At 36.0% G+C, this 57,671-nt stretch carries 57 protein-coding genes, 3 pseudogenes and 5 other annotated features (1 of these 65 cut by a window edge); of the genes and pseudogenes, 16 read left to right on the forward strand and 44 right to left on the reverse strand.

All coding sequences use genetic code 11. From position 1 onward, the window contains the following. Together F8162_RS12940 and F8162_RS12945 are read right to left on the reverse strand one after the other, a co-directional pair. Window positions 1–137 carry the 5' end (the start) of a long-chain-fatty-acid--CoA ligase gene (locus F8162_RS12940; RefSeq protein WP_151633400.1) on the reverse strand. Its footprint begins 1,549 nt before the window's first position, so 137 of the gene's 1,686 nt are visible here — the first part of the coding sequence; the start codon lies at window positions 135–137; its stop codon lies beyond the left edge, outside the window. A gap of 188 nt (window positions 138–325) precedes the next feature. After that, window positions 326–1,057 carry a BclA C-terminal domain-containing protein gene (locus F8162_RS12945; RefSeq protein WP_151633398.1) on the reverse strand — a complete coding sequence of 244 codons (732 nt, stop codon included), beginning with the start codon at window positions 1,055–1,057 and terminating at the stop codon, window positions 326–328. Window positions 1,058–1,505: 448 nt separating this feature from the next. On the opposite strand from F8162_RS12945, the gene F8162_RS12950 reads away from it, so the two are divergent. The 3 genes from F8162_RS12950 to F8162_RS12960 all read left to right on the forward strand — a co-directional run bounded on the left by F8162_RS12950 (window position 1,506) and on the right by F8162_RS12960 (window position 5,141). Next, the gene (locus F8162_RS12950; protein ID WP_151633396.1) at window positions 1,506–2,480 is read left to right on the forward strand and encodes an ABC transporter substrate-binding protein; all 975 of its coding nucleotides are present in this window, start codon (window positions 1,506–1,508) and stop codon (window positions 2,478–2,480) included. Window positions 2,481–2,487: 7 nt separating this feature from the next. After that, window positions 2,488–4,524 (forward strand): Fe(3+)-hydroxamate ABC transporter permease FhuB, encoded by a 2,037-nt coding sequence (fhuB, locus tag F8162_RS12955; protein ID WP_151633393.1) that lies wholly within the window; start codon window positions 2,488–2,490, stop codon window positions 4,522–4,524. A 113-nt stretch (window positions 4,525–4,637) separates the two neighbouring features. Next, window positions 4,638–5,141, forward strand: coding sequence for a DinB family protein (locus F8162_RS12960; RefSeq protein ID WP_151633391.1), 504 nt, complete (start codon window positions 4,638–4,640; stop codon window positions 5,139–5,141). Between the two features lie 64 nt (window positions 5,142–5,205). Here F8162_RS12960 and F8162_RS12965 read toward each other — a convergent pair whose 3' ends face one another. The 7 genes and pseudogenes from F8162_RS12965 to F8162_RS12990 all read right to left on the reverse strand — a co-directional run bounded on the left by F8162_RS12965 (window position 5,206) and on the right by F8162_RS12990 (window position 10,401). After that, window positions 5,206–5,898, reverse strand: a complete 693-nt coding sequence (locus F8162_RS12965) for an ABC transporter permease (protein WP_151633389.1) — start codon at window positions 5,896–5,898, stop codon at window positions 5,206–5,208. A gap of 24 nt (window positions 5,899–5,922) precedes the next feature. After that, window positions 5,923–6,793 (reverse strand): annotated as a pseudogene (locus F8162_RS12970) (DUF4097 family beta strand repeat-containing protein). A gap of 35 nt (window positions 6,794–6,828) precedes the next feature. Then, window positions 6,829–7,533 carry an ABC transporter permease gene (locus F8162_RS12975; RefSeq protein WP_151633387.1) on the reverse strand — a complete coding sequence of 235 codons (705 nt, stop codon included), beginning with the start codon at window positions 7,531–7,533 and terminating at the stop codon, window positions 6,829–6,831. A gap of 34 nt (window positions 7,534–7,567) precedes the next feature. After that, window positions 7,568–7,729, reverse strand: coding sequence for a hypothetical protein (locus F8162_RS28715; protein ID WP_016109159.1), 162 nt, complete (start codon window positions 7,727–7,729; stop codon window positions 7,568–7,570). Further along, entirely contained in the window at window positions 7,722–8,645 is a 924-nt protein-coding gene (locus F8162_RS12980) for an ABC transporter ATP-binding protein (RefSeq protein ID WP_151633385.1), read from the reverse strand. The genes F8162_RS28715 and F8162_RS12980 overlap by 8 nt, the downstream gene beginning before the upstream one ends. A 126-nt stretch (window positions 8,646–8,771) precedes the next feature. Beyond that, on the reverse strand, window positions 8,772–9,707 hold the full coding sequence (locus F8162_RS12985) for a HAMP domain-containing histidine kinase (protein WP_151633383.1): 936 nt from the start codon (window positions 9,705–9,707) through the stop codon (window positions 8,772–8,774). Between the two features lies 1 nt (window position 9,708). Continuing rightward, complete coding sequence (locus tag F8162_RS12990) at window positions 9,709–10,401, reverse strand: response regulator transcription factor (protein WP_151633381.1); 693 nt, start codon at window positions 10,399–10,401, stop codon at window positions 9,709–9,711. 169 nt (window positions 10,402–10,570) lie between these two features. Between F8162_RS12990 and F8162_RS28720 the strand changes: the two genes are divergently transcribed. After that, complete coding sequence (locus F8162_RS28720; RefSeq protein WP_001293585.1) at window positions 10,571–10,744, forward strand: hypothetical protein; 174 nt, start codon at window positions 10,571–10,573, stop codon at window positions 10,742–10,744. Further along, window positions 10,745–10,939, forward strand: a complete 195-nt coding sequence (locus F8162_RS12995; RefSeq protein ID WP_001014310.1) for a YwbE family protein — start codon at window positions 10,745–10,747, stop codon at window positions 10,937–10,939. It abuts the gene before it with no gap. Between the two features lie 39 nt (window positions 10,940–10,978). On the opposite strand, the gene F8162_RS13000 is transcribed toward F8162_RS12995, so the two are convergent. Then, window positions 10,979–12,178, reverse strand: coding sequence for a class I SAM-dependent rRNA methyltransferase (locus F8162_RS13000; protein WP_151633379.1), 1,200 nt, complete (start codon window positions 12,176–12,178; stop codon window positions 10,979–10,981). A 296-nt stretch (window positions 12,179–12,474) separates the two neighbouring features. On the opposite strand from F8162_RS13000, the gene isdG reads away from it, so the two are divergent. Then, a complete protein-coding gene (gene isdG, locus F8162_RS13005; RefSeq protein ID WP_087996694.1) occupies window positions 12,475–12,798 on the forward strand; it encodes a heme oxygenase in 324 nt (107 codons plus the stop codon). Window positions 12,799–12,863: 65 nt separating this feature from the next. On the opposite strand, the gene srtB is transcribed toward isdG, so the two are convergent. The 13 genes from srtB to zapA all read right to left on the reverse strand — a co-directional run bounded on the left by srtB (window position 12,864) and on the right by zapA (window position 28,923). Beyond that, window positions 12,864–13,628: a class B sortase gene (gene srtB, locus F8162_RS13010; protein WP_151633377.1), complete on the reverse strand. Its 765-nt coding sequence runs from the start codon at window positions 13,626–13,628 to the stop codon at window positions 12,864–12,866. 31 nt (window positions 13,629–13,659) lie between these two features. Next, the gene (locus F8162_RS13015) at window positions 13,660–14,430 is read right to left on the reverse strand and encodes an ABC transporter ATP-binding protein (RefSeq protein ID WP_151633375.1); all 771 of its coding nucleotides are present in this window, start codon (window positions 14,428–14,430) and stop codon (window positions 13,660–13,662) included. Next, on the reverse strand, window positions 14,420–15,403 hold the full coding sequence (locus tag F8162_RS13020; protein ID WP_151633373.1) for a FecCD family ABC transporter permease: 984 nt from the start codon (window positions 15,401–15,403) through the stop codon (window positions 14,420–14,422). The genes F8162_RS13015 and F8162_RS13020 overlap by 11 nt, the downstream gene beginning before the upstream one ends. A gap of 27 nt (window positions 15,404–15,430) precedes the next feature. Continuing rightward, window positions 15,431–16,312, reverse strand: coding sequence for a heme ABC transporter substrate-binding protein IsdE (gene isdE, locus F8162_RS13025; RefSeq protein WP_151633371.1), 882 nt, complete (start codon window positions 16,310–16,312; stop codon window positions 15,431–15,433). A 69-nt stretch (window positions 16,313–16,381) separates the two neighbouring features. Then, window positions 16,382–19,540 carry an NEAT domain-containing protein gene (locus F8162_RS13030; protein ID WP_151869334.1) on the reverse strand — a complete coding sequence of 1,053 codons (3,159 nt, stop codon included), beginning with the start codon at window positions 19,538–19,540 and terminating at the stop codon, window positions 16,382–16,384. 32 nt (window positions 19,541–19,572) lie between these two features. Further along, complete coding sequence (locus F8162_RS13035) at window positions 19,573–20,031, reverse strand: NEAT domain-containing protein (protein ID WP_048544307.1); 459 nt, start codon at window positions 20,029–20,031, stop codon at window positions 19,573–19,575. A gap of 27 nt (window positions 20,032–20,058) precedes the next feature. Next, entirely contained in the window at window positions 20,059–20,772 is a 714-nt protein-coding gene (gene isdC / locus F8162_RS13040; RefSeq protein ID WP_151633369.1) for a heme uptake protein IsdC, read from the reverse strand. Between the two features lie 499 nt (window positions 20,773–21,271). Continuing rightward, the gene (gene brnQ6, locus F8162_RS13045) at window positions 21,272–22,597 is read right to left on the reverse strand and encodes a branched-chain amino acid transport system II carrier protein BrnQ6 (protein WP_151633367.1); all 1,326 of its coding nucleotides are present in this window, start codon (window positions 22,595–22,597) and stop codon (window positions 21,272–21,274) included. A gap of 117 nt (window positions 22,598–22,714) precedes the next feature. After that, window positions 22,715–22,966 (reverse strand) — a binding site (T-box leader). A 108-nt stretch (window positions 22,967–23,074) separates the two neighbouring features. Beyond that, window positions 23,075–23,764 carry a 23S rRNA pseudouridine(2604) synthase RluF gene (locus tag F8162_RS13050; protein ID WP_151633365.1) on the reverse strand — a complete coding sequence of 230 codons (690 nt, stop codon included), beginning with the start codon at window positions 23,762–23,764 and terminating at the stop codon, window positions 23,075–23,077. A gap of 194 nt (window positions 23,765–23,958) precedes the next feature. Continuing rightward, window positions 23,959–26,319: an endonuclease MutS2 gene (locus F8162_RS13055; RefSeq protein ID WP_151633363.1), complete on the reverse strand. Its 2,361-nt coding sequence runs from the start codon at window positions 26,317–26,319 to the stop codon at window positions 23,959–23,961. A 19-nt stretch (window positions 26,320–26,338) separates the two neighbouring features. After that, window positions 26,339–28,057, reverse strand: coding sequence for a DNA polymerase/3'-5' exonuclease PolX (gene polX, locus F8162_RS13060; protein ID WP_151633361.1), 1,719 nt, complete (start codon window positions 28,055–28,057; stop codon window positions 26,339–26,341). Between the two features lie 55 nt (window positions 28,058–28,112). After that, a complete protein-coding gene (locus F8162_RS13065) occupies window positions 28,113–28,652 on the reverse strand; it encodes a CvpA family protein (RefSeq protein ID WP_000565411.1) in 540 nt (179 codons plus the stop codon). A 1-nt stretch (window position 28,653) separates the two neighbouring features. After that, the gene (gene zapA / locus F8162_RS13070; RefSeq protein ID WP_000082701.1) at window positions 28,654–28,923 is read right to left on the reverse strand and encodes a cell division protein ZapA; all 270 of its coding nucleotides are present in this window, start codon (window positions 28,921–28,923) and stop codon (window positions 28,654–28,656) included. Window positions 28,924–29,046: 123 nt separating this feature from the next. On the opposite strand from zapA, the gene rnhC reads away from it, so the two are divergent. The 3 genes from rnhC to F8162_RS13085 all read left to right on the forward strand — a co-directional run bounded on the left by rnhC (window position 29,047) and on the right by F8162_RS13085 (window position 30,634). After that, window positions 29,047–29,982, forward strand: coding sequence for a ribonuclease HIII (gene rnhC, locus F8162_RS13075; RefSeq protein WP_151633359.1), 936 nt, complete (start codon window positions 29,047–29,049; stop codon window positions 29,980–29,982). 117 nt (window positions 29,983–30,099) lie between these two features. Beyond that, the gene (locus tag F8162_RS13080) at window positions 30,100–30,369 is read left to right on the forward strand and encodes a hypothetical protein (protein WP_120341876.1); all 270 of its coding nucleotides are present in this window, start codon (window positions 30,100–30,102) and stop codon (window positions 30,367–30,369) included. Window positions 30,370–30,382: 13 nt separating this feature from the next. Further along, window positions 30,383–30,634: a hypothetical protein gene (locus tag F8162_RS13085; RefSeq protein WP_151633357.1), complete on the forward strand. Its 252-nt coding sequence runs from the start codon at window positions 30,383–30,385 to the stop codon at window positions 30,632–30,634. Window positions 30,635–30,675: 41 nt separating this feature from the next. On the opposite strand, the gene F8162_RS13090 is transcribed toward F8162_RS13085, so the two are convergent. The 5 genes from F8162_RS13090 to F8162_RS13110 form a co-directional block, all read right to left on the reverse strand. Then, window positions 30,676–30,810, reverse strand: coding sequence for a YuzL family protein (locus F8162_RS13090; RefSeq protein ID WP_000039594.1), 135 nt, complete (start codon window positions 30,808–30,810; stop codon window positions 30,676–30,678). Between the two features lie 99 nt (window positions 30,811–30,909). Further along, entirely contained in the window at window positions 30,910–32,301 is a 1,392-nt protein-coding gene (asnS, locus tag F8162_RS13095) for an asparagine--tRNA ligase (protein WP_000432171.1), read from the reverse strand. 52 nt (window positions 32,302–32,353) lie between these two features. After that, window positions 32,354–32,605: a binding site (T-box leader), on the reverse strand. Window positions 32,606–32,735: 130 nt separating this feature from the next. Beyond that, window positions 32,736–35,156 (reverse strand): phenylalanine--tRNA ligase subunit beta, encoded by a 2,421-nt coding sequence (pheT, locus tag F8162_RS13100; protein WP_151633355.1) that lies wholly within the window; start codon window positions 35,154–35,156, stop codon window positions 32,736–32,738. Window positions 35,157–35,174: 18 nt separating this feature from the next. Beyond that, window positions 35,175–36,209: a phenylalanine--tRNA ligase subunit alpha gene (gene pheS / locus F8162_RS13105; protein WP_000388217.1), complete on the reverse strand. Its 1,035-nt coding sequence runs from the start codon at window positions 36,207–36,209 to the stop codon at window positions 35,175–35,177. Between the two features lie 43 nt (window positions 36,210–36,252). Then, window positions 36,253–36,481, reverse strand: a binding site (T-box leader). A gap of 48 nt (window positions 36,482–36,529) precedes the next feature. Further along, window positions 36,530–37,327 carry a TrmH family RNA methyltransferase gene (locus F8162_RS13110; protein ID WP_151633353.1) on the reverse strand — a complete coding sequence of 266 codons (798 nt, stop codon included), beginning with the start codon at window positions 37,325–37,327 and terminating at the stop codon, window positions 36,530–36,532. Between the two features lie 82 nt (window positions 37,328–37,409). Between F8162_RS13110 and sspI the strand changes: the two genes are divergently transcribed. The 6 genes and pseudogenes from sspI to F8162_RS13140 all read left to right on the forward strand — a co-directional run bounded on the left by sspI (window position 37,410) and on the right by F8162_RS13140 (window position 40,574). Next, window positions 37,410–37,619, forward strand: a complete 210-nt coding sequence (gene sspI / locus F8162_RS13115) for a small acid-soluble spore protein SspI (protein ID WP_000009511.1) — start codon at window positions 37,410–37,412, stop codon at window positions 37,617–37,619. Between the two features lie 177 nt (window positions 37,620–37,796). Next, complete coding sequence (locus tag F8162_RS13120) at window positions 37,797–38,354, forward strand: HD domain-containing protein (RefSeq protein ID WP_151633351.1); 558 nt, start codon at window positions 37,797–37,799, stop codon at window positions 38,352–38,354. Between the two features lie 139 nt (window positions 38,355–38,493). Next, a complete protein-coding gene (locus tag F8162_RS13125) occupies window positions 38,494–39,207 on the forward strand; it encodes a CPBP family intramembrane glutamic endopeptidase (RefSeq protein WP_151633349.1) in 714 nt (237 codons plus the stop codon). 141 nt (window positions 39,208–39,348) lie between these two features. After that, window positions 39,349–39,720 (forward strand): DNA-binding protein, encoded by a 372-nt coding sequence (locus F8162_RS13130; protein ID WP_151633347.1) that lies wholly within the window; start codon window positions 39,349–39,351, stop codon window positions 39,718–39,720. 38 nt (window positions 39,721–39,758) lie between these two features. Beyond that, a pseudogene (locus tag F8162_RS13135) lies at window positions 39,759–39,848 on the forward strand (ammonia permease); the annotation flags it as partial. Between the two features lie 99 nt (window positions 39,849–39,947). Next, window positions 39,948–40,574 (forward strand): hypothetical protein, encoded by a 627-nt coding sequence (locus F8162_RS13140; protein WP_151633345.1) that lies wholly within the window; start codon window positions 39,948–39,950, stop codon window positions 40,572–40,574. A gap of 19 nt (window positions 40,575–40,593) precedes the next feature. Here F8162_RS13140 and F8162_RS13145 read toward each other — a convergent pair whose 3' ends face one another. Both F8162_RS13145 and F8162_RS13150 read right to left on the reverse strand, forming a co-directional pair. Then, the gene (locus F8162_RS13145; RefSeq protein WP_151633343.1) at window positions 40,594–42,375 is read right to left on the reverse strand and encodes a DHA2 family efflux MFS transporter permease subunit; all 1,782 of its coding nucleotides are present in this window, start codon (window positions 42,373–42,375) and stop codon (window positions 40,594–40,596) included. Window positions 42,376–42,387: 12 nt separating this feature from the next. Further along, window positions 42,388–43,041 carry an HlyD family secretion protein gene (locus F8162_RS13150; protein WP_071710402.1) on the reverse strand — a complete coding sequence of 218 codons (654 nt, stop codon included), beginning with the start codon at window positions 43,039–43,041 and terminating at the stop codon, window positions 42,388–42,390. A 296-nt stretch (window positions 43,042–43,337) separates the two neighbouring features. Here F8162_RS13150 and F8162_RS13155 point away from each other — a divergent pair, with 296 nt between their 5' ends. Next, a complete protein-coding gene (locus F8162_RS13155; RefSeq protein WP_151633341.1) occupies window positions 43,338–43,955 on the forward strand; it encodes a TetR/AcrR family transcriptional regulator in 618 nt (205 codons plus the stop codon). 39 nt (window positions 43,956–43,994) lie between these two features. Here the strand turns inward: F8162_RS13155 and F8162_RS13160 are convergent, their stop codons facing one another. The 14 genes and pseudogenes from F8162_RS13160 to F8162_RS13225 form a co-directional block, all read right to left on the reverse strand. Continuing rightward, entirely contained in the window at window positions 43,995–45,080 is a 1,086-nt protein-coding gene (locus F8162_RS13160) for a M42 family metallopeptidase (protein WP_151633339.1), read from the reverse strand. A 69-nt stretch (window positions 45,081–45,149) separates the two neighbouring features. After that, window positions 45,150–45,641 carry a dUTP diphosphatase gene (locus tag F8162_RS13165; protein ID WP_000365057.1) on the reverse strand — a complete coding sequence of 164 codons (492 nt, stop codon included), beginning with the start codon at window positions 45,639–45,641 and terminating at the stop codon, window positions 45,150–45,152. A 469-nt stretch (window positions 45,642–46,110) separates the two neighbouring features. Then, window positions 46,111–46,467 carry a 50S ribosomal protein L20 gene (gene rplT, locus F8162_RS13170; protein WP_001138364.1) on the reverse strand — a complete coding sequence of 119 codons (357 nt, stop codon included), beginning with the start codon at window positions 46,465–46,467 and terminating at the stop codon, window positions 46,111–46,113. A gap of 37 nt (window positions 46,468–46,504) precedes the next feature. Beyond that, complete coding sequence (gene rpmI, locus F8162_RS13175) at window positions 46,505–46,705, reverse strand: 50S ribosomal protein L35 (protein WP_001125946.1); 201 nt, start codon at window positions 46,703–46,705, stop codon at window positions 46,505–46,507. A gap of 21 nt (window positions 46,706–46,726) precedes the next feature. Beyond that, window positions 46,727–47,230, reverse strand: coding sequence for a translation initiation factor IF-3 (gene infC, locus F8162_RS13180; RefSeq protein WP_000973214.1), 504 nt, complete (start codon window positions 47,228–47,230; stop codon window positions 46,727–46,729). A gap of 62 nt (window positions 47,231–47,292) precedes the next feature. Continuing rightward, window positions 47,293–47,413: a sequence feature (ribosomal protein L20 leader region), on the reverse strand. 210 nt (window positions 47,414–47,623) lie between these two features. After that, complete coding sequence (gene thrS, locus F8162_RS13185; protein WP_151633337.1) at window positions 47,624–49,561, reverse strand: threonine--tRNA ligase; 1,938 nt, start codon at window positions 49,559–49,561, stop codon at window positions 47,624–47,626. A gap of 48 nt (window positions 49,562–49,609) precedes the next feature. Further along, window positions 49,610–49,838 (reverse strand) — a binding site (T-box leader). Between the two features lie 31 nt (window positions 49,839–49,869). Then, on the reverse strand, window positions 49,870–50,751 hold the full coding sequence (ytxC, locus tag F8162_RS13190; protein WP_151633335.1) for a putative sporulation protein YtxC: 882 nt from the start codon (window positions 50,749–50,751) through the stop codon (window positions 49,870–49,872). Between the two features lie 277 nt (window positions 50,752–51,028). Continuing rightward, window positions 51,029–51,967, reverse strand: coding sequence for a primosomal protein DnaI (gene dnaI, locus F8162_RS13195; protein WP_151633333.1), 939 nt, complete (start codon window positions 51,965–51,967; stop codon window positions 51,029–51,031). Window positions 51,968–52,000: 33 nt separating this feature from the next. Further along, window positions 52,001–53,407, reverse strand: a complete 1,407-nt coding sequence (locus tag F8162_RS13200; RefSeq protein ID WP_151633331.1) for a replication initiation and membrane attachment family protein — start codon at window positions 53,405–53,407, stop codon at window positions 52,001–52,003. Window positions 53,408–53,559: 152 nt separating this feature from the next. Further along, window positions 53,560–54,021, reverse strand: coding sequence for a transcriptional regulator NrdR (gene nrdR, locus F8162_RS13205; protein ID WP_001203687.1), 462 nt, complete (start codon window positions 54,019–54,021; stop codon window positions 53,560–53,562). Between the two features lie 285 nt (window positions 54,022–54,306). After that, window positions 54,307–54,690, reverse strand: coding sequence for an adenosylmethionine decarboxylase (speD, locus tag F8162_RS13210; RefSeq protein WP_002003660.1), 384 nt, complete (start codon window positions 54,688–54,690; stop codon window positions 54,307–54,309). Window positions 54,691–55,078: 388 nt separating this feature from the next. After that, complete coding sequence (locus F8162_RS13215) at window positions 55,079–56,107, reverse strand: glyceraldehyde-3-phosphate dehydrogenase (protein ID WP_151633329.1); 1,029 nt, start codon at window positions 56,105–56,107, stop codon at window positions 55,079–55,081. A 109-nt stretch (window positions 56,108–56,216) separates the two neighbouring features. Further along, the gene (gene coaE / locus F8162_RS13220) at window positions 56,217–56,819 is read right to left on the reverse strand and encodes a dephospho-CoA kinase (RefSeq protein ID WP_151633875.1); all 603 of its coding nucleotides are present in this window, start codon (window positions 56,817–56,819) and stop codon (window positions 56,217–56,219) included. Window positions 56,820–56,981: 162 nt separating this feature from the next. Beyond that, window positions 56,982–57,644: pseudogene (locus F8162_RS13225) on the reverse strand (RNA-guided endonuclease InsQ/TnpB family protein); the annotation flags it as partial. Window positions 57,645–57,671 lie beyond the last annotated feature (27 nt).

Genomic DNA, 57,671 nt, shown 5'->3' on the forward strand with positions numbered 1-57,671 from the left:
TTCCCTAAAAAGTGAAGCGCTTTCTTTTCTGGATAACGGGAAGCCACCTGTTCCACATATCCATGAAGCGGCTGAATATCATAAGAAATCGTACTTGGAATTTCTTCTGGATAACTTTTCAACCATGGTTTTTCCACCTTCATTCCCCCTTCAAATACATAAAAATAAATGAATGTTCATTCATGATGGTTGTTTTCATTATATTATAGTCGCCATAACGTTACAATCATAATATTCTGACTTTTATATAACTATGCTTCACTCCATTAACTTCTTATTATATGTATAAACTCTCCTAATCTTAAAAGAATAAGAGAGTTATTATTTAGCTTAACCTTATTATCGTTAACACAGCTCCTGGTGTAGTTGTTGATAACGTTGCAACAGCTAACAAACCAAATAGTTGCAAACTAATGGCACTTCCAGCCGCAAGAGTCGTAATAATTGTTGCACTAAATGATGTAGTTGCTAACGCAGGAGAATTGATTGTTCCAGCAAGAGGTGCACCATTAATTGTAATCCGCGAACTGACTAATAATGAAGCCGTTATATTAATCGTATATGAAATATAATAATTCCCAGCATTTGCAGCCGTAAATACTGTATTCCCCCCAGAAACAGTAATACCTGGACCAATATTTTGATTATTCGGAAGCGGGACATTCGTTCCACCAAGAAGTACCGATATCGCTGTTCCCGATGTATTATTTGCAAAAGCGTATGTTGCCGTTATACTTGTGCCAGTTGCTCCGGTTGGACCCGTTCCCCCTGTTATTCCTGTCGCTCCCGTTGGACCTGTTGCCCCCGTTATTCCTGTTGCTCCCGTTGGACCCGTTCCCCCTGTTAGGCCGGTCACTCCCATTGGACCCGTTGCTCCTGTTAGGCCAGTCGCTCCCGTTGGACCCGTTGCTCCTGTCGAGCCCGTTGGACCTGTTGGACCCGTTGGACCCAGCTTAGGAACTGTCCCATCACAACTAAAACAGCATGAATCAACATGTACACCATTTTGATTATTACACCCACAATATCCATTTATATTATTACTCCATGAAGACATGTTGATCACTTCCTTTACATTCGATCTTTTAAGTACAATCACCGAATTAGAAAACACCTATCTAAATAACAAAGAAATACTTTACCTAGTGGATACACACAGATTTATTCCATACATTCTAGTAATTATTACATGCGATTCGCTCTCCTTTTGCTTGTACTTTCGCCCCATCTCCACAGATTATTAACCATACACATTACACTTTCGTACACAGCCAAGTCTCCATTTAAACTCCCCCATATTCACCAATTTTTTTAGTAAAGAGGCTTATTCTTCATAAATAGCGACTATAGTATATAAAAATCCGTATAATTTGTTGTTTTTCGTCAAAATTTTAAAAAAATATTGACACTTAAAATATCCTCATAGTATGATTTGGGTGTTGTAATTGATAACCATTTTCACTTATGGCGCTAATTACAAAAAATACTTAATTTGGGGGCAGAAGATGAAGAAAATTCTCAGTATTTTCATAGTAGTTCTTCTATTCGCTGTTGGATGCGGACAGCAAAAAGAGGAGAAAAAAGAAACAAAGACAGACGATAAAAAGCAAGCTATAACAATTAAGCACGCTGAAGGGGAAACAAAGTTAGATAAACCAGCGAAAAAAGTTGTTGTACTTGAGTGGGTATATTCAGAAGACTTATTAGCACTTGGTGTTCAGCCAGTAGGGATGGCAGACATTAAGAATTATAATAAATGGGTAAATACAGCAACAAAACCAGGTAAAGATGTTGTAGACGTAGGGACGCGTCAACAACCAAACTTAGAAGAAATTAGCCGTCTAAAACCAGATTTAATTATCACAGCTTCATTCCGTAGTAAAGCTATTAAAAACGAATTAGAGCAAATTGCACCAACAGTTATGTTTGATCCATCAACAAGTAATAACGATCACTTTGCTGAAATGACAGAAACATTTAAACAAATCGCAAAAGCAGTTGGAAAAGAAGAAGAAGGTAAAAAAGTATTAGCTGATATGGATAAAACATTCGCTGATGCAAAAGCAAAAATTGAAAAAGCAGACTTAAAAGATAAAAACATCGCAATGGTACAAGCATTTACAGCTAAAAACGTACCAACATTCCGTATATTGACTGACAATTCTACAGCTTTACAAGTTACAAAAAAATTAGGTTTAACAAACACTTTTGAAGCTGGGAAATCAGAGGCAGATGGTTTCAAACAAACAACTGTAGAATCTTTACAAAGTGTACAAGATTCAAACTTCATTTACATTGTAGCGGATGATGATAACATTTTTGACACGCAACTAAAAGGTAACCCTGCTTGGGAAGGATTAAATTTCAAAAAAGAAGACAAAATGTATAAATTAAAAGGCGACACTTGGATTTTCGGTGGTCCTGAGTCTGCAAAATCTTTAGCAACACAAGTAGCAGATGTAATGACAGCGAAGAAGTGATTACACGATGAATAGCTTACAACATACACTTCGAGTAAGTCTTGTATTCGGAGGAGGAGCAGCTCTCTTGCTCCTCCTTTTCTTTATTCATATTGGACAAGGTCAAGCAAACATTTCCTATAATATGATTATTGATGCTCTTATCTCACCGAACCAATCATTAGAGCATCAAACTTTAATCATGCTTCGATTACCTAGAGCTGTAATTGCCATTTTAGCTGGAGGTGCTCTTGCTGCATCTGGGGTCATTTTACAAACGTTAACGAAAAATCCACTTGCTGAATCCAGTACAATGGGTATTCATTCTGGTGCATATTTCTTTCTAGTAGCGGCTACAATTTTCTTACCGAAAGGTCTGCAAATCAACTCACTTCTTTTCACATTTATCGGTGGTGCTATTACTGCTTTATTTGTATACCGTATTTCTGGTGGAAAAAAGGGAACCCCACTTAGAATGGCACTAGCTGGGATGGTCGTTACATTAATGCTTTCTGCCTTTACTGGAACGATGCAGCTTTTCTATGAAAATGAAACAGCAGGTTTATTTTTATGGGGAGCTGGATCTCTTATTCAAAATAACTGGGATGGCGTTCAATTTGCTTTTCCATTTATCATTATTTCTTTCCTGGTTTTACTATTTATGTCTCGTAAACTCAACATTCTCTTACTTGGTGATGATGTTGCTGTTTCTCTTGGTGAAAAAACAGCAGTAACACGTCTTATCGCCTTCATTGCTGCAATCTTTTTAACAGCAGTAATTGTAACTGTTGTTGGACCAATTGGATTTGTTGGCTTAGTTGCACCACATTTAATGCGTCTTATTGGCTACCGACAACACTTTACTCTTCTTCTCTCTTCTTTCTTATGGGGAGCTGTACTATTACTTGGAGCTGATGTCGTTGGTAGACTAATAGATCCAACCGGTGCTGAACTTCCTGTCGGAGCAGTCACAGCAATGATTGGATCACCTTGGCTTATTTATTTAGTGTATCGAATGATGAAATCGAAACAATATATGAATGATAACGGAGCGAATGCAGCTGGAGCTAGTTCTCGCTATTACTCTTATAAAAAAGTAATCATTATCTCTATCACAATTTGCATTGTGACGATTGCTCTTGGTGTTACAATCGGTAGTAACGCTTATATCGAAAGTATTACAAATGTTATATCTGGACAATTAACACAATTTGATAAAAATATGATGATGAACCTTCGTTTACCAAGAATGCTCGTTGCTGCTATTGCTGGCGCATGCCTTGCAATAAGCGGGCTTGTTTTCCAAGGTATATTACGAAACCCACTCGCCGATCCTTCTATTATTGGTATTTCATCGGGAGCTGGTGTTGGTGCTTTAACTATTATGTATGTCTTTCCCGCACTTCCTGGTTTCTTCCTACCAATTGGTGCATTTATCGGCGGACTACTTGCAGTTGGAATTGTCCTCTTCTTCTCATGGAAATCAGGATTTAGCCCAACAGCCCTTGCTTTAATAGGAATTGGCATTTCAGCTCTCGGCTCAGCGATTATTCAAATCTTTATCGTTAGAGCAAATTTGAACGTGGCTGCTGCTTTAACATGGCTATCAGGTAGTACGTATGCAAGAGGATGGAATCACTTAGAAAATATCATTCTATATCCATCACTTATTCTCGTACTCATTATCTTTTTCTTAATAAAACAACTTGACGTTCTCGTACTTGGAGACGATTTAGCAACGGGACTTGGACAACCAGTAAATAAAACGCGCCTTTCCCTCATTGTGTTAGCAACACTACTTGCATCTGTAAATATCGCAGCTGTCGGTACGATTGCCTTTCTAGGTCTTGTAGCACCTCACTTAGCACGAATCGTCGTTGGTATGAATCATCAAAGATTATTCGTTTGCTCCGCACTGTTTGGAGCAATCCTTCTTGCCATTGCTGACTTACTTGGACGAACAATTGCATACCCGAAAGAAATCCCTTCTGGTCTTGTCGTTGCTGTACTTGGAGCACCTTATTTCTTATGGTTGATGAGGAAGAGTGGGAAGAAGGTAAGTTAATAAAAAAGAGGCTTCTCATATGAGAAGCCTCTTTTTGTATTCGTTCACTTAGCTAAAGGAAACTATCTTTTTTTCACGAATGTAACCTATGAACATAACTAGGAGGGATAACTATGTACCAAACTATTGAAGGCTTTCTACAATCATGGAAATACGAGGCTGAGTCTACTCAAAAGATGCTCGATGCATTAACAGATGAGTCTTTATCACAAGAAATTGCACCTGGGCACTGGACATTAGGTAGAGTTGCTTGGCATATCGTAACGGCAATTCCAGTTATACTATCTGGTACAGGGCTTAAGTTTGAAGGAGAAACGAAAGATTATCCTGTTCCACCTTCTGCTAAAAAAATTGCAGATGGGTATCGTAAAATGAATGTGGCTTTTGTCGAAGGGCTTCAAGGCGAATGGACGGATAAAGACTTAGCTACTATTAATGACTTCTTTGGTCGTCCTATGCCAAATTCTATATTTTTAATGACACTTATTAATCATCAAAATCACCATCGCGGACAAATGACGGTTTTAATGCGACAAGCTGGCTTAACAGTCCCTGGCGTATATGGCCCAGCAAAAGAAGAATGGGCTGCAGCTGGAATGGAAGCTCCTAAAATGTAACTACAGAAAAAGACAAGGTGTTTACACATCTTGTCTTTTTCTGTAACTTGTTTCATGTGAAACTTTATAATACATCTTCCTTCTCTATATTTTTAATTCCGTAATATGCAATCACAACTCCAATTGCTGCCAATGCTAGTTGAAGGGGAAGAAAAGTTGCTGTAGGAAACATTGGGTTGCTATTCATTGCAATTGAGACAACGATAAGAGATGAAACAATTGTAGTTGGCACTGAACGTTTACGCATTCCAAAATATAATGGGATTAAACTCATTCCCGCAGTTGCAATAGCTAAAGGAACCAGTTTTATTCCTTCTTGCATCAATTGATCTACTGTAAATGGATTAGGAAGAATTGAAAAATAACTATCTATCCCAAAGAAAATTCCTACTACTAAAATGTTAGATAAAATAACTGTTAGAAATGTTAATATTGCTGTAATGGCCAACTTACTACTCATCATTTTCCTCCGATTAATAGGATAAGAAAACATAAGTAGGATTGTTTTGTTTTTATATTCACTAATTATTAACCTTGCGATTAACACACTACCAAAAATAATAAATGTTGCTCTTACTAATGTACTAGCCGTTAACAACATCATCTGCGGATCCCTTATTTCCGGATCACCTTCTACTTGAGCAACGATGCTCGTAAAGATCATTAATGCCAGTATAGCGATATTTGCAATAATCGCTCCCCTTACATACCATCCCAGCTTAAATTTCTTCATTTCTAGCTTCATAAGACGTAGCATAATAGTCCTCCTTTCATTTACATTTTAATCGATATAAATCGCTCCTGTTTTACTTAAAATCTTCACTTCGTTTTTTGCATCACCAATGGTTCCCGCTTTTATTTTTTCTGTATTTTTATTTTTCTTAAGTCCATTTACATTCACCATTACGTCAGACGAATTACTTTTATCCGTAAGTTTTAAAGATGTCGGAACGCCTTTATACCGTACGCCAATATCTCCTGACTTTGTTTCTACAAATAATGATTTTCCTTCTTTCATATCTTTCAGTAATACTTCACCGGATGTTGAAGTGATGTTCATATTTTCGTTTTTTATATTTTTTACATAATTATCGCCAGTAGTAGAAGTTATATTTACTTCTTGTAACGAACTATCTTTTAACATTAAATCTCCACTTTCGGATGTGAATTCACCCTTATCTGCCGATAGTCCTATAACCATTTCATCTCCAGACTCACTTTTTGTCACAATATTTTTCACTTCTATATCCCTTATTTTCACATCACCCGATTTATTATTTAATACAATTTTATCTATTTCTTTCTTCGGAATAGCTATACATATACTATTTTTCTTCCGAAACGTAAAACCATTAAAAAATCTGGTCGCCTTTTGTTGTTGCTTAATCACAATTTTTTCCGTTATTTTCCATTTCGATGGAATCTATCTCTTGATCTACTTGTTGACCTTGGGCGGAAATTACTATTTTATTAGCGTCTGTACTTTTAAATTCAATATCCCAGTTTTCATTGTCCACTTCTATTTCTTTTATATGATTTATCTCAAAAGACTTTTCTTTCTTAAAATCTTTCCCCTGAAATACCTTAAAACCAAAAACCGTACTAGCAATTGTAATGAATAATATTGCAATTACTATTATTTTTTTCACCATTCATACCCCAGTTCGTTTTTTGTTTTAGGCTTGCTTCACGCCACATCGATCTTGTCGATTTTACGAAACGATAGATAACTAATGAAAATTCCTAATAAACAGAGCACTATTGGGATAGCTATAAAATCAAACATACTTACTTGACCGTTTCCAGAACCAAAGTTACCACTAACCAGCATACCAATTATTACTGCCGAAGTAATCGTTGTCGGTGTCGATTTCTTTCTCATTCCAAAAAACAAAGGAATTAAACTTATACCAGATATCATAAATGCACTTATAATAGTACCTGGAACGATAGCTATTATTTCACCTATCGTAGCAGGTGTTTCAATCAGTCCCATCATTGGACTCACAAAATATACGAGCAAACTAATAATGAAAGTCGCGATAATCGTGCTCACAAAACAAAAACAAAAAACAATTGTTAATTTCGCACTCATTAGCATTTTCCTTTGTAGCGGATACATAAATGATAGTTGTATCGTTTTGTTCTTATACTCATCAATTACTAAACGTGATAAAATGACCGAACTAAAAATAATGAATGTTATCCTAATAAAAATATTTGCTAAAGCCATGTTCTGTGTGAAGTCAGAGAAGAGCACGTCTCCCTCGGCTTTCATTCCCAATGCCATAAGGCTTACTACAGCGAAAATTGCTATAATACAAATTGCTACACTTTTAAAGTAACTAGATAATTGATGTTTCTTCCATTCGAGCTTCATTAATTTAAACATATAAACCACGCCTCCATTCTTTATATACCTGTCTCTACACTGCTAACATTCTTATTCCGGCAGTAACTACGCTTAACATTCCTATCATTAGTAGAACTAACAACCATTTCCGCTCTGGTTTCCTATAATATAAAATCCCACTTATGAACATTACGACCAATCCACTTACTAGATTCACTAACAATCCATTAAGCATGAATGCCCTCTCCATCCATTATATTTAAGAAATATTCCTCTAAGGAACTATGTTTCTTATTAATACTTTCAATTTCCACATCGTTCATAATAAGTGCTTTTGAAATGGCTTGCTGCGTCACCTTCAATTCATACACACGAACCATATTTCCACTCATTATTTTGTAATTTTTTATACCGAGTTTATCTTCTAAAATATAAGCTGCACGCTTCACATCAGGAACAGTAATTTCAATGTACTCTGTTTGTTTTCCGTTAATACTCTTCATTGAAACTTCTTTTATTAGTTTTCCATTTTGAATTACACCAATTGTATCCGCCATTAGTTCCATCTCACCTAAAATATGACTAGAAACTAGTAATGTAATGCCATATTCTTTGCAGAGCATTTTAAATAAGTCTCGTAACTCTTTAATGCCAATTGGATCTAAACCGTTAATTGGTTCATCTAAAATAAGCAATTCTGGCTTTGTTACGATTGCCCTTGCAATACCGAGTCGTTGTTTCATTCCTAATGAAAAATCTTTTACTTTTTTATTATCTACCCCTTGCAGCTTCACTAAATGTAAAGCATGGTCAATTGCGTTTTTATCGTAATAGCCCATATATTCACAATGTAATTCTAAGTTTTCCTTCGCCGTTAATTTATCATAAAAGATTGGATATTCGATAATTGTTCCCATTCTTTTTAATACTTCATAAGATGTATCTGTTAACTTCTCACCGAAAATTTCAATATCACCGCTCGTCGGTTTTATTAAATTTGCAATCATTTTCATAATCGTTGTTTTACCAGCACCATTCGGTCCTAAGAAACCGTATATCTCTCCTTTTTTCACATGCATGTTAACGCTAGAAATAACTTCTTTTCCTTTAAACACTTTCGTTAACTGGTTCGTTTTTAATATATAGGTCATGTCATTTTCCCCTTTCGCGCTGCTCTATATTTCTATAATAGACAACGGAAATCTCTTTTTTCTTACCCGTTCCTTACAAATTCCTTACGCTGAAAAAAAAGCTTGTAGAATTTACTTCTCTACAAGCTAAAACTTCATCTTTGTTAATACAACTGTAAAAATCGTTTTTTCATATGGCTTACTAGAAAGATGAATCTTTCCATCCATCGCTTCCACAAGCCTTTTCGTAATCGTTAATCCCAGGCCGCTTCCTTGGTACAATTTATTTCTTGAGTCTTCAAGTGTGTACATACGCTCAAACACTTTATCAATATGAGATTCATCAATTCCTTTTCCTGTATCCCATACATCTATATACACACTCGTTTCATCATCTCTTAACGTCACACCAAGTGTCTTTCCATCGTCTCCATATGTAATTGCATTTGATATTAAATTATTCAATACTCTACCTAATACTTCTACATTTCCAAGTGCATATATATTTCTTTCTGGTATATCAATATGAACTTGAAACCCTTTCGTCGTCACTAAATCATAAAAAGATAAAATCTTCTCACGGCAAACTTCATTCATATTTACTTTTGTCATCTCGATTGCTTTGTCACCAGATTCTAGTTTTGCTAAATCAAAAAACTTATGAATCAGTTCCATTACTTCTAGTGTTTTCGTATGTACTTTTTCAAGTAATATTTGTTGTTCTTCTTTATTTATCGTTTTATCCTTATTTAGCATTTCTATATATCCAAGAATAACTGTTAGTGGCGTCTTTAAATCATGTGAAATATTGGAAAGCATTTTTCTCATCGAAATTTCTACTTTTGCATGATCTGCATTCGTTTTCTGTTTTGCATCTAATAAATGATTAATCGCCACTAATAACTTTTGTAATTCTAGATCATCTGTCATAACGAGTAACTTCTCGCCTGTTTGTTCATTTACAATGCTCTCTAACTTTTCATATGTGTATCGTAAATTTTTACTACTATTTTTTCTCATTTTATATTGTGTATAAATGACACATAACAATATAAAAATAATGCCTAGTAACAAATTGACCATATTACATCACTTCCAACTTATAGCCGATGCCCCATAACGTTTTAATATATTCTGGATTAGATGGATCACTTTCGATTTTCTCACGCAATCTTCTCATATGAACATTTATAACATTATCATCACCGTAATACTCTTCGTTCCAAACTAACGTATATATTTGCGCTTTTGTAAATACACGATTTTGATTCTTTACGAATAGCTTTAAAATCTCAAATTCTTTTAAAGTAAGTTTGAGGGGCTTTCCGTTTTTTTCAACCGTAAAATTAATTGCATCAATTGCTAAATCACCAATTTGAATCATCTTTTCTGTTGTTTCTGTAGCCGAATATTTCGTAGACCTCCGAATACCCGCTTTTACACGTGCAGCCAATTCGATCATAGAAAATGGCTTACAAATGTAATCATCTGCTCCAAGTCCTAATCCAACAGCTTTATCAACATCTGTATCTTTTGCCGACATCATTAAAATCGGAACTGCACTCTTCTCACGAATAATACGTACAACCTCTAAGCCATCTAGCTTTGGCATCATAATGTCGAGGATAATCAAATCAAATGAACCTTTTAAATATGTGTTCACGCCCTCTTCTCCATCAGATGCGATTGTAACTTGAAATCCTTCTTTTATTAAATACTTTTCCACCATCTCTTGAATTGAAATATCATCTTCAACTAATAAAATATGATGTGACATATGTCTATCCCCTTTTTTACAAACATTAACATTTCAATTGTATCGTAACGAATGAATACTGTGAAGAATTATATGAATTTTCAAACCAACTTCCCTTCCTTCCATAACAATGATATGATGAAATTTACTACCATAGTTCATAATTAACTTTATATAAAGGAGACTTATCATGTCAGAAAACAAAAAAGTAAGCTTAGCTGATTTAATGCGTGAACAACTTGCAAAGAAAAAGCAAGGAAATGGAAATGGTTCAAATAATACAAATCAAAGCCAAGAAACGAAAAAATTACAAAACCAACAGACGAAGAAAACAAACAACCAACGTAGACGTACAGGTGTATAAATGAACGGACAAAAACGTTCTAACATCGCACCCGGTCTTGAAGTTGATATTGTATTAAAACAAGATCAACGAACAGGCAAATTAACACGTGGAATTGTAAAAGATATTTTAACAAACTCCCCTTCCCATCCGCATGGTATTAAAGTGCGATTGCAGGACGGGCAAGTCGGTAGAGTACAAAATATCGTTCAATAAGAAAAGGAGCTCAAGTAAACTCGAGCTCCTTTTTCTTTATTAACCTTTAATTTTTTCGATGAAAACTACTTTTAAATAGTCTCCTTCTTTAAATTGATCAATGGTACGGAAATCTTCTGGTAATGAATGTTCTTCTAATATTTTATATTTGCCATTCATTTCTTTAAATGCCGTATCGATAAAGCCTTTAAACTTTTTCATATCGAACGCACTACAATTTGTAGAAGCAACGATAATCCCGTTATTTTCTGTAATGGCAATTGTTTCTTTTAATAAGTTTTTATAATCTTTCGCTGCACTAAATGTATATTTTTTTGAGCGTGCAAAGCTTGGAGGATCCAGTACAACCATATCAAATTTCATCTTTTTCTTAGCTACATATTTGAAGTAAAGAAATACATCTTCTACAATAATATCTTGCGCTTCATAATCAACTTCATTTACACTAAACTGCTCAATCGTTTTACTTAAACTACGATTTGCAAGGTCGACACTCGTCGTTTTACTCGCTCCGCCAAGCGCTGCAAACACAGAGAAAGCACCTGTATAAGAGAACATATTTAATACTGTTCTCCCCTTTGCATATTTATCACGAATTTGTTTTCGAACGTTACGCTGATCTAAAAATACACCAACCATCGCTCCGTCATTTAAATAAACAGCAAAGTTCACACCGTTCTCTTTTACGATAAGCGGGAACTCACCGCGCTCTCCTGCTACGAAATCATCGCCTTCAATGTATTTCCCTTTCGTATCAAAACGCTTTTTCTCATAAATACCTTTAAAGTTTGCTACTTTTTGAAGAGCTGCTATAATCTCATCTCTGAAAGTATAAATCCCTTCACTATACCAACTGACTACATAATAGCCGTCATAATAATCGATAATTAAGCCTCCAAGACCATCACCTTCACCATTTAGGGCACGGAATGCTGTCGTATCACTTGATTTGTAAAATTGCTTTCGTTTATGTAAGGCAGATTTGATTTTACTTTCAAAGAAAGATTGATTAATTTGTTCACTTTCTTTTCTCGTTAAAATCCAGCCGTACCCTTTATTTTGTTTTCCATAATAACCTTTTCCAATGAATTGGTTCTTCTCATCTACTACTTTAATGATTGTTCCTTCTTCCTGAACATCATTTAAATTTTGAATCGCATCTTTTAAAATAAGCGGATATCCACTTTTAATTTCTTTTATAAATTTCGGTTTTATTTTTACAGTTACTTCTGATCGCATATAATAACTTCCTTTCCATTTCATGCTTTCTAATTCGTAGGAAGCATATAAAAAACGAGGCTAAAAATAACCTCGTTTCACTATACCATATTATTGCTTTGCTAGTACAACTCGCTCATTCTCCCGCTTAACCGCCACATATTTACTACATTTTGAAATGAAAATCTTACTCTCCAAAATAATAAAAAAAACTTATATATTTCACATTTACCATTGACAATGATAATGATTTTCATTATCATTTAATGTATATGAGTTTTCGAAAATAAAGGCTACATTTATAGGAGGAATAAAACATGATTATTGTTACAAATACAGCTAAAATTACAAAGGGAAATGGACATAAATTAATTGATCGTTTTAATAAAGTAGGTCAAGTTGAAACGATGCCAGGCTTTTTAGGATTAGAAGTTCTTTTAACGCAAAATACAGTTGATTATGATGAAGTAACAATTAGCACACGCTGGAATGCAAAAGAAGATTTCCAAGGTTGGACGAAGAGCTCAGCATTTAAAGATGCTCACTCACATCAAGGCGGGATGCCAGACTATATTCTCGATAATAAAATCTCTTACTATGATGTAAAAGTTGTACGTATGCCAATGGCTGCAGCACAGTAAACATATTTCTTTTTTTAAGTATAGAATACGAGAAGCATTACCACTTCTCGTATTCTATACTTTTTTTACTGTCTTTTTACTAGTTTCGCATGTACGACTAACCTTCCTGCTTCCGGATCAAGTGCATAGTCACAAGTCGAAAGTGTTACGATTTGATCACTTGCTGTCAATGTTGTATCCGTTTTGTAAAGCGATTTTTCTTGAATTTTCTCCAAAAATGATGTGTATTCCGTATCACTGCTAAAATCCGTTTCAATGTAATAAAAATCAGTTGTTGTTGTATACACCGAGAACACTTCAAGATCATATCCTTCAAATAATGTATCGTAATATAACTTACGATGCGACATGAAGAAATCTTCATCTAACATTTTCTTTAAACTTCCAAACATAGAACCATCTTTCATACGGTGACCATATAAAATAGTATTTCGATTTTGAGATTTCACATCATTACGATAGTCCATAAAGATGCTTCCTGCTCTCATATCTTCACCTTTATAATTACGAAATAAATAGTAATCATTGTCTTTCGCTTGAACGATTGGATAATTAATTTGTGTATCGTCCATCGTAATCCATCCAACTATTTCTTGGTTAATTTGCTGCAGAGCTTTGAACTGTTTACGTACTTCCCCGTCTTGTGATTGCTCTTCTATCGGACTTTTTTCATAAATGTTTTGCGCTTCGGCCATTACTTTACGATTTTCATAGTAATCCATGAAAATATCACCTAATTCATATACTGAATAGAAAAAGGTACCTAAAAAAACAACTGTAAGTATTCGTTGAAAAAAAGAATTCTTCTTCCTTTCTTTTTTACTACTCAAATTATCACCTCAAAACGGATTGTTCGTATATTCAAATGCCCATTGGGACCATATACAACCCTGTATCTTCATCTTGCTTTACAACGACATCTACACCGTATATCGTCTTTATCATACTTTCTGTCACAACATCATCCGGATTACCTTTCGTAACAATTTCACCGTCTTTCATAACGATGATATGATCACTATAGCGAATCGCCTGATTAATATCGTGTAATACCATAACAATCGTCAATCCATGTACTTCATTTAACTCTTTTACTAGCTCTAATATTTCAAGTTGATAATAAATATCTAAATAGGTTGTCGGTTCATCTAAAAAGAGCATTGGTGTTTTCTGAGCTAACGTCATGGCAATCCAAACACGTTGTCTTTCTCCACCAGATAAAGCATGAATCTCTTTATCACGTTTACTTAGCAAATTCGTACATGCTAAAGCCCTTTCGATCGCTTCTCTATCTTCTTCGCTTTGCGAAGAAAAAATATTTTTATGCGGCATACGACCATAACTTGTTAATTTCTCCACCGTCATATCTGCCGGTGCTTCATTTTGTTGATGGACAACAGCTAACTTTCTAGCAAACTCTTTCGGTTTATATTGGCTAATCGCCTTCCCATCCAGTATTACCTCTCCGCTACGAGGATCGTGATTTCTTGACATTACGCCAAGTAATGTCGATTTCCCGCAACCGTTTGGACCAATAATTGTTGTAATTTTACCAATTTCTATTTCACTACTAACCGACTTTAATCGATCCGTTACATTATCATACGAAAAGGTTACATTTTTAATTTCCATGAACTTTATCACTCTTTCTAAGCAAGAATATTAAGAATGGCCCACCAATAACTGCCATAATCGTCGCCGCTGGAATTTCGTTAGGCGGCACAATTAACCTTCCAATCGTATCCGCCGTCAAAATTAATAACGCTCCTGCAAGAGCAGAAAATGGAATTAATACTTTATGATCTGAACCGACTAGTTGCCTTGAAATGTGCGGAACGAGTAATCCTACGAAAGCGATAACACCTGCAATCGCTGTTGATACTGCCGCTAAGAGTACTGCAATAGCAGAAATAATAAGACGAACTCTCGTCACGTGTAAACCTAAATTTTTTGCAGTCTTGTCTTGTAGCGATAATAAGTTACACCAAGCTCCTACAAACAGAGCAAGAATAAGACCAATCGTTCCATACGTAACCATTATTTCTACATCACCCCACGTCTTCATCGTTATATTAGAAGTCGTCGTTTGCTTAATACTCTTAATGAAATATCCGCAAATCGTAATGAACGATTCATTTAATCCAGTGAACATCGCATTAATAGCTATACCAACTAAAATAATGCGAAGTGGACTTAACCCTGACTTCCATGAAAATGCGTAAACGAGATAACATGCAAACGCACCACCTAAAAAGGCGAATACTGGTGTCCAGAAAAAGAATTGCGGGAATAACGTAATAATAACAAGTGTCATAAAACTTGCTCCTGAAGATATACCGATCACTCCAGCATCGGCAAGTGGATTTTTCATAACAGCTTGAAAAAGCACACCTGAAACAGCAAGAGCCGCCCCGGTGAACAGCGCAATAATAATACGCGGAAAACGTAAATCTTTAATTACTTCCACATCTTCATTGGTCCCTGTAAATATCCCTTGTACAAGGTCCACTATCCCTATTTCTAAACTTCCTTTCGTCGCTGACAATGACGTCATAACAATAAGCAATGCAGTAACAATGAGGAAACTCCAAGTTTTTTTATTCATTCCACTCTTCCTTTATATTAAAATGCATCACGGATACATCATTTTTTTCAATTCATCTAACGCTTCAATTGCTGCTAAATTGCCTGTCGTCCCAAATAAACGCTCTTCTAAATCATAAACACGATTATTTTTAACTGCTGCGAAATGTTTCCAAATATCATTTGTTTTAAATTCTTTATCAAACATTTTTACAACTTCATCAGGCATACCATGCGCTGCTCGTAAAATAATGTCTGGATCTGCCTTTTTTAAATACTCTGTATTAGAGGCTAAATACTCTACTTGCTCACCTTGTACAATGTTTTTACCGCCTAATTGTTTCACTAAATCTCCAATGTAAGAATGCTCTGTTGCTACTAAATAACTCCCCGGTACACCTAATAAAATAAGCACTGTCGGTTCTTTCTTTCCCTTTACTGCTTTTTGAATCTCTGCAACCTTGTTATCTAACTTCGTTACAACTGCTTCAGCCTGCTTTTCACGTCCATATTGCTTACCTAAATTACTAATGGTATTTTGCATATTTTTTAAACTAGTTAAGTCTACAAAGTTTGCTTTCATACCTATACCATCAAAAACTGGCTTTAATTCATATTCAAGTGTTGTCACGGACAATACTTCTGACGGCTTTAACGATTTTACCTTTTCCATATCAGGACTCATCGGATTCCCGACTTCAGGTAAACCTTTATATCTCTTTGGTAAATCTTTCGTACTCGTTGGAACACCAACTAAATCTACTTCTAACGCATCCATAATTTCAGTAACAGCGACTGTCGTTGCAACAACTCTCTCTTTACTCTCACTCTTTACCTGCTTCGCTGCTTCTTTTTTGGGCGCCGAGCATCCAGCTATACTCACTAATAAAATGATAGCCATTAGTACACTAGCAATTTTCTTCACTCTCAATCACCACTCCTTTCCAAACAATATGAAACAAGTCTTGATGCATGCGAACATGCATCAAGACTTCAAAAATTACAATCTACCTGCTCTATATTTACGAACTAGTAAAGCAAGTGACCCAAGCAGTAGCACCATGTATAAACCTAGTTGTGCTGTATCTGCTGTTTTTGAGTTTTTCTCTTTTTTCGGATCATTTTTTTGGCCTTCTTTTTTCTTCTTATCATCTGCATTTCGGTTAAAATCAGGATTATCTACTTTTTTTACATTATCTACTTTCGGTGTAATCACTGGATTGTTCGGATCATTTTTCGGATCTTTTTTTGGATCCTCTTTAATCGTTCCTAACGCACCAATATTATTTGTATCAAATTGAATTTGGACATCGTAGAAATGATGGTAGTTCATTTCGTTGATATCAACTTTTACTTTTGCATTTAATTTTGCAAATAAATCACTTACTTCAAATTGCACTACTCTCGTATTTGCATTTTTATCTTCGCTTACTACTTTCGCATCAGCAAAAAGACTGTTATTTTCCGTTTGGAATTTTGTAATCCATGCACTATTTTTCAACGTCATCTCAATGTACTTTTTACCATCTTTAACGATTAATTTTGCTGGATGTACAGTATAGTCATGCATCTTTGAAAGCTCATTTGTTTTATCTTTTAACACTTTAAATGGAATATCATATTGACCATCTACTAAATTTTTCGGATCAACTATTACTTTTGGTTTATTATTTCCGCCTTGGTTGTCGTTTCCACCTTGGTTGTCACTTCCGCCTTGGTTATCGTTTCCGCCTTGGTTGTCGTTTCCACCTTGGTTGTCGTTTCCACCTTGGTTACCTAAAGCTTTAATACTATCTTGATCAAATACAAATTGAACATCGTAGAAATGGTGATAATTCATCGTATCAATATCTACTTTTACTTTTGCATTTAATTTTTTAGATAAATCCTCTACTTCTAACTCTACTACTTTTGTATTTTGCTCTTTATTCTCACTTAACACTTTTGCGTTAACAAAAGAACCATTCTTTTCAAACTCAAATTTTGTAATCCATGTACTGTTCGTTAATGTAAACGATACATACTTCTTACCATCTTTCACTTTTAGTACAGCTGGACTCTTTGTATATGTGTTCATCATTGAAATTTCTTCTGTTTTATCTTTTAGAACTTTAAAGCCAATGCTGTATTCACCATCTTTTAGTGCTTTTGGATCAATGGTTGTGTTATTACCTTGGTTGTCGTTTCCACCTTGGTTATTGTTTCCGCCTTGGTTGTCGTTTCCACCTTGGTTATTGTTTCCGCCTTGGTTATTGTTTCCACCTTGGTTGTCGTTTCCACCTTGGTTATTGTTTCCACCTTGGTTGTCGTTTCCACCTTGGTTATTATTTCCACCTTGGTTATCTAACGGTTTAATGCTACCTTTATCAAATGCAAATTGAATGTCGTAGAAATGATGATAATTCATTGAATCGATATCTACTTTTACTTTTGCATTTAACTTTTTAGATAAATCGTCTACTTCTACTTCCACTACGCGTGTATCAGCTTTCTTATCTTCACTTAATACACTTGCATCAATAAATGAACCATTTTTCTCAAATTCAAACTTTGTAATCCATGAGCTATTCGTTAATGTGAATGATACGTATTTTTTACCATCTTTCACTTTTAACACGCCTGGACTCTTTGTATACGTGTTCATCATTGAAATTTCTTCTGTTTGATCTTTTAAAGCTTTGAAATTGATGCTGTATTCACCGTCTTTAATTGTGTCAGCATCTGGATTCTTGTTTTCATCTGGTTTTTCTACTTCCGGCTTTTTATCACCGTCTGGTTGCTTTTCTTCATTCTTAATTGGCTCAAGTTTATCTTCATTAAATTGAAGTTGTAATTCATGCGTTTGTTTATAATTTTGTGATGCCACTTCAATAAATACTTTTGTATTTAACTTTTTAGATAAACTGTCTACTTCAAATTCTACTACTCTTGTATTTTTCTCTTTATTTTCACTTACTACTTTTGCATCAACAAATGAACCATCTTTTTCTGTTTGGAAATTTTTAATTGATGCGTTATCTGTTAATGTTACAGTCGCTTTTTTCTTACCGTTTTCTACTTTTAATACCGCTGGACTTATTATCTTATCTTTCATTCTAGATTCTTCATCTGTTTTATCTTTTAACACTTTAAATGGAATGCTGTACTCTCCATCTTTAATTGTTTCAACATTTGGTTTTTCTACTTCCGGTTGTTTCTCTTCGTTCTTAATTGGCTCAAGTTTATCTTGATTAAATTGAAGTTGTAATTCATGCGTTTGTTTATAATTTTGTGATGCCACTTCGATAAATACTTTTGTATTTAACTTGTTAGATAAACTGTCTACTTCAAATTCTACTACTCTTGTATTTTTCTCTTTATCTTCACTTACTACTTTCGCATCAACAAATGAACCATCTTTTTCTGTTTGGAAATTTTTAATTGATGCGTTATCTGTTAACGTTACAGTCGCTTTTTTCTTACCATTTTCTACTTTTAATACTGCTGGACTTATTAACTTGTCTTTCATTCTAGATTCTTCATCTGTCTTGTTTTTTAACACTTTAAATGGAATGCTGTAATTTCCATCGTTAATTATGTTAGAATTGGGTTGTTGATCTGGGTCAGGCTTTTGGTCGGGCTTCTGACTTGGATCCGGTTTTTCATTTGGATCTGGCTTATTCGCTGGGTCCTCTTTTTCATCTGGTTTTTCTACATGAATTGGTGTAATGCTATTTTGATCAAATACAATACGAACGTCATATTCATGATGATAGTTTAAAAAATCAATATCTACTTTTACTTTCGCTTTTAATACCTTCTCTACATCTTCCACATCAAATTCTACTACTCTTGTATCTTTTACTTTATCTTCACTAATTACATTTGTCTCCACAAGCTGACCTGCTTTTTCTGTTTCAAACTTCGTAATCCATGAACTATTTTTTAATGTAAAGGATACTTTATTTTTCCCATCCTTCACTTTTAAAACCCCTGGACTTTCAGAGTATTCATTCATCATGGATACTTCATCCGATGTATCTTTAAGTACTTTAAAACCAATTGAATATTCACCATCGGCTAATTTAGTAGCTGCTTGAATTGCAAGAGGTTGTAATGTTGAGACGAATGTAAATACCATTAAAAACATAGCAACAATAATTTTCACATACCTGTTCAATGGAACGACTCTCCCTTTTCGAAATTTTTTAATTATTTAATACTGTTCCCATCAAATACAAAACGAATATCATATGAAGCATTATAATTAATAATTGGGATATTAATTTTCACCTTGCCATTTAGTTTTTTTGACAAGTCAGCAACTTCAAATTCTACTACTCTAGTATTCTCTTTTGTATTTTCACTTAACACAGTAGCTTCTACGAATTGACCATTTTTTTCTACTTGTAAACTTTTAATAGAAGTACTATCTTTCACCTTGAATGAAACATATTGTTTTCCATCTTTAACTGTTAATGTTGCCGGACTTTCAAAATAACTATTCATTCTAGATGATTCATCTTTATCGCCTTTCCATACAGTAAAAGCAATATTATATTTTCCATCAGCCAATTTTGTAGCAGCCTTTGTATCTTGTAAACCTAGTGTTGCTATAAACGTAAATAAAACAGCAAATACGGCAATAATCATTTTAAATTGTTTAAACATATATTCATCACCCTTCAAAAGATTTATTTATTTACTTAACTTCACTTTACGAATTAAGAAAACACCTGAAATTAGAATTAGCACTGCAAACAATCCAATACGTGCTTCATCGCCTGTTTTGGGGTTATCTGTTTTTTCAGCTTTTCCATTTTCATTTTTTGTTTCTTTGTTCGCTTCTTTAGTTGTTTCCTTACTCTCTACTTTTGTTTTCTCTTCTTTTACTTGTGTATCTGTTTTCACTTGATCATTATTTTTTGTTGTAGCAGCTACACCGTTATCGCCACCTACCGCTTTTACATTTGCATCAAACGCAAAGCGAATTGTGTAATGATGGTCATAATTCACATCTGGTACAACAACATGAATTTTTGCAGCTGCTGGTTTAGATAAATCATCTATTTTAAACTCTACAGTTCTTTTATCTGCTGATTCATCTTTACTAACAACTTTAGCGTCAACAAAATCCCCGTTCTCAGGTGCTTTAAATTCTGTAATCCAAGCACTATGATTCATCGGAATTTGTACTCTCATTTCGCCATTTTTCACAACTAGCTTAGCTGGTTTCTCAAAATAATCATTTGCCATAGATGCTGAGGCATTTTCCGCTTTTTGAATGACATAGTTAATATCATACGTACCGTCAGCTAGTTGAGCTGAAACTTTCCCATATGGCATGACAAGAAAAGCTAGCATACATACGAACGTTATAATAAAAGCGGGTAATACAGAAATCTTTCTCATTTGGCTTACTTCCTCCTTGTTTATCCTTTATCCATGCTTTTTTGAAAATGATAATTATTCTCAATTTATGAGAAAAAAATAATAATCCTCTATCATTATTTAATTGTAATTTTTTTATGTAATGTAGATATTATTGATTATCATTCTCAATAAATGTTAAAAATAATATCCCTCCTTATTCCTTATAAAGAGCGATTCACATTTTAACATAAGTTCCTATTTATTCTGTTGATTATCATTCTCAATAAATCTCAAAAAAAATAACGCTTACCATTCTCCTACTCTATCACCTCTATCTACAAAATGATATCGTTATAGAAAACCTTATACCTTTCACTCCTCACTTTCCTTCCAATATTTCCACAACTAAGTCAATCTTAGCCTAATGCTAATTTTTTTGTCAACTATATTACGTATAAAATTTTTAATATCTAAATTTCCCTATATGCAATTTTTTCTACAAAAAAAGAGGCTTTCTTTCATAGAAAGCCTCTTTTCTCTATTTTTCTACAGCAACTTCTTGCTTTTGGAACAAAGAAATGACATATCCAATTACAATACCTACTAGAGCAGGAACTAACCAACCAATCCCCACACTATATAATGGGATTTTATTTAAAATAGGTGCTAATGCGGCAATTTGAAGATTCGCATTGTGCAATCCATCAAAGAAGCTAATCATGAATGCTCCTACAATACCACCCACATACATTACTAAAGGAAGACGAATATAGTTTTCTACAAGGGATAATACAATCAGTACGATACCAATTGGGTAAATTGCAATTAAAATCGGTAATGCTAATGCGTTTAACTGAGTTAACCCAAGGTTTGCTACCATAAATGCTAATACACAGAAGATGAAAACAACCTTTTGATAAGAAAGCTTTGGTAATAAGGAAGAAAAATATTCCCCACAAGCTGCAACAATACCTACAGAAGTTGTTAAACATGCCGCTGTAATTGCGATCCCTAATAATAAAGTTCCGTAACTACCAAATAAATGATTTACAACATTTGTTAAAATAATTCCTCCGTTTGCTCCCATTCCAAGAGACACACTAGAAGCTCCCAGATAAGCAAGTGCTAAATAAACAAGTAGTAAACCGAGCGCTGCAATAAATCCTGCAAAGATTGTTACTTTTGCAATGCTGTTCTTATTTGTAACTCCTTTTGCTTTTAAAGCATTAATAACAACATTTCCGAAAACAAGTGCTGCAAGTCCATCTAAAGTTAAATATCCATCAATAAAACCTTTAAAGAGCGGAGCGTTATACGCTTCTGTCGGTGCACCAAATTCTCCAATTGGTGTAATAATTGCTTTACCTACGATAATCGCTATAACAGCTAACAAAATCGGAGTTAATACTTTACCGATGCGGCCCACTAATTTCGATGGGTTTAAAGCTAAATAGAAAGTTACTGCAAAGAAAATGAATGTAAAGATAACAAGTGGATAAGATTGACCAGCTATCTCACTTGGTAAAAATGGTGCAACACTCATTTCATAAGCAACTGTTCCTGTACGCGGAACACTTACGAATACGCCTAAACATAAATAAATTGCAGTGATAAAAACAAGTGCGAATACAGGGTGTACACGTCCCGCTAGCTCATTAATATCTCCTTTTAGAGCTATAACAATTACCCCTAATAAAGGTAATCCAACACCTGTTACGATAAAGCCAAATAACGCGATCCATACGTCTGTTCCAGCACCTTGCCCTAAAGCCGGCGGGAAAATCATATTACCCGCACCGAAAAATAGTGCAAACAACATTAAACTTATTGCAAACATCTCAGAAAACTTTAAAGATGATTTCATTTCTACTAACCTCCTACATATTTTTAGATTAACAAAATATTCTGAATTGAATACCGTCACATATCCTCTTTCAAGCATACTTCCCCGTAAAAGAACGCAAAAAACACCCGTCCCTAACAAAGGGACGAGTGTTGAAATCGTGGTTCCACCCTTATTCTAATAAAATGAATTTATAACAAAATAAGCTCATTTTATAGCTCGTGTAAATTGATAACGGTTTTATCCGCCAAGAATTACAATGCATCATGCAGTTCACTCTTGAAGTTTAGAGGTGGTAAGTTTGCCTTTCCGTATTAGGAAGCTCACAGCCTAAGGCTTCCCTCTCTGAGAATCGTCAAAAACAACTCATGTCCTCATCATTACTTTTATAAAATATCTTGTCGAAACTTGTTGTTTTTTATTATATGGGCTATTTTTTAAAAAATCAATAGTTTTATTTTTTCTGACAAAAAAATATAGGGAGAAAATTTTCCCTCCCTATAACTGCCCTATTAATATTTCTAATTCCTCAGATGTAACGCTCCGCCATTTTCCCACTTCAAGATCGTCTAGCCCTATATTCATAATACGAACTCGCTTTAACTTTGTTACAGTAAACCCGAAAGCACGGCTCATTCTGCGAATTTGTCTGTTCATTCCTTGCGTTAGAACGATGCGAAATGTAGAGTGATCCACTCTCGTCACTTTACATGGCTTCGTCATTCCATCTTTAATCTTTACACCGCTGGACATCTCATTAATAAACCAATCTGTAAACGGCTTATCGACAGTAACAACATATTCTTTCTCGTGCTCATGATCACCATGTAAAATTTGATTCGCAATCCCGCCGTCATTCGTTAATAAAATAAGTCCTTCCGACGCTTTATCTAATCGTCCAACAGGAAAGATACGCTCTGGATAATTAATATAATCAATAATATTATCTTCAATATGATCGGCTGCTGTACAAGTAATGCCAACTGGTTTATGAAAGGCAATATACACCTTTTCCTTCTCTTCCTTTGCAATAACCTGCCCATCAATCGTTACAACATCACCATCGCTCACAAGTGCACCGTGCGTACACATTTCACCGTTAATACAGACGCGTCCTGCTTTAATAAGGCGGTCTGTTTCACGTCTTGAGCAGGATTTTGCTTCACTTATGTATTGGTTGATTTTCATGTTTTATTCCTTTTCCTATATATTAAAAGCGTCAATCTATGGCAATATCACTCTACCACGATTGACGCTCTTTTACTTCGCAAAAACAACTAAATAAATAACCCCAATCACCAAAAATATTCCACAACAAGCTAACAATACTTTTGCAAGTTTGTCCATAAACATATAATGGTTCCCCTTTGTTTCGTTGTTTGCTATTTTAATTCGACAACTGTTACGCCTAGGCCTCCCTCGCCCATGTCACCGTAACGGTAATTCTTCACACCGCGGTGCTTCTTCAAGTAATCTTGTACACCTTGGCGAAGCGCTCCTGTTCCTTTACCGTGAATAATTGATACACGAGGATAGCTTGCAAGCTGTGCATCGTCTAAATATTTTTCAACGCGCATCATTGCATCTTCATAACGTTCACCGCGAAGATCAAGCTCTAACGAAACGTGATAATCTCTACCCTTCACACTTGCAACTGCTTTTTTCTCAGTTTGCTTCGGTGTATTAATGTATTCCATATTGGATTCTTTCACTTTCATCTTCAGAATACCAATTTGTACGCTCCACTCTGTATCACTTACCTTTTCAAGTAATTGACCTTTTTGACCGAACGTTAATACTTTTACTTCATCGCCTGCGCGTAATTGTTGTTTTGGCGCTGTGTTTTTCACGTTTACTTTTTGTTTCTTCACAAGCTCTGGCGCCGCACCTTCTAGACGGCTCTTCGCTTCAATAAGCTCATGGTCTTTCACGTTTACAAGCTGTGCTTTACGCAATTGACGAAGTTCTTGAATAATGCCTTCTGCTTCTTTCTTTGCAGCTTCGACTTTTTCTTCCCCTTCTTTTTGCGCTTTTAATAATTTTTCATCGCGCTCATCATTAAATTCAATAATTTGACGCTGTAATTCGCGATGCAGTTTTTCAGATTGCTTGCGAAGTGCTTCTGCTTCGTTCCAGTCACGTTCTGCATTCTTTTGACTTTCTTCTAACTTCGCAATCATATTTTCAATTTTGTTTGTATCTGTACTAATGTGGCTACGAGCTTGATCAATCACGCGATCAGATAATCCAAGGCGTTTCGAAATTTCAAAAGCATTACTACGTCCTGGTACACCGATTAATAATTTATACGTTGGGCTTAACGTGTTCACGTCGAACTCAACGCTCGCATTAATAACTTGCTCACGGTTATATCCGTATGCTTTTAATTCTGGGTAATGCGTCGTAGCAACAACGCGAGCACCACGATTACATACTTCATCTAAGATTGAAATTGCTAATGCAGCCCCTTCTTGCGGATCTGTTCCAGCACCTAATTCATCGAATAAAACTAAGCTTTCAAAATCAGCTTTTTCTAAAATATCAACAATGTTCACCATATGTGAGGAGAACGTACTTAAACTTTGTTCAATCGATTGCTCATCACCGATATCGGCAAAGATATTTTTAAATACACAAATCTCTGACTCATCCATTACTGGAATGTGAAGGCCAGATTGCGCCATTAATACACAAATACCAACTGTTTTCAGCGTAACTGTTTTACCACCTGTATTCGGTCCTGTAATAACAATTGTCGTGAAATCTTTACCTAACATAATGTTATTTGGCACGATAATTTCTGGATCAATAAGCGGATGACGTGCTTGTCTTAAATCCATATAGCGCTCGTTATTTACGATTGGCTTCGTTGCTTTTATACGCTTCGCATAAAAAGCTTTCGCAAAGATAAAGTCAAGATTCGCAACTACTTCTACGTTAGATAAAACGATATCCGCTTCTACTGCCACTTCTTCTGTTAACATGAATAAGATGCGTTCGATCTCTTGTTTTTCTTTCACTCGTGCTTCTTGAAGCGCGTTATTTAATTCTACAATGACTTGTGGTTCAATAAATAACGTTTGCCCAGAAGCTGATTGATCGTGAACAATACCGCCATATACGCCGCGGTATTCTTGTTTTACTGGGATTACGTAACGTTCGTTACGAATCGTTACAATCGCGTCAGACAGCATCTTTTGCGCGTTGGAAGAACGCGTCATGTTTTCTAACTTTTCTCGAATACGGCTTTCCGCAGTACGAATTTGAGTACGAATACCACGCAGTTTATCACTTGCGCTATCGACTACTTCACCGCCATCACCGATGCAATTTGTAATTTTCTTTTCTAAATCATATAAAGATACAATTTGAGCAACATGAGTTTCTAAAATTGGAAGCTCGACACCATTATCAACCATATCTTCAATGAAACGTTTCATATTGCGACTACCATACATCGTATTGGCAATATCAAGTAGTTCATTCGGGCTTAACATACTTCCAATCTTTGCACGCTTTACATTTGAGCGAATATCCGTAATACCACCTAATGGTGCATTACCTTTCAAACGAATGACTTTTGCTGCTTCATCCGTTGTATCTTGCATTTCTACAATTTCTTCAAAATCAGTGCTCGGCACTAAATGCTTCACTTTGTCACGGCCAAGTGAAGAGGCTGTATGTTCAAGTAATTGTTCTTTTACTTTATTGTATTCTAATACACGCAACGTTCTTTCTAACATGTTGCAGGTCCCCCTTGTGTTACTTATTACGTTTAATATAGTCTAATAAACGTTCAATATCCCACGTGTTAATCACGTTATCTTTTTGAATCCAACCTTTACGTGCTGCCGCTACACCTGTTTCCATATCTTCTAACATTTCAAGCGTATGAGCATCCGTATTAATCGCTACTTTTACACCAGCATCTTGTGCTTGTTTTAATAATTTCGCGCTTAAATCTAGACGGTTTGGATTCGCATTTAATTCTAAAACTGTATTTGTTTCTTTTGCGAGCTGGATTAATAAATCTGTATCCACATCATAGCCCTCACGGCGTCCAAGAAGACGTCCTGTCGGATGCGCAATCATTGTGACATGTTTATTCTCAAGCGCAGCACGAAGACGTTTCATAATCGTTTCACGGTCTTGTGAGAAGCTAGAGTGAATTGCTCCAATGACATAATCTAATTCTGCTAACACTTCATCATCAAAATCAAGTGTTGCATCCGGTAAAATGTCCATTTCAATTCCGCGTAAAATTGTAATGTCTGGATACTTTTCGTTCATACGTTCAATTTCTTTCGCTTGTTCACGAAGGCGCTCTTTCGTTAAACCGTTCGCTACTTTTAAGTATTGTGAATGGTCGGTAATTGCCATAAATTTATAACCACGAGCACGACATGCTTGAACCATTTCCTCAATTGAAAAGGCACCGTCACTCCACGTTGTATGCATATGTAAATCACCTTGTATATCAGAGAACTGAATTAAGTTTGGATACTCTTTAATTAATTCAATTTCTTTTCCATCTTCACGCACTTCTGGCGGGATAAATGGAAGACCGAAATGAGCAAAGAATTCCTCTTCTGTTTCAAATGTCTTCACTTCGCCTGTTTCTAAGTTTTCTACACCGTACTCACTAATTTTCTCGCCTCTATCTTTTGCGATTTGGCGCATTTTTACGTTATGGTCTTTTGATCCTGTGAAATGGTGAAGAGTTGTAATAAATTCTTCTGGTTTTACTAAACGGAAATCGATTGAAATATCATATTCATATTGAAGACGAACAGAAACTTTCGTATCTCCACTTGCGATTACTTCAATCATATTATCAAATTGCAGTAAATGCTCACGCACTGCCGCTGGTTCTGTCGTTGCAATGATAAAGTCTAAATCTTTCACCGTTTCACGAACGCGGCGCAAACTACCAGCGCGAGAGAAACGAATTACTTCAGCAATATTCGACAATTTCTCCTCTATTTCCACGGCAATAGGCAATACCATTGAGATTGGTAAACGCTCTGGACGAGATCCTACTTGATCAATTGCTTCTAATATTTTCTCTTCTGTCTTCTTACCGAAACCAGCTAAAGCTTGTACTTTATTTTCCTCACAAACCGCTTTTAGCGATTCCATATCAACAACACCAAGTTCTTTATATAACTTAGCTACTTTTTTACCACCAAGACCTGGTAATTTTAATAACGGTAATAAGCTACTTGGCACTTCTTTTTCAAGCTCTTGTAATACTTCAGATGTTCCCGATTCTATATATTCTTGAATAACTGCTGCTGTTCCTTTTCCAATGCCCGGAATCTTCGTAAAATCTTCAATCTCAGAAAGACTACGATCATCACTTTCTAATGCTGCTGCCGCTTTACGAAATGCAGATATTTTAAATGGATTCGCGCCCTTTAGTTCCATAAACAGGCCGATTGTCTCTAATAATTTAATAACTTGTTTTTTATTTACCTTCATCATTGCCCCGCCTTTCTTTCATAGAAAAAAACTCCTCTTTCCGAAAAAAGAGAAGTTATACTCTGCTACCTGTCTGCCATAGTTCCTTCACCTTTTCAGAGAGAATCGGTGTATCGTCTACAATTATTTTGCTAATTGATGATTTTTGTAATGGTGTTTGTATTTGTTCAATTGGAAGAATGTTTCCAACAATAATTAAAACAAACAAAATAATATATACTTCTAAAAATCCGAGGATTGCCCCCGCAAACGCATTGACTTGCTTTAAAACCGGTATTTCTGCAAACATATTTAACAAATTACCAAGTAATGAAAGTGCAATTTTTGTAATAATAAACAATATGATAAACGCAAGTGCTTGATAAAATACTGTCTCAATATTATTTGCATCAATCCATTCTGGAACAGATACGTTTTTATCAAATGGATACGGAATAAATTTCGCAAGTGCTGGCGCTAAATCTTTACAGTACCAGTATGCAACAAGGTATGCGATAATAAAGCTTGTTAACTTTACAAGTTGCAGAATAAACCCTCTGCGTAAGCCGAGGAAAAATCCCATAACAAGCAGTAAAATGATAATAATATCAATCATGTTATTCCATTCCTTTTTTTGTCATACTTTCTTTCAATTTCTCATGTTCTTCTTTTAATTTTATGTAATCGTGTATGACGTTTACCGCCGTCAATACCGCTAGTCTACTCGTGTCAAGCGAAGGATTCTTGGCATTGAGTTCGCGCATTTTATCATCCACAATCGCTGCTACCATGCGGATATGACTTGTACTTTCATCGCCAACAACTGAATATTGTTGACCATAGATTTCTACATTAATTCGACTTTTCTTTCCCTTTTGTTGTGACAACTCACCGGCCTCCAATCACGTACAGAATCCTAAAGTTTATCATACCATGAACCTTCATAATATGGAAACAGAAAGAACAATCCGATATGATAAAAATAACAATATAAAAAAGGAGTGACCATCTTGTCAAATTCTATCGTAATACAAACAAGTTCTACAGTAATTGAAGACATGAAACAACAATATAAACAAGCGCTTAGCCCAAAAACCCCACAAGGCGGAATCTTCATGGCAAAGGTGCCATCTTGCACGATTACAGCTTATAAATCTGGAAAAGTAATGTTCCAAGGAGGCCGTGCTGAAGCAGAAGCTTCTCGTTGGCAAACTGTCTCTCAAACACCGAAAACAGCTGTAAAAAAATCTGTCGATTCACACCGTTATGCACCCCCTGCTTCCATCGGTACAATGTCTATCGTAGGGTCAGATGAAGTTGGTACTGGTGATTTCTTCGGACCGATGACAGTCGTTGCTGTATATGTGGATGCGAAGCAAATTCCACTGTTAAAAGAACTTGGTGTAAAAGACTCTAAAAACTTAAATGACGATCAAATTACTGCCATTGCGAAACAACTTCTACACGTTGTTCCTTACAGCTCTCTCGTTCTTCATAATGAAAAATATAACGAGCTATTTGATAAAGGAAACAACCAAGGTAAGTTAAAGGCTTTACTACATAATAAAGCTATTACAAACTTATTAGCTAAAATTGCACCTACAAAACCTGAAGGCGTCTTAATTGATCAATTCACACAACCTGATACATACTACAAATATTTAGCAAAACAAAAGCAGGTACAGCGTGAAAATGTTTACTTCGCGACGAAAGGTGAAAGTGTCCATTTAGCAGTAGCCGCTGCTTCCATTTTAGCCCGTTACTCATTCGTAAAACAGTTTGATGAACTAAGCAAAAAAGCTGGTATGCCACTTCCAAAAGGTGCCGGTAAACAAGTTGATATCGCCGCTGCTAAATTAATTCAAAAGCTTGGTAAAGAACGATTACCTGAGTTTGTGAAAATGCATTTCGCTAATAAGGAGAAGGCGTTTCGCTTATTAAAATAGTATCGACAAAAACAGGAGGCTACAAACTCCTGTTTTTTTGTTTCACGCTACTATTGTCCTTGTATTTTTGTTACAATTAAAATATACAGATTATTGTAACATAGGAGGAGATTCCCATTGCTACTTCTACAAATGATTCTAAATATTTTACTAGGTGATCCACACGAAAGACAGTTTGAAATTAGAGAAAACATTCAGCTACTAAGTGAACAACCATCGTTCAACAATTTAATAGAGCGATATGGTCGATCTTTCTTATTAAACTTTCGCATTCGAAGATTTATCGGGAAACACGATGCCCGCTTGTTAATACATAATCCAGCAAAACTACAGCACTTCTGTGAGGAACTTGAGTTTATGATTAGAAGAAAAGGATTGTTTACATAAGGAGGGAATTCATATGAACGCTGTAAAAGTTAAAAAGTTATTATATGTTCTCGTACACCTCGTGGGCCCGCTTTCTTACCTCACTATTTCTACCATTTTGGGAGCTTTTTTCACTTCTAAATCCACATTCGAAAATATATCTGATAATCTTGGTGTGATGGCCATCTATTACGTGCTCATGAGCTTACTGTGGTTTTTCTATTTAGATCGATTAGACAAAGATGTAGATAACATTACAAAAGAGATTAATGATAATAAGAGATAATACATAAAAAAGGAGAGCCGCCAAGACTCTCCTTTTTTATGTTAGCTTCGTTTCTGTTTCTTATTTGATGAAGATACTTTATGAGAACCTGTTTCATGCGTCGTCGTTCCTTGTCCTTCTACTTCTGGAGAACCAAGGCTTGATCTTGAATGATCTTTTTTCACTTTTTTACTCATTTATATTCACCCCTTCGCGTTACTTTTTGCTATGGGAGAATAAACTATACAATATACAAAATAAAAAAGCGAGAGGAAATCCTCTCGCTTTTTTATATTTTAGAACTCAGAAGAACCTGGAGTTCTTGGGAATGGAATTACGTCACGGATGTTAGCCATGCCTGTGATGTACATTAGGAAGCGCTCGAAACCTAGACCGAATCCAGCGTGTTTTGTACCGCCGTATTTTCTAAGTTCTAAGTACCACCAGTAGTCCTCTTCGTTCATGCCTAGTTCTTTAATTCTATCTACTAAAACGTCCATTCTTTCTTCACGTTGGCTTCCGCCGATTAATTCGCCGATGCCAGGAACTAGAAGGTCAGTAGCAGCTACTGTTTTTCCATCTTCATTCATACGCATGTAGAACGCTTTAATGTCTTTCGGATAGTCAGTTACGAATACAGGGCGTTTGAAGATTTCTTCTGATAAGTATCTTTCGTGCTCTGTTTGTAAGTCAATACCCCATTCTACTGGGTATTTGAAGTCAGCACCTGACTCTTGAAGCACTTTAATTGCTTCTGTATATGTGATACGACCGAAGTCAGAGTTAATTACGTTATTCATGCGCTCTAGAACTGTTTTATCAACGAAGCTGTTGAAGAATTCCATTTCTTCTGGTGCATGCTCTAGTACGTATTTCATTGCATATTTCAGCATATCTTCTGTAAGATCCATTACATCGCCTAATTCAGCGAATGCAATCTCCGGCTCAACCATCCAGAACTCAGCAGCGTGGCGAGTTGTGTTTGAGTTTTCCGCACGGAATGTAGGTCCGAATGTGTATACGTCACGGAATGCTAATGCATAAGCTTCAGCGTTCAGCTGTCCACTTACTGTTAAGTTTGTTTCTTTGCCGAAGAAGTCTTTTGATTCATCAACTTGTCCGTCTTCGCCTTTTGGTACGTTGTTTAAATCTTGCGTTGTTACGCGGAACATTTCGCCTGCACCTTCTGTATCACTACCAGTGATGATTGGTGTGTGAACATGTACGAATCCACGCTCTTGGAAGAACTGGTGAATCGCAAATGCTGCGACAGAACGTACACGGAACGTTGCAGAGAATGCATTTGTTCTTGGACGTAAGTGAGCAATTGTACGTAAATATTCAAACGTGTGACGTTTCTTTTGAAGTGGGTAATCAGAATCTGATAAGCCCTCGATATCAATTTTTTCTGCTTTAATTTCAAATGGTTGCTTCGCTCCAGGCGTTGCAATTACTTTACCTTCTACTTTAACTGAAGAGCTAAGTGGAAGTTTTGCAATTTCTTTGAAGTTTTCTAACTCTGTATCGAAAACGATTTGAACGCTTTTGAAGAAGCTACCGTCGTTTAATTCGATGAAACCAAATGCTTTTGAATCACGTAAGTTACGAATCCACCCTGATACTTGTACTGTTTGACCTGCGTATTTATCTGTATCTCTATACAGACTTTTTACTAATGTGTTTTCCATAGTGAAATTCTCCTTTGCACATATATTTAAATACAAAAAAACCTTTCATCCATAAAGGGACGAAAGGTTAAACTTCGCGGTACCACCCAATTTGTCATAAAGACCAACTTTAACTCGTATGTAATACATACTTCCCGGTTTGTAACAGGCCGGATTCCCGTCTAAGCCTACTCTTGAATATAAGTTTCAATTTCGGTTAGCAACTCCAAGGTGTTCTTCACATATACCGCCTCATCAGGCTCTCACCGTCCCTGACTCGCTTTGGATTATAGTATATACTACTTTTCCTTATCATCGTCTTTCATTTTGTTAAACTAAAATTAATGTACTACATTCGAGAGAAAGATGCAAGATACCTTAATATTTATCGGCGATTTTTATCATATATCGTCGTGCCATAAAAAAATTGCCGGAATTAATCCGGCAATCTTTTATTACTTACGTAACTCCGCACCAAATTTCTCTTCTACCGTTGTTAATACACGGTTATGTGCTTCTGTTACTTCTTCGTCTGTTAACGTACGTTCTGCATCGAAGTAGGTCATAGAGAATGCAAGTGATTTCTTGCCTTCTTCCATTTTTTCACCTTCGTATAAGTCGAATAACGTTACGTCTTTCAGAAGTTCTCCACCAGCTTCAGCAATGACTTGCTTCATTTCGCCAGCTTTTGTTTCTTTCGTTACGACAACAGCCATATCACGTGTCATAGATGGGAAACGTGGAATTGCTGCGTAGTAAGTTTCTTCTGCGTCTGCACCGAATACTTTTACAAGAGATAGTTCGAATACGAATGTATTTTTCACATCTAATTGTTTTTCTGCTTCTGGGTGCAATTGACCGATGAAACCAATTACTTCGCCATCTAATACGATGTCAGCTGTACGACCTGGGTGCATACCTTCACGTTTTGCTGGTGCATATGTGATTTGGTTTGCAACGCCAAGTACGTCGAATAACCCTTCTAGTACACCTTTCACAACGAAGAAGTCTACTAATTTCTTCTCACCTTGCCATGCATGGTGAAGAGCAAGACCTGTCATAACACCTGCAAGATGTTGTTCTTCTTTCGGAAGTTCTCCTGCTTCTGTTGGTAAGAAGATAGAACCTACTTCGTATAAAGCAACGCTATCGTTTTTACGTGCAACATTGTATGAAACTGCTTCTAACAACTGTGGCACTAAGCTTAGACGAAGTTGGCTACGCTCTTCACTCATTGGAAGCGCAAGGTTTACAGGCGCCTTTTCGTTTGGCTCAACCATATATTGTTTCGCTTTGTCAGCGCTTGTTAATGAATACGTGATTGCTTCATATAGACCCGCACCTTCTAAGAAGCGACGTACTTTACGACGTTTCGTTTGTGCTGCTGTTAATTTACCACGTGTCATTGTTCCAGAAGGTAATGTAACTGGAATGTGGTCATAACCGTATAGGCGGCCCACTTCTTCTACTAAGTCTTCTGAAATTGTAATATCAGGACGACGTGCTGGTACATTCACATGGAATGTTCCTTCTACTTCTGTGAATGGGAACTTCAAGTTTGTGAACATCGTACCCATTTCACTTGCAGAAATATCTGTACCTAATACACGGTTTACTTTTTCAGCAGTAACAGATACTGTACGCTCTTGTACTTGTAAGTTGTCAGCTTCTACTACACCTTCAAGTGCTTCTCCGCCAGCGTATTTCGCCATTAAAGCAGCTGCGTGTTGAATGGCTTCAAATGTACGTGTTGGGTCGATTCCTTTTTCAAAACGTGCACTTGATTCACTGCGAAGACCTAAGTCTTTTGATGTACGGCGCACTGTTTGACCTGCAAAGTATGCAGACTCGATTAAAACGTTCACTGTCTCATTTGTAACTTCAGAATCCGCTCCGCCCATTACACCAGCAACAGCTAAAGCTTTTGTTCCGTTTGTAATTACAAGGTGGTGGCTTTGTAACGTACGCTCTTGATCATCTAACGTTTCAATTTTTTCGCCTTCTTTTGCAAGACGAACAACGATTTCTTTTGAACCTAATTTATCGTAATCGAATGCATGTAACGGTTGACCGTATTCCATTAAAATGTAGTTAGTAATATCAACTACATTGCTAATTGGACGAATGCCAGCTGCCATAAGGCGCGTTTGCATCCACATTGGTGATGGACCAATCTTTACGTCCTTCACCATTTTTGCAATATATAATGGGTTTTCTTCTTTAGCTTCTACACTTACAGAAATGTAATCAGAAGTTTTTTCTGCTGTTTCTTGTAAGCTGATAGCTGGAAGTTTTACTTCACGGCCATAAATAGCAGCGACTTCATATGCAACACCTAACATGTTTAAGCAATCTGCACGGTTTGGTGTTAAACCAAGCTCAAGTACTTCATCATGTAAATTTAAAATTTCAAGTGCGTCTGCACCAACTTCAGCGTCACTTGGGAAGATGAAGATACCGTCTGCGTATTCTTTCGCAACTAACTTTCCATCAATGCCAAGCTCTTGAAGCGCACAAACCATACCGTGAGAAGCTTCACCGCGTAGTTTTGCTTTTTTAATTTTGAAGTTTCCAGGAAGTACAGCGCCAACTTTTGCAACTGGTACTTTTAAACCTTTTGCAATGTTAGCAGCTCCACAAATAATTTGAACTGGCTCTTCTTCACCGATATCGATTAAGCATTTGCTTAACTTATCAGCTTCTGGGTGTTTTTCACATTCTAATACGTGACCTACTACAACACCTTTTACACCTTTATTTAATACTTCAACACCTTCTACTTCAATACCACTTTTCGTGATTTTGTCTGCTAGTTCTTGTGCTGTTACATCTTTAATATCTACATACTCTTGTAACCAACGATATGATACGAACATACTTATCCTCTCCTTCCCTTACGCTCGTTTGAATTGTTGTAAGAAACGTACATCATTTGTATAGAAATGACGAATGTCATCTACGCCGTATTTCAACATTGCGATACGCTCTGCGCCCATACCGAATGCGAAACCTTGATATTCTTTTGAATCATAACCAGCCATTTCAAGTACGTTCGGGTGAACCATACCTGCGCCTAAAATTTCGATCCAACCAGTTCCTTTACAAGTGCCGCAACCTTTGCCGTGACACATCATACAAGAAATATCCATCTCTACAGATGGCTCTGTGAATGGGAAGAAACTTGGACGAAGACGGATTTCACGATCTTCACCGAACATCTTTTTCACGAATACTTGCAGTGTACCTTTTAAGTCACTCATGCGAATGTTTTTATCAATTACAAGACCTTCAATTTGCATGAACTGGTGTGAATGCGTCGCATCATCATCATCGCGGCGATACACTTTACCAGGACAAATAATTTTAATTGGGCCTTTTTCTTTATTATTTTCCATCGTACGTGCTTGCACAGAAGATGTATGTGTACGTAGTAACGTTTCTTCTGTAATGTAGAATGTATCTTGCATGTCACGCGCTGGGTGATCTTTCGGTAAGTTTAATGCTTCGAAGTTGTAGTAGTCTTTTTCTACTTCTGTTCCTTCAGCTACTTCATAACCCATACCGATGAATACATCTTCAATTTGCTCAACAACAGCTGTTAACGGATGGTGACAACCTGTTTCAACAGGACGACCTGGTAATGTAACATCAATTGTTTCAGTAGCTAATTTCGCTTCAATTACTGCTTTTTCTAAGTTACCAATTTTGTCGTCTAAACGCGTTTGAATTGCTTCACGTACTTCATTTACTAATGCTCCCATACGTGGACGCTCTTCTGCTGATAATTTTCCCATGCCGCGTAATACTTCTGTAATTGGACCTTTTTTCCCTAAATACGCTACGCGTACGTCGTTTAAGCCCTTTAGCTCTTTCGCTTCTTCAATAAGCTCTAACGCTTTTTGCTTTAGCTCTTTTAAACGTGCTTCCATTTGGAACCCTCCTAATTTTAAAAATAAAAAAACCTCGCTCCCAAAAAGGGACGAGGTAAATTCGCGGTACCACCCTAAATTGACAGACCAGGTCTGCCCACTCATTAGTTATAACGATCAATTCTGACCGGAACGCCTTTACATATATATGGTCCTGGCGTCAACTCAAGAGGTGAATTCACTTCCGTCTACCATAAGAATGCTTTCAGTCTAAGGCATTCTCTCCCTATATGGCGATTTTGTAAGTTACTCTTCTCTATCAACGTTTTTCGTTATTTAACTTTTAATATAATATACTTCAACTTATTATAAGAAGTTTTTTATTTGTTCGCAACTGGGCTTTGTAAATAATACGTTAAAATCCCTGCTGCAACCGCAACATTTAATGATTCTGCCCCGCCGTAAATCGGAATATACAAGTTTTGATCACTTTTTGCAAGAATTTCTTGGCTTACGCCGTTCCCTTCATTTCCTACAATTAATGCAAAACTACCAGCTGGTGTTACTTCACCATACGGAACCCCATTTTCAAGAGCTGTTCCATATACAGGAACGTTATTTTCTTTTAACTTGTCTACCCATTCTTCTAAGTTACCTTTTACAACTGGTAAATGGAAAATAGAACCTTGTGTAGAGCGAAGCACTTTACTATTATATGCATCAACGCATCCTTCTCCAAGCACAACGGCATGAATACCAGCTGCATCAGCTGTACGAATAATTGTCCCTAAGTTGCCTGGGTCTTGAAGACCATCTAATAAAAGAAACTTCCCATCAGCAAGAGCTACTGCACTCTCGTGTTTCTCACAAACAGCAAATACCCCTTGCGTCGTTTCTGTTTCACGAAGTACTTTTACGATTGCTTCAGGTACGATATACATTTCCACATCATTAACTGTCCAATCTTTCGGAAGATCTGTCTGATCAGAAACGATAAGTTCTGTTACAACTCCCGCTTTTAAAGCTTCCTCCACTAAGTGGAATCCTTCTACAAAAAATAAACCTTTTTTATCGCGCTCTTTTTTCGTCTGCAGCTTTTTCCACTGCTTCACACGCGGATTTTGCACTGAATCAATGTTTTTCATAATATGTATTTCCCTCTCTTCTTGTCTTATCATTATAGCCTATTTTTCATACATATTTACATAAAAAAGAACAAAAACTAACGTCAGTTTCAATTCTGAAGAAGAGGTGAAGATAATGAGTTTTAATTTACGCGGTGCTGTATTAGCGAATGTATCTGGAAATTCACAAGATCAATTACAAGAAACGATTGTCGATGCAATTCAAAGCGGTGAAGAAAAAATGCTTCCAGGTCTTGGCGTTTTATTCGAAGTCATTTGGAAAAATGCTGATGAAAATGAAAAACACGAAATGTTAGGAACACTGGAGCAAGGTTTAAAAAAATAAACAATAAAAGGTCACCTTAGAAAAAAACTAAGGTGACCTTTTATGTCTATAAAATTTTTCTTCTCCTAAACATTTCTACTTTACTAACGCTATCCCGATGGAGTACAATATTCAAAATACATTTAAACCGATCGATTTTCTTATAGACACCATTAGATAAAAAGGAGTGAATGTTTTATGCAACGTATTACGCTTGAACAAGTTTTTAAACATCACATTACACAAAAATATGTAAACCGTTCTGGAATGGTCCACGCGATTGCTGTCGCTTACCATGCGTTTCACTTAGCGAAAAAGCATCATGCCTCAGTCGATGCTGCAACAAAAGCTGGTTTCCTTCATGATATCGGACATCACACATGGTACAGTGAGGGAGAATGGGACTATGACTTGTATAAAAAGAATGATATACATGCAATTAAAGGAGCAGAAAGAGCTCATAAATTGCTTATTAGATTAGGAGAACATCCGAAACTAGCAAAAGAAATTTCTATCGCGATTCTTCTTCATACAGATTCTTTCTTAGTACAGCAAGAAATTGAAAGAACATCTCTTCAAAACATTATTAAATGGGCAGACGAAGCAGATGAAGAACCGGGCGGAGCGCACCATTATAGAACGATTTCTTATGAAAAAGCACTTAAAGCTATTCAGCAGTTAGACCGATTGGTAGAGCGTGAATTACAAATAGAGCGATCGAAATCTAATAACAAGGCAGAACATAGTTATCAATGAGAAAGAGGCATCACTATAGGGTGATACCTCTTTTATTATTTTATGGAAAATACACCTTTATATGTAATATTTAAATATTACATATAAAAACAAAACACTTTATAATTAAATATACAAATATAAAGAGGTGATTTTATAAATGCAACCCGCTACACAACTTTCTAATGAACAGAAATACTCTATGTCATGGGGACAATTTATTAGCTCCGTTTTATTCGCTTTTTTCGGAACCGGACTTATTACTGTGTTCCTCGCAATGCCCTTAACAATTTATACAGCTGGTCTTACAGATAAAAAACAAATTGCCCTGTATGAATCTATTGCAAATACTGCAAGTATCGTATTACAACTAGCCGTGTTGTTATTCTTCATTTTTAAATTCGAACCCGCAAAAAAATTACTACTACAATCTTTTAACTTTAAAGCACTTAAAGAATGGCGTACATACGTATACTTACTTCTTTTCTTCGCTATAAACATTATACTCAATTACATATTGTTAAATTATGTGTTCCAAGACGCAACAAAGCAGCAATCTTCCGCATTAAACTTAGACGTTTTTAAACAGTATCAAATATTATTACTTCTCGGTTTCGCAATACTTACACCAATTTTTGAAGAGCTTATTTTCCGTGGCTTTATACTTCGCTTCTTCTCAGAGCGCTTTCCATTTTCGATTGCAGCCATCATAACAAGTTTCTTCTTCGGTATCGCTCATACATACTCACTTGGAGTAATGGTAATTACTTTCTTCATGGGATTATTAATGGCTATTTTATGTAAAAAAACAAAATCCATTATTCCGGCTATGTTATTTCATATTATGAATAATATGTTAGCATTCTTGAGTTAAAAAGAGGTATCATCACGATACCTCTTTTATTAATTCGTATCATTACTTCTCATTTCTATCAATTTATACACATTTATTAATAATACCTAAAATAAACCTTATGTAGTAAAATATAACTCATTACATAGAAGGAGATTACATATGTTTAGCTTACTTTGGATTGTTTATATGCCACTTCTTGTTTTATGTGGATTTTTCGGTGGTATTTTTTTAATTGTTACTAGCATGAAACATCGTAAATTATTTGTTGGTTTAATGGGGCTACTTAGCCTATCCTTCGTCACACTACCTTTTGTTTTTTTAAGTACAGGGATTAATATCGATACAATCTTCCCTATTCCAACTTCTCTATACTGGACGCTATTTTCTTTAACTGGATTATTCGCAGGATTAAGTGGATTACAAGCAAAAATTAAAAGTATACGTAATATGGGATTCATTATTTTTATCGCTGGAATATTAGGGGTTATCTTCTGGGTACTTATGTCTGTAGGGGATTCATTCTATATATAATATTTTTTAGAACCCCATAAATCGGAGGTAATACAGAAGTGTTCGGAATATTAACTTGGATGATTTTAGCTCTTACTTTAATGCTATGCGCATTTATCGTTAGCAGTTTTTTAATCATTGTTGGCATTACACAGGTAAAAAGAAATATATAGCTGTAAAAACAGCCGTACAAGTTACAACATCAATGGGTGTTTCACCTAATGGTTCTTCTGCGGGAGGAGTTACACTTGGAGAATAAAATAAAAGGGGTAAGTTCGTATGGTAAATTCCATGTGTTTAATACTTTTATTTATCAATGGTTTAAATCTAAAGTAAATGAGGGACATACATTAGTCTCCTATATTCCTTTTATTACAAATGAGAGTCAAGTTGATGAAATGCGTCCATTCTTTGAGGAAGTAGAAGTGAATGTAGAAGATAATGATATTCAAACATCTCATATGACACATGAGGCAATGGATTTGATTTATAAAACATTAGTTGATAAAGAATGGGATTCTTCTTATTCAGATATTTTTTCCTTTTTTAATGATGAAGCAAATAAATTTGCTGTGTTAGATTTTGATTCTTTGCATAAAAAAAGAGAAATTTTTTTTTATCGGAGAGGTTCAAGTGCCCCATTAAAATTTGATGATTTTATATCCAATCTAAAGGTTGCAGATGAAAATGCGGAAAATTTTGAGGATGAAGGTACATTTTTATTCCCACCACCACTTATCGTAAATGAAGAAAAGATAAATAAAATGATGGATTATTTATCTAAATTTGGCATCACTGTTAAGATACGTACAGTTTCTACCGATATTAGAGAAGAGTATTGTTTGGACTATATTAGTGTGAAATTTAATGGTTAAAAGTAAAAAAGCAGGGAAATTAATTCCCTGCTTTTCTATTTGGTTTATTGCCTGACGGTAAGAAGAACGATAATACCCAAGCAATACCTGCTAATATCGTTGCAATTAAGAAGGCATCGTTAATACCGTTAATTGCAGATAGCTTTGAAATTTGTCCGAATAATAGCTGCGTGCTCATCGCATCTCCTGCTTGAGCTGATCCGGCAATCGCTGCTAAACTTTGGCCCATACCGTGTACTTTATCAACTAAAATTGGGTTTGACGTCGTTAACATGTTGCCGTAATCTGCTACGTGAGCAGTCGTTTGTTGCGTCATAAGTGTAATTAATATCGCCGTTCCGATTGAACCAGCTACTTGTCTTGACGTATTTTGCGTTGCTGTACCGTGAGAAATTAATTTCATCGGCAGTGCGTTCATACCAGCTGTCATAATTGGCATCATAATGAAGGACATACCAATCGAACGTATAATATAATCCATCATAATAACGCTATATGGTGTATCCATCGATAACGTTGTGAATTCATATGTCGCAAATGTTGTAATGGCTAATCCGACAATTGCTAACGGACGAATACCATACTTATCAAATAGTTTACCTGCAATAGGTCCCATGATACCCATAATTAATGATCCTGGTAGTAATAATAAACCTGATTCAATCGGTGTGAAACCGCGAATGTTTTGCAAGTATACTGGAAGCAATAACATACCTCCGAATAATGCCATCGTAACGATTGCATTAATTACTAAAGTAAAAGTAAATACGGGGTATTTAAACACTTGTAAATCAAGCATTTTATTGTCCGTTGTTAACTCTCTCCAAATAAATACCGCAATACCTACTACACCAATGATAAGCGAAATAACAACCTCTGCACTAGTCCAACTATTATTTCCTGCTTCACTAAATCCGTACAATAAGCTACCTAATCCAATACTTGAACTAACAACACCGAATACATCTAATTTCGTTTTAGATACCGGCTGAGCTAGTGTAAAGAATTTTAAAGATAGGAACGTAATAATTAAACCAATTACAAACATTCCGTAGAACATTAAGTTCCAGCTGTAATTTTCAATTACCCAACCTGTTACAGTTGGTCCGATAGCTGGAGCTAAAATCATCGCTACACCTAGTAATCCCATCGCCGCTCCACGCTTATGAGGCGGGAACAATGTCATGAAGATATTCATACCAACCGGCATTAAAATACCTGCACCAACCGCTTGAATAACGCGGCCCGTCATCATCATCGTAAAGTTTCCTGAAGTAGCACAAATGATAGATCCTACCGTGAAGAATAACATGGCCGCTACGAATAATTTACGATACGTAAATCGTGAAACTAAAAAGGCACTAATCGGTACTAAAATACCATTTACAAGCATGAAACCTGTAATTAACCATTGTGCTGTTGAAGTTGATACGTTAAATTCATTCATTAACGGAGGTAATGCAACGTTAATGATTGTTTGATTTAAAATAGAAACGAACATACCGAGAATTAATACAGCTACAACTGCTTTTACGTTCACATTCTCTGTAGGCGTAAACATTTGTTTTTTCGGCACTTCTTCTTGCTTCCCTGTTTCTAACTCAACTACATTAGAAATTTCTACTTCTTGCTTTCGTTCAATTTCCTTCTCTTCTGTTTCTACTTTACTTACTTCTATTTTATTTACGGCTGGGACTTGTTCTTCTCCCACATTCGTTTTTTTCTTTCGTAAAAGACGATTTACAAGGAAGAAGACGATTATACAAAATAGTGCATATCCTACAATTACGATTGAGGACATCTCATCTCCCCCTTACTTATGAATACGAACTGTCACATTCATGCCAGGAACAATATTTACTGATTTGCTATGATCTAAAGAAATTTTAACTGGTACTACTTGTGTTACTTTCGTATAGTTCGCTGTTGCGTTGCTTGATGGTAACATAGAGAATGTATTCGCTGTTGTTAATCCCACTTGCTCCACTTTTCCTGATAACGTTGTATCTGGGTATGCATCTACATACACATCTACATCTTGACCTTTTTGTACATCGTCAACATCTGTTTCTTCAATGTTTGCTGTTACCCATAAGTTGTTCATATCAAATGCATAAGCAATTGGGCTACCTGCTCCAACGAAAGCATTTGTCGTCGCGTTTGATTGTACAACTGTTGCATTTTGCGGAATTGTTACGTCTACTGTTTGCTCTCCATTTGCTGCCGCTACAGTAACAGCACCTAATTTATCATTCTCGTTGTAGTTCTTTCCTACTTCAGCTTTCCAGTCAGTTAATTTACCTGCTACTGGTGATGCAATCGGAATTACTTTTCCATCAATTTTTGCATTTTCTGTTTTCAAATAATTTTCCGCTTGATTGTAATAGTAATAACCGCCAATACCGCCGCCAACTAGTACAATTAATGTGATAATGTTGATAATCACCATTCTTCGAAACTGATTCATTGCATTCCTCTCCTTATATCGCATATAATTTTTTCTAAACTATTCACGTCCTTATTGTTTAGACTGTTTAATTGTTAATTATATTAACTTTTAAACAAAAAAATCACACCATTTACAGCGTAAACTAAAATATGTCTACCTGCGAGCGGTGCTGATTTCTGAAGGACTATCGTTTATAATTATAAATAATTATTTTGAATCTACAACCAACAATTTACGTATGAAATGTCGCTTAAACAACAATATAATACCATCGTGTTGTTTAAGTGTGAAAAATTAAACGAGGAGAAGCAAAAATGTCTATTAAAAATACAAATGATCCACGTGTAAAGCGGACGAGACAACTCATACAGGATGCTTTTGTCGCTTTAGTAGGCGAAAAAGGGTTTGAAAATGTAACTGTTCAACATATTGCAGAACGTGCTCCTGTAAATCGCGCTACGTTTTATAGCCATTACCATGATAAATATGATTTATTAGACAAAAGCATTGAAGAAATGTTAGAGAAGTTAACGGAAGTAATCAAACCGAAAAATAAAAATAAAGAAGAATTTCAACTTACATTTGATTCACCAAATCCAACCTTTTTAGCTTTATTCGAACATATTGCAGAAAATGTGAACTTCTATAACGTTATGCTTGGTGATAAAGCCGCTGGAAACTACTCTTATAAAATGATGAAAACAATACAAACACATTTAACATTAAGCTTGTCTATTTCACAGCCAGATGATAAAGACCTTATGGTTCCTCGTGATATTTTAATTAGTTATGTGACAGGAGCTCATATCGGGATGATTATGTCATGGTTAAAAAGAGGGATGATTTATACCCCGCATTTTATGGCCATGCAATTAACTCGTTTAATTATTTTAGGAGCTCATACTGCTGCAGGATTAGAAAGACCTTTTTAAAGCAGAAAAAGCGAAGGAGAATCTCCTTCGCTTTTTCTATTAATTAAATGTAATGTTATGTACAGCCTCTTTATCAAGACGTTTAATAACTTCTACAATTAACTTCACTGCATTCTCATAGTCATCACGGTGTAACATTGCCGCATGAGAATGAATGTAGCGTGTCGCAATCGTAATTGCCATAGACGGAATACCATTTACAGAAATGTGAATTGCGCCTGCATCCGTTCCACCGCCCGCTACTGAATCATATTGATACGGGATTTGTAGTTCGTCAGCAACATCAACTACAAAGTCACGTAAACCTGTATGTCCAATAACAGAAGCATCATATAAAATGATCTGTGGTCCATCGCCCATTTTACTTTGCGCTTCTTTTGCCGTTACACCTGGCGTATCTCCAGCGATACCAACATCTACTGCGAACGCGATATCTGGTTTAATATAATTCGCAGATGTTTTCGCTCCACGAAGACCAACTTCTTCTTGTACAGTCCCTACGCCGTATACAATGTTTGGATGCTTTTCATCTTTTAATTGTTTTAATACGTCGATTGCAATTGCACAACCAATTCGGTTATCCCATGCTTTTGCAAGTAACATTTTTTCATTTTTCATCACTTGGAATTCAAAGTAAGGTACAACTTGATCTCCTGGTCGTACGCCCCACTCCATTGCCTCCTCTTGGCTAGAAGCACCAATATCGATGAACATGTCTTTAATATCAACTGGCTTTTTACGCGCTTCTGGCGGTAAGATGTGCGGTGGTTTTGAACCAATTACACCTGTTACATCTCCTTTACGTGTTACAATTGTCACGCGCTGCGCAAGCATAACTTGTGACCACCAGCCACCAACTGTTTGGAAACGAAGGAAACCTTTGTCATCAATTTGCGTAATCATAAAGCCAACTTCATCTAAATGACCTGCAACCATAATTTTTGGACCGTTTTCTTCCCCAACTTTTTTCGCAACTAAACTTCCTAAATTATCAGTAGAAAGTTCGTCCGCAAACGGCTCAATATATTTCTTCATTACTTCGCGTGGTTCACGCTCGTTACCCGCAATACCACGTGCATCTGTTAATTCTTTTAGCATTGTCAATGTCGCGTCTAATTTTGTCATTGCCAACACCCTCCTTTTTCTTGAGTCACTTCATTATACAAAAGGAAATTGAAATATTCAAAAATTAAATCAGTATCCTTGTGTTTGACGCTGATGATTCACTTCATTTTTATCTAAATATGCCTTTTCAATTTCTTCTTGCTCAAACTCTAGCGCTTGTCCAAGTCGAAGGTAGCTTGTAAATAATTCAATATAGTTCGTAATAGATGGTTGATCTGTAAAACGAATTACTTTCGCATATGTGTCTAAGAAAATTTCTACTTGCGTTTTATTCGTTTGTGCACATTTATAGAATAGGAAGTTTTTATCAATACCTAAATCAATTCCGATTGATAAAATAAAATGCAAGCCATCTACGTATTCTTCTAATATTACTTCACGTTCTGATGCTGGTTTGTTGCTCCAATATTTAAAACAACGTGTTTCATTTGCAAGTTCTCCAATTTCTACAAGAAGAGCTAACATTTTTTCTTTTAACAACTTTTTCGGTTGTAAGTCATGCTCTTTCACAATACGGTCATCTAATTCTTTTTGTAATTTAAATAGTTGTAGTAAGTCCATTCTATTGTCCTCCTCCAACATCGCATTTTACGCAACAATGTTGTTTCATCTCAAAGTTCATTATTATTTTTTGTTTCTTATTAATAAGTCAGCCATTTATCTCTTTACAAAATAGCTTGTCCTTAATTTACAAATACGTTTCAATCATCACTATTAGATTGTTCACTCCGATTGGTGATAGTTAATCATTATCCGGGGATTGTCCACTGATAAAAAATTTATTTTATCTGATGAAAGTTCCATATCATCTTTCCATTATAGCAGTGTCGTTTCAGGTAGGAAAGATACTCTTCTTTCCAAAGGGGGATAATTGAAAAAAGCCAGGAGAATTTTCTCCTGGCTTCATATATATTCTTCTATATCGCTATAGCTTTTATATTGATTTTGTCATATCGATAACGACATACTTCTCTTTGCATACAAATAAAAAACCTTAGAAGAAAAATCTTCTAAGGTTTCAACTAATTAATTAGTTAATGTTGTTTTTTGCAACTGTTGCTAATTCAGCGAAAGCTTTTTCGTCATGAACAGCTAAGTCAGCAAGCATCTTGCGGTTAACTTCGATGCCAGCATTTTTAAGACCGTGCATTAAGCGGCTGTAAGAAAGACCATTCATACGAGCTGCTGCGTTGATACGTGTAATCCATAATTTACGGAAGTCACGTTTCTTTTGACGACGGTCACGGAATGCATACATTAGAGATTTCATAACCTGTTGGTTAGCAACCTTGAATAATGTACTCTTAGAACCGTAGTAACCTTTTGCTAATTTTATAACTTTTTTACGACGTTGACGAGTAACTGTACCACCTTTTACTCTTGGCATAATATTACCTCCTAATTGTTCTATATATCAGCCGAACTTATTTTAAGTTGTCAAGCATTTGACGAATGCGTTTGAAGTCACCAGCGCTTACTACACCAGCTTTACGTAGTTTACGTTTAGCTTTTGTAGATTTGTTAGCGAATAAATGGCTTGTGTAAGCGTGAGAACGTTTCAGTTTACCTGATCCAGTCTTTTTGAAACGCTTTGCAGAGCCGCGATGAGTTTTTTGTTTAGGCATAGGTATTTCCTCCTCTATCTATTACTTATCGTTTTTCGGTGCTAAAACTAAGAACATACTACGTCCTTCCATTTTAGGTTTAGATTCAATTGTACTAACTTCAGCACAAGCTTCTGAGAAGCGATCTAAAACACGTTGACCGATTTCTTTATGAGTAATGGCACGTCCTTTAAAGCGAATTGACGCTTTAACCTTGTCGCCTTTCTCTAAAAACTTGATAGCATTACGAAGTTTTGTGTTAAAGTCGTGTTCATCAATTGTTGGACTTAAACGAACTTCTTTCATGCTAATTACTTTTTGATTTTTGCGCTGTTCTTTTTCTTTCTTCTGTTGCTCAAAGCGGAATTTACCGTAGTCCATAATGCGGCATACTGGCGGTTTCGCATTTGGAGCAACTAATACTAAATCAAGATTAAGATTTGCAGCTAAGTCTAAAGCGTCATTACGAGACTTGATTCCAAGTTGATCGCCATTTGCACCAACTAAACGTACTTCACGTGCACGAATTTGCTCGTTAATCATCATATCCTTGCTAATAGTAAGCCACCTCCAAGGTTTTTTCAGAACATATTTTGTAGTCATAGAACCCGACAAAAAAAGTGCGGGCATACGACACCCACACTTGTAAATTCTTAAGTAAGAAATACATTTACCTGTAAACTGCGAATGCGTCCATCAGGTGAGAAGCGGGTGCTTCTACTTGTTCCACAAAACAATATTCTATTATCCTTGATGAGTTTATCATAGGACATGACGTCTGTCAAGAAGACGCGATGTGTTTTACTAACAACAAGAAATATTGTAACAAACAACTAACATACTTGCAATACTTTTTTATGATAAGTATAGTTTGGTTATTTTTTCTAGTTTTTCTTTTTTATAATACATACGAAAGCCGCGGTATACCGCGGCTCTGTCTTATCGTTTTCCTTCTACTTTAATCATATCAACAAAAGCATCTAATGCAATTGTTTCTGATTTTTGTTCACCATATTTACGTACGTTTACGCCGTTTTCAGTTACTTCATTGTCACCTACTACAAGCATGTACGGAATTTTTTGCATTTGTGCTTCACGGATTTTGTAACCAATTTTCTCTTCACGAGTATCTAATTCAACACGGATACCAGCACGACGTAATTCATCTTGTACTTTCTTCGCATAGTCTAAATGTACTTGCGGAGAAACTGGAATTACTTGCGCTTGAACTGGAGCTAACCAAGTTGGGAATGCACCTTTGTATTCTTCAATTAAGAAGGCTACGAAACGTTCCATAGTTGATACAACACCACGGTGAATTACAACTGGACGATGTTGTTTACCGTCTTCACCAACGTAAGATAATTCAAAGCGTTCTGGAAGTAAGAAGTCTAATTGTACAGTTGAAAGTGTTTCGTCTTTTCCAAGAGCAGTACGAACTTGAACGTCAAGTTTTGGACCGTAGAATGCCGCTTCACCTTCAGCTTCATAGTAATCAAGACCCATTTCATCCATAGCTTCTTTTAACATACCTTGTGCTTTTTCCCACATCTCGTCATCAGCATAGTACTTTTTAGTATCAGCTGGGTCACGATAAGATAGACGGAATGAATAGTTCTCTAAACCGAAATCTTTGTACACTTCTAGCGTTAAGTTTACAACACGTTTTAACTCTTCTTTAATTTGATCTGGGCGAACGAAAATGTGCGCATCGTTTAAAGTCATTCCGCGTACACGTTGTAATCCAGATAATGCTCCAGACATTTCATAGCGGTGCATTGTTCCAAGTTCCGCAATACGGATTGGTAATTCACGGTAGCTGTGAATATCATTTTTATAAACCATCATGTGGTGAGGGCAGTTCATTGGACGAAGTACTAACTCTTCATTATCCATTTCCATTGATGGGAACATACCATCACGGTAGTGATTCCAGTGACCAGAAGTTTCATAAAGCTCTCTGCTTCCTAGTACTGGAGTGTATACGTGATCATAGCCTAAGCTTGCTTCTTTATCAACGATGTAACGCTCGATAATGCGGCGGATAGTTGCACCTTTTGGTAACCAAAGTGGTAAACCTTGTCCTACTTTTTGGCTATTAGTAAATAGTTTTAATTCTTTACCTAATTTACGGTGATCGCGCTCTTTCGCTTCTTCAAGCATACGTAAGTGCTCATCTAATTCTGCTTTCTTAACGAATGCAGTACCGTAAATACGTTGTAGCATTTTATTATTGCTATCGCCGCGCCAGTAAGCACCCGCAACGCTTAATAATTTAAACACTTTAATTTTCCCTGTAGATGGAAGGTGAACACCACGGCAAAGGTCGAAGAATTCGCCTTGCTCATAGATTGAAATAACTGCATCTTCTGGAAGATCGTTAATTAAATCTAATTTTAACTCATCGTCGATTTCTTCAAAGCGACGAAGTGCTTCTGCACGCGGTACTTCATGACGAACGATTTCTAAGTTTTCGTTCACGATTTTTTGCATTTCTTTTTCGATTTTCTTGAAGTCTTCAACTGTAATCGCTTCTTCCATATCAATATCGTAGTAGAAGCCATTTTCGATTACTGGACCAATGCCAAGCTCAAGCTTAACATCTTTATATAAACGTTTTAACGCTTGTGCTAATAGGTGGGCTGTTGAATGGCGTAAAATGTATAAGCCATCTTCAGAATCTAATGTAATAATAGAAACTGCACCATCTTCTTCGATTGGTGTAACAAGATCGATCATCTCATCGTTTAATTTTCCAGCCACAGCTTTTTTCTTTAAGCCTGGGCTAATAGAAGCTGCGATTTCTTCAGTTGTTACGCCTTTTGGAAACTCCTTCACAGCTCCATCAGGGAAAGTAATTTTAACTACATCTGCCATCACTGGTCACTCCTCTTTTTTTTCAAAATAAAAAACACTCATCCCGTAAAAAGGGACGAGTGTTGAATTCGTGGTTCCACCCTTGTTCCAATTAACCTTATTGTTAATTGCTCAAGTTCAACATAACGGTGTTGTCCGTTAGCAATTACTAGAAAAAACGTTCACTGCTAAAGTTTAGAGGTGGTAAGTAATGATCCCGTACTAGGAAGCTCACACCCAAAGGCTTCCCTCTCTGAAAATCGTAGAAAACTACTCATGTCCTCATCATGACATTTCAATATATTTCATTTATGTAGGTAATTATATGCTCAAAAACTTAGAAAATCAAGGGCGTTACCTTTATTTTTTAAATTTTTCACATTGCGCTCAAACTCATGTAATCCATGTAATTGTACCCGTTCTTGAAATACATTTCGCAAAGTAATAATCATATTATGGTCTTGTTCTTTCGTATATAAATAAATTTTTTTCGGCGAAATAGAAAGAAGTGGTGCAATTACTTTCGTATCAATATATACATCCTTTTGCTTTAATAATTCCTCATCTATATATTGGACCAATTTTTCCTGTTTTAAACGTCTACCTTTATCGTCATAGAAAATAAAGCTTTCATCAAAAATAAGATGCACACAGGACAAACGTGATTTTCGGCTGCGCACTTGTTGCCTTAGCGTCTCAATAAACATTTGATATTCTTGTTCCAACTTATACTCATCAATCGACAATTCAGCAAGCTTAGCTACCATTTCCCTATATGTACGAAGGCGAAAACGAACATATGATGAAAACGAGAACGAAAGCGGATCACAAAGCCAGTTATTTAAAGAAGATTCAATATATGATTCAAATGCGTGACGTGTTAATTCACGAGCAATCCCTTTTCTTCTTCCCTTTAAAATCTCTTGTGCCATATGCAATATTTGATGACATTCTTCCTCTTCTTCATAAAAAAACTTCTCTTTTAAGATTGTATAAATCCACTCATTTTGTTTTACATTCACAATGAAATATACCATTACCGGCAATAAAATCTTTTCAATATAATTCGATTCACATACTGGTATGTGAATCACCACTTTTTGTTCCTGTAAATACACACTCGTTTCCTTATATAACAGTTCCGCTCTTTTCAATAGTTGTCTATATACATGCATAGCATCATTTTTTTCTTCGAAGCAAATTTCAATCACTTTTGTCCCCCCTTTTATCCCTGCTCTAAAGGATTGTATCTATACGTTACAAATCCTATAAGAGTCCATTCCGCGTGAAGTTCACCCTTAGTAGAATTACATTTCCTATCGTTAGAAAATCCACTCGATATGGCTTGCTAATTTTATATATATTAAGGGAGGGAGAAAAAAATGATACAAGCTACAATGAATTTTCCATAAGAACTTTTTGTTTTACAATTCACCTATTCTGAAAAATGTTCAAAACGAAAAAAGAGCAAGCTTTTCAGCTTACTCTTTACTTATGACGTCGGTTTTTCCCGCCGATCGGAATTGGCTTCGCTAAATATTTAATTCGTTCCATAATACGCGCTGCTTTCATTTGTTCTGCTTCACCACGCTGTGTATACGTTAAATGATGTTCCAATTCCTTGAAATCAAAGTTAGACGTAAAGAACGTCGGTAAGTTTTCTAACATACGGAATTGCAAAATTGCACCAAGCACATCGTCACGCACAAAGCTTGACATCGCTTCTGCTCCGATATCATCTAGCATTAAAACTTGTACGCGTTTCACCGCATCAATCTTTTCCCCAATCGAATTATCTTGAATCGAACTTTTAATTTCACGTAAAAATTCAGGAAAGTATACGAGCATCGAACTTATTTTCTTTTGAGCAAGTTCATTCGCCATTGCTCCTAACAAATACGTTTTCCCTACACCAAATTTACCGTACAAATATAAACCTTGTACTTTTTTACCAGGTTCATATGCACTTAAAAATTCATTAGCCGCACCAATCGCATCAATACGCGCATCTAAATCTGAAGGATCTAAGTTTTCCATCGTTGCCTGTAAAATGTCCGTTGGCATATATACACTTTGAACGAGTTTTTCATATTTCTTTCTCTCGTCATATGCTACTTTTCTAACGCAACGATCGTATTGAATATCAATCATCTTCCCTTGGATAACGAGCTTTGGCTCATATCCTTGCAGCATGTTTTTACACGAACCTAGATCCGGACAATCCGCACAACCTACACTTTGTCCAATATATTCGTATAGCTTCACAAGGCTGCGCTCAATCATAGAAGTTGTTACTTCACCTTGATGTTCGTCTATAAATTCTTTCACACGCGGATGTGCCATTACTTCCGCCTTTAATACTTCATATCTATTTTTAAAATTTTTATTTTCCATTAACTTTGCAAATGAATTTTGAATATGCTCCATTTTCTCACCTCAAAGAGCGTTCATTCTCTTCTATTAATCACGCTTATATTTTTTTAACACTTCTTCTAGTCGTTTTCGTTCATCATCTAACGTACTTGCATCTTTTTTCTTACTTACATCTTTCTTCACTGTTTCTTTCTCTTGTTCTTTCGGCTCTTCTTTCAGCCAATCTGGTACCATTTCTTGTCGTACCGTTTTCTTCGACGTACGGCCTTTTTTCTTCGTCTCAGCCCATTCTTGATATTGACGATTTTCTTCTTTCGCTAACGCCATTGCTTCAGCTACTGTACCGACCTTTTTACGTGCCCAATGCCCAGCAATTTTCTCCACATACGTTTTCGCAAGTTTCATATCTGAGCGTAGCATAACGTAATAAATAAGTACATTCACAACACCTGGTGTTAATTTTTGATTAATCATTACATCTTCAACGATTTGCAAGTCAGCCTTTGTCGCCTCTGCACCACCAGAGATTTCTTTCAATAGTTGTTTTGGTGAGATTTCCTCTAACTGTTTTATTAACATCTCTTCTTGCGTAGAAGGCTCTTTCCCTTTCATCATACGTGCAGCGTGAGGCTGTACTCTTTCACTTAATACAGGTAACGCTTGACCGTTTTCAAACTGATACCAATCACGTGCTCCTTTTCTAAGCCTTTCGATATCAATTGTCTGCATCTCTGTCACCGTACCAAGAACGATATTTTGCATCGATAACACATCTACATCGTACACGTAAGCAAGTTTAATGACACATTCTCGCACTTGATCTGTAATCGCCTTTTTAGGAACAAGAGCGGACAAGCCATCTACAAATAAGGAGAAATCAAAGAAATCATTCCAAACTTTCGGAGCGTCTCCCTTCTCGTTACTTGGCATAGCTGTCGTTTTTGGAATACGAAGATCTTCTTGCGCATGCTCAAGCTGTCCTGGATTAAACGAACCAAACACATCATTGAAAGAACGCGTAACATTCTCATAAGAATCAAAATCAAATTCTTCTTCTAAGAAATATTGCTTTACTTGATTATATTTTGTCCGACTCAATCGATTGTATAAAAAGATGCTTAACACAATATCATCAAAAAACTGCTTCGGAGATAAAGGTGGTTGCAATTCGTATATAAACATTCGAATATCTTTTTCTTTCTTAATATATACCTTCAAAAGCCCAATTGCCTCTAACTTTACTCGTTCTTCATATATTTCGGGAAGCTGCATTTGCATGGTCACCATAAGGGAATGATGTGTATTCTCTTTTCCAAACACACGATCTTGCTCTAACTCTCCCCATAGCGTCATGTACAAGCTAAAAGCTCTACTACCTATTAACGGCTGATACAACATCGTTAACACTTTTCGGTCATAATTATGCAGTAACCCTTTCGCACTTACTTTATAACGATCAATTGGCAATAGCTCCATCCATGACTGTTTTTCCATTCTTGCTTTTCCTTTCTCTCATCCAATCTATCCTCTACTTCATTCGTTCTATCTTCATTATATAATTTCTTAGCGAAAAAGAGCTATTAGCTTTCGCTTCTAGCTCTCTTATCTTATTACTTACTGTATGTAAAGAGAATAAAATACAACTTCTACTCTCTTTCTTTTTGCAGTATATCTTTTAATTCTTCAATAAATACATTTAAATCTTTAAATTGGCGATATACAGAAGCAAAACGCACGTAAGCAACATCATCAATATCACGCAGTTCTTCCATAACAATTTCACCAATCATATCACTTTTCACTTCTGATATACCTAAATTACGAAGTTCACGTTCCACACTTTGAGTTACTTCTTCTAATTGTCTTAAAGATACTGGTCTTTTTTCGCACGCTTTAATTAAGCCGCGCAAAATCTTTTCTTTATTAAACTCTTCTCGTGTGCCTTCTTTTTTTACAACGATAAGAGGTGACTCCTCTACTCTTTCAAATGTCGTAAAGCGACTTAAACAACTTTCACACTCTCTCCTTCTTCGAATAGAGCGTCCCTCGTCTACCGGACGCGAATCTAACACTCTTGTACCATTATGAGAACAGGATGGACAACGCAATATATTCACTCCTTTACACTATACTCTTTATTTTTTCTCTACTTACTTCATCTGACAATATATATACAATATTATATAACTCATTCTAACTCTCTTACCACTTTAAGTTTAAGCACATTATTTTATCATCTCGTTTTCAAAAATAAGATGGTAGATGAGGTGCTAACTTATTCGTAAGAGCTCAATTTATTTACCTAACGAGTACGTTATATTTTTCCTTTTTTATAAACTAAAAAAGAGGTGCATTATACACCTCTTTACATTTTAAATCAATTATGTTCTTTTTTAAAGAGCTTTTGTTTCTCTCTGCTTAATTTCGAAGCTACCAGTGCCTCGAGGAAGCTCGATGCTCTCACGCGTTTTCGCGTTTAAACCTTCTGCAATATATTCTGCAGCAACATTTGGATCAATACGATCCCCACAAGTATAAACATCGATACTTGCGTAACCGTGCTCCGGAAAGCTATGAATTGTTAAATGTGATTCCGAGATAATTACTACTCCACTTACACCTTGTGGTGCAAATTTATGGAAAGCAACCTCACGCACTTCAGCACCAGCTCTCAGTGCTGCATCCACAAATAATTGTTCAATATACGGCATGTCATTAAGCTTGTCGAAATCGCAATCCCAAAGTTCAGCGATCACGTGACGACCCATCGTATCCATAGTATCCATTCTACAGTTCCCCCTTGTAAATTTATTCTAACTGTTCGAATTGAAAACTAATTTGCAATTTGGCTTGCTCCACTACCACGGGGGAAAGTTAGTCCAGAGAGGTCCTAACCCTTTAAGTAGTGACTACGTACCTCAGCTCTTAAGTTTACGAGTGTTAGTATACTTTGTTTATTTTCATTTTGCAACAACAGTTTTTTCGATTTTCTGTCATATTTTCCTCTTTACTTTTCCCTAAAAAAAATAAATGATTCACAAATACAGTAATCACAACGTTTCGTGGTATGTCCACTTCCAAAAATATACTCCTATAATTTTTTTCCTTTTCAGAAAAAAATAAAAAAAAGAGGGCAAATATTTACTTGCCCTCTCCGTTATTTACTTAAATATGTTGCATTTTTTTTTGCTTCGCTAATTCGTCAACAACTAACGTTACAAGATCTACAACACGACGAGAGTAGCCCCACTCATTATCATACCAAGCAAGTACTTTCACTTTACGATCACCCATTACCATTGTAGATAAACCATCAATAATAGCTGAGTGTGTATTTGTATTAAAGTCAATAGATACTAAAGGCTCTTCGCTGAATTCTACAATACCTTTTAATGAACCGTTTGCAACCGTTTTGAATGCTTCATTAATAGCTTCAACTGTCACATCACGTTTTACATCTACTACTAAGTCAACAAGAGACACGTTTGGCGTTGGTACACGAAGTGCCATACCATGAAGTTTTCCGTTTAAGTGCGGAAGAACTTTTGCTAGCGCTTTCGCAGCACCTGTCGTTGTCGGAATGATTGATTGTCCGCAAGCACGCGCTCTTCTTAAATCTTTATGTGGGTTATCAATATTTTTTTGGTCATTTGTATAAGCATGAACAGTCGTCATTAAACCGTTTTCAATTCCAAACTGCTCATCTAACACCTTAACAACAGGCGCTAAACAGTTTGTTGTGCAAGATGCATTTGAAATAACAGTATGTTTTGTAATATCTAACTCGTCTTCGTTCACACCAACTACAATTGTTACATCTTCATTTTTACCAGGCGCTGTTAAAATAACTTTTTTCGCTCCAGCTTCAACATGAAGAATTGCTTTTTCTTTTGAATTAAATTTACCAGTTGCTTCAATTACAACTTCAACACCTAGATCTGTCCAAGGCAATTCCTTTGGATCGCGGTTGTTTAAAAGGCGAATCATTTTCCCATCAACTAATAAGTGATCTTCAAATGCTTCTACTGTTCCGTCAAACTTGCCGTGAACTGTATCATATTTAATTAAATGTGCTAACGTTTCAGATGGATAGCTTGCATTGATTGCTACAATTTCGAATGCGCTTTCTTTTATTGCCTGACGAAATACCATTCTCCCAATACGTCCAAATCCATTAATTGCCACACGAGTCATAATATGTTGTCCCCCTTGAATGCGTTATACTATTTATCTCCAATCCCAATAATAGTATAACACAAAAAGGAGATATGTCACTAAGCATTTTCATTAATTTCACAATTTTTTAGTCAATAATGTTCCAATTCTTTAAAATAACCTGTAATTGTGTTTTCGTTCCCATAATTGTGCCATCATTATTTATCACTTCATCTGCATGTTTCACTTTTTCTTCTAACGGCATTTGAGATTGAATACGCGCTATTGCTTCTTCTTCTGAAAAATTATTTCGTTTCATTAAACGCTCTAATTGCGTATGCGGCTTAACTGCTACAACTAAAACGCGGTCAACGAGACTTGTTAATTTGCTTTCAAATAAGAGAGGAATATCTAACACAACCGCTTGCACATCTTCTTTTATGTACATTTCCTTTTGCCTATTCATTTCCTCACGCACTGCAGGGTGAACAATTTTATTTAACTGCAATCGTTTTTCTTCATTATAGAAAACAACACTTCCTAATTTTGGACGATCCAGTTCTCCATCTTCTTGCAATACTTCCGTTCCAAACACTTCTACAATTTTGTTATATGCTGGTTTTCCTCGTTCTACAACTTCTCGTGCAATAATATCTGCATCAATAACTGGTATACTCAGTTCACGAAACATTTGAGACACTGTACTTTTTCCACTTGCAATGCCTCCCGTTAATCCAATTACTACTGTCATCATAATCCGTTGCCATAAACTTATAAAAATCTATAAATTTTGTTTATTTCCCTGTTCTACGTGTCCGATTTTGCAGAAAGCTACTTTCGTTTGATCTAACACTCCGAGGGCGTAAATTCGGATACAACGAATCCTACATATTAGCCGTAACCTTTTTAGATGTTAACTAGCTAATTCATACCGTGACAAATTGATAGCCGCATTTAAATCCCTATCCATTTCGTGAACACAAGTGCATTTGTATACACGGTCAGAAAGTTTTAGTTCTTTGTTGATACTTCCACAATTGGAACACATTTTTGAAGAAGGATACCATGTATCAGCTTCTACAAATTCAATACCATATTTTTCACACTTGTATTGAATTTGTCTTTTGAACTCATATAAACACTGCTTCGCAATCGCTTTAGCTAGGTGTCTATTCTTCATCAGATCTTTCATATGCAACGTCTCCATCACAATACGAAATGGCTTGGTTTTCACAATTTCGCTCGTTGACTAATGAAGATGATTCTTTCTGATATTTGATAACCTTCTATGTAGTTGTCGTATCTCTTGTTCGATTTTTATAATGTTGCTCGTTTTGACAAAACGGTTTCCCTCCCTGTTCATTTCATATTTACGAGAAACTTGACGTTGCAACCTACGAAGGCGTTTCTCTGCCTTTCTTACCACCTTTGTTTTGTTGATATTTTTCTTTTTCTGACCATCAGAACAATATGCTAATTCTTTGATTCCAATATCTATTCCTAACGAAACAGCCGTTAACTTCTCTTTTGTAAACTCCTGTTCGATACTGACAGATAAATACCAATACTTACCGTCCTCCCCTCCTCATAATAAAAGGCGCGA

Origin of the sequence: Bacillus sp. CH140a_4T (assembly GCF_008923725.1) — a bacterium.
GTDB lineage: Bacteria > Bacillota > Bacilli > Bacillales > Bacillaceae_G > Bacillus_A.

Coding starts and splice junctions, on each gene's coding strand:
- F8162_RS12945 (WP_151633398.1), bottom strand. CDS start 1,057: ATGTCTTCATGGAGTAATAATATAAATGGATATTGTGGGTGTAATAAT.
- F8162_RS12950 (WP_151633396.1), top strand. CDS start 1,506: ATGAAGAAAATTCTCAGTATTTTCATAGTAGTTCTTCTATTCGCTGTT.
- fhuB (WP_151633393.1), top strand. CDS start 2,488: ATGAATAGCTTACAACATACACTTCGAGTAAGTCTTGTATTCGGAGGA.
- F8162_RS12960 (WP_151633391.1), top strand. CDS start 4,638: ATGTACCAAACTATTGAAGGCTTTCTACAATCATGGAAATACGAGGCT.
- F8162_RS12965 (WP_151633389.1), bottom strand. CDS start 5,898: ATGCTACGTCTTATGAAGCTAGAAATGAAGAAATTTAAGCTGGGATGG.
- F8162_RS12975 (WP_151633387.1), bottom strand. CDS start 7,533: ATGTTTAAATTAATGAAGCTCGAATGGAAGAAACATCAATTATCTAGT.
- F8162_RS28715 (WP_016109159.1), bottom strand. CDS start 7,729: ATGCTTAATGGATTGTTAGTGAATCTAGTAAGTGGATTGGTCGTAATG.
- F8162_RS12980 (WP_151633385.1), bottom strand. CDS start 8,645: ATGACCTATATATTAAAAACGAACCAGTTAACGAAAGTGTTTAAAGGA.
- F8162_RS12985 (WP_151633383.1), bottom strand. CDS start 9,707: ATGGTCAATTTGTTACTAGGCATTATTTTTATATTGTTATGTGTCATT.
- F8162_RS12990 (WP_151633381.1), bottom strand. CDS start 10,401: ATGTCACATCATATTTTATTAGTTGAAGATGATATTTCAATTCAAGAG.
- F8162_RS28720 (WP_001293585.1), top strand. CDS start 10,571: ATGTCAGAAAACAAAAAAGTAAGCTTAGCTGATTTAATGCGTGAACAA.
- F8162_RS12995 (WP_001014310.1), top strand. CDS start 10,745: ATGAACGGACAAAAACGTTCTAACATCGCACCCGGTCTTGAAGTTGAT.
- F8162_RS13000 (WP_151633379.1), bottom strand. CDS start 12,178: ATGCGATCAGAAGTAACTGTAAAAATAAAACCGAAATTTATAAAAGAA.
- isdG (WP_087996694.1), top strand. CDS start 12,475: ATGATTATTGTTACAAATACAGCTAAAATTACAAAGGGAAATGGACAT.
- F8162_RS13015 (WP_151633375.1), bottom strand. CDS start 14,430: ATGGAAATTAAAAATGTAACCTTTTCGTATGATAATGTAACGGATCGA.
- F8162_RS13020 (WP_151633373.1), bottom strand. CDS start 15,403: ATGAATAAAAAAACTTGGAGTTTCCTCATTGTTACTGCATTGCTTATT.
- F8162_RS13035 (WP_048544307.1), bottom strand. CDS start 20,031: ATGTTTAAACAATTTAAAATGATTATTGCCGTATTTGCTGTTTTATTT.
- isdC (WP_151633369.1), bottom strand. CDS start 20,772: ATGAGAAAGATTTCTGTATTACCCGCTTTTATTATAACGTTCGTATGT.
- brnQ6 (WP_151633367.1), bottom strand. CDS start 22,597: ATGAAATCATCTTTAAAGTTTTCTGAGATGTTTGCAATAAGTTTAATG.
- F8162_RS13050 (WP_151633365.1), bottom strand. CDS start 23,764: ATGAAAATCAACCAATACATAAGTGAAGCAAAATCCTGCTCAAGACGT.
- F8162_RS13055 (WP_151633363.1), bottom strand. CDS start 26,319: ATGTTAGAAAGAACGTTGCGTGTATTAGAATACAATAAAGTAAAAGAA.
- polX (WP_151633361.1), bottom strand. CDS start 28,057: ATGAAGGTAAATAAAAAACAAGTTATTAAATTATTAGAGACAATCGGC.
- F8162_RS13065 (WP_000565411.1), bottom strand. CDS start 28,652: ATGATTGATATTATTATCATTTTACTGCTTGTTATGGGATTTTTCCTC.
- F8162_RS13085 (WP_151633357.1), top strand. CDS start 30,383: ATGAACGCTGTAAAAGTTAAAAAGTTATTATATGTTCTCGTACACCTC.
- F8162_RS13090 (WP_000039594.1), bottom strand. CDS start 30,810: ATGAGTAAAAAAGTGAAAAAAGATCATTCAAGATCAAGCCTTGGTTCT.
- asnS (WP_000432171.1), bottom strand. CDS start 32,301: ATGGAAAACACATTAGTAAAAAGTCTGTATAGAGATACAGATAAATAC.
- pheT (WP_151633355.1), bottom strand. CDS start 35,156: ATGTTCGTATCATATCGTTGGTTACAAGAGTATGTAGATATTAAAGAT.
- pheS (WP_000388217.1), bottom strand. CDS start 36,209: ATGGAAGCACGTTTAAAAGAGCTAAAGCAAAAAGCGTTAGAGCTTATT.
- F8162_RS13110 (WP_151633353.1), bottom strand. CDS start 37,327: ATGATAAGACAAGAAGAGAGGGAAATACATATTATGAAAAACATTGAT.
- sspI (WP_000009511.1), top strand. CDS start 37,410: ATGAGTTTTAATTTACGCGGTGCTGTATTAGCGAATGTATCTGGAAAT.
- F8162_RS13120 (WP_151633351.1), top strand. CDS start 37,797: ATGCAACGTATTACGCTTGAACAAGTTTTTAAACATCACATTACACAA.
- F8162_RS13125 (WP_151633349.1), top strand. CDS start 38,494: ATGCAACCCGCTACACAACTTTCTAATGAACAGAAATACTCTATGTCA.
- F8162_RS13130 (WP_151633347.1), top strand. CDS start 39,349: ATGTTTAGCTTACTTTGGATTGTTTATATGCCACTTCTTGTTTTATGT.
- F8162_RS13145 (WP_151633343.1), bottom strand. CDS start 42,375: ATGTCCTCAATCGTAATTGTAGGATATGCACTATTTTGTATAATCGTC.
- F8162_RS13150 (WP_071710402.1), bottom strand. CDS start 43,041: ATGAATCAGTTTCGAAGAATGGTGATTATCAACATTATCACATTAATT.
- F8162_RS13155 (WP_151633341.1), top strand. CDS start 43,338: ATGTCTATTAAAAATACAAATGATCCACGTGTAAAGCGGACGAGACAA.
- F8162_RS13160 (WP_151633339.1), bottom strand. CDS start 45,080: ATGACAAAATTAGACGCGACATTGACAATGCTAAAAGAATTAACAGAT.
- F8162_RS13165 (WP_000365057.1), bottom strand. CDS start 45,641: ATGGACTTACTACAACTATTTAAATTACAAAAAGAATTAGATGACCGT.
- rplT (WP_001138364.1), bottom strand. CDS start 46,467: ATGCCAAGAGTAAAAGGTGGTACAGTTACTCGTCAACGTCGTAAAAAA.
- rpmI (WP_001125946.1), bottom strand. CDS start 46,705: ATGCCTAAACAAAAAACTCATCGCGGCTCTGCAAAGCGTTTCAAAAAG.
- infC (WP_000973214.1), bottom strand. CDS start 47,230: ATGATGATTAACGAGCAAATTCGTGCACGTGAAGTACGTTTAGTTGGT.
- thrS (WP_151633337.1), bottom strand. CDS start 49,561: ATGGCAGATGTAGTTAAAATTACTTTCCCTGATGGAGCTGTGAAGGAG.
- dnaI (WP_151633333.1), bottom strand. CDS start 51,967: ATGGAGCATATTCAAAATTCATTTGCAAAGTTAATGGAAAATAAAAAT.
- F8162_RS13200 (WP_151633331.1), bottom strand. CDS start 53,407: ATGGAAAAACAGTCATGGATGGAGCTATTGCCAATTGATCGTTATAAA.
- speD (WP_002003660.1), bottom strand. CDS start 54,690: ATGGATACGATGGGTCGTCACGTGATCGCTGAACTTTGGGATTGCGAT.
- F8162_RS13215 (WP_151633329.1), bottom strand. CDS start 56,107: ATGACTCGTGTGGCAATTAATGGATTTGGACGTATTGGGAGAATGGTA.
- coaE (WP_151633875.1), bottom strand. CDS start 56,819: ATGACAGTAGTAATTGGATTAACGGGAGGCATTGCAAGTGGAAAAAGT.